Annotated in this window: 49 protein-coding genes (2 of these 49 cut by a window edge); 32 read left to right on the top strand and 17 right to left on the bottom strand. The window is 70.4% G+C overall.

Annotation, left to right across the window (positions count from 1 at the left end):
- The 8 genes from AB0N78_RS05855 to AB0N78_RS05820 all read left to right on the top strand — a co-directional run.
- A protein-coding gene (locus tag AB0N78_RS05855) for an N-acetylmuramoyl-L-alanine amidase (RefSeq protein WP_363386942.1) crosses the window boundary here: on the top strand, window positions 1-999 show its 3' portion. The gene continues 1,950 nt to the left of window position 1, outside the view; the window shows 999 of its 2,949 coding nt (coding positions 1,951-2,949); its start codon lies beyond the left edge, outside the window; its stop codon occupies window positions 997-999.
- A 144-nt stretch (window positions 1,000-1,143) separates the two neighbouring features.
- A complete protein-coding gene (locus AB0N78_RS05850; RefSeq protein WP_363386940.1) occupies window positions 1,144-1,713 on the top strand; it encodes a hypothetical protein in 570 nt (189 codons plus the stop codon).
- Entirely contained in the window at window positions 1,713-4,412 is a 2,700-nt protein-coding gene (locus AB0N78_RS05845) for a hypothetical protein (protein ID WP_363386937.1), read from the top strand. Before AB0N78_RS05850 ends, AB0N78_RS05845 begins: the two co-directional genes overlap by 1 nt.
- A gap of 47 nt (window positions 4,413-4,459) precedes the next feature.
- Window positions 4,460-5,320 (top strand): glucose-1-phosphate thymidylyltransferase RfbA, encoded by an 861-nt coding sequence (gene rfbA / locus AB0N78_RS05840; protein WP_363386934.1) that lies wholly within the window; start codon window positions 4,460-4,462, stop codon window positions 5,318-5,320.
- A gap of 42 nt (window positions 5,321-5,362) precedes the next feature.
- Window positions 5,363-6,346, top strand: a complete 984-nt coding sequence (locus AB0N78_RS05835) for a GDP-mannose 4,6-dehydratase (RefSeq protein ID WP_363386931.1) — start codon at window positions 5,363-5,365, stop codon at window positions 6,344-6,346.
- Entirely contained in the window at window positions 6,343-7,293 is a 951-nt protein-coding gene (locus AB0N78_RS05830; RefSeq protein WP_363386928.1) for a GDP-mannose 4,6-dehydratase, read from the top strand. The genes AB0N78_RS05835 and AB0N78_RS05830 overlap by 4 nt, the downstream gene beginning before the upstream one ends.
- Entirely contained in the window at window positions 7,290-8,375 is a 1,086-nt protein-coding gene (locus AB0N78_RS05825) for a glycosyltransferase family 1 protein (RefSeq protein WP_363386925.1), read from the top strand. The genes AB0N78_RS05830 and AB0N78_RS05825 overlap by 4 nt, the downstream gene beginning before the upstream one ends.
- Window positions 8,372-9,400 carry a glycosyltransferase family 2 protein gene (locus AB0N78_RS05820; RefSeq protein WP_363386922.1) on the top strand — a complete coding sequence of 343 codons (1,029 nt, stop codon included), beginning with the start codon at window positions 8,372-8,374 and terminating at the stop codon, window positions 9,398-9,400. Before AB0N78_RS05825 ends, AB0N78_RS05820 begins: the two co-directional genes overlap by 4 nt.
- Here the strand turns inward: AB0N78_RS05820 and AB0N78_RS05815 are convergent.
- Window positions 9,363-10,319, bottom strand: coding sequence for a glycosyltransferase family 2 protein (locus tag AB0N78_RS05815; protein ID WP_363386919.1), 957 nt, complete (start codon window positions 10,317-10,319; stop codon window positions 9,363-9,365). The genes AB0N78_RS05820 and AB0N78_RS05815 overlap by 38 nt on opposite strands.
- Window positions 10,320-10,358: 39 nt before the next feature.
- Window positions 10,359-12,851 (bottom strand): glycosyltransferase, encoded by a 2,493-nt coding sequence (locus AB0N78_RS05810; RefSeq protein ID WP_363386916.1) that lies wholly within the window; start codon window positions 12,849-12,851, stop codon window positions 10,359-10,361.
- A gap of 185 nt (window positions 12,852-13,036) precedes the next feature.
- On the opposite strand from AB0N78_RS05810, the gene AB0N78_RS05805 reads away from it, so the two are divergent.
- The 4 genes from AB0N78_RS05805 to AB0N78_RS05790 are packed head-to-tail and all read left to right on the top strand — an operon-like array spanning window position 13,037 to window position 18,175.
- Window positions 13,037-13,939, top strand: a complete 903-nt coding sequence (locus tag AB0N78_RS05805; protein WP_363386914.1) for an ABC transporter permease — start codon at window positions 13,037-13,039, stop codon at window positions 13,937-13,939.
- A complete protein-coding gene (locus AB0N78_RS05800) occupies window positions 13,939-15,138 on the top strand; it encodes an ABC transporter ATP-binding protein (RefSeq protein WP_363386911.1) in 1,200 nt (399 codons plus the stop codon). The genes AB0N78_RS05805 and AB0N78_RS05800 overlap by 1 nt, the downstream gene beginning before the upstream one ends.
- A gap of 54 nt (window positions 15,139-15,192) precedes the next feature.
- Window positions 15,193-16,986, top strand: a complete 1,794-nt coding sequence (locus AB0N78_RS05795) for a hypothetical protein (protein WP_363386909.1) — start codon at window positions 15,193-15,195, stop codon at window positions 16,984-16,986.
- Window positions 16,979-18,175, top strand: coding sequence for a glycosyltransferase (locus AB0N78_RS05790; RefSeq protein ID WP_363386906.1), 1,197 nt, complete (start codon window positions 16,979-16,981; stop codon window positions 18,173-18,175). Before AB0N78_RS05795 ends, AB0N78_RS05790 begins: the two co-directional genes overlap by 8 nt.
- Before the next feature lie 3 nt (window positions 18,176-18,178).
- On the opposite strand, the gene AB0N78_RS05785 is transcribed toward AB0N78_RS05790, so the two are convergent.
- The 3 genes from AB0N78_RS05785 to AB0N78_RS05775 all read right to left on the bottom strand — a co-directional run bounded on the left by AB0N78_RS05785 (window position 18,179) and on the right by AB0N78_RS05775 (window position 22,384).
- The gene (locus AB0N78_RS05785; protein WP_363386903.1) at window positions 18,179-19,633 is read right to left on the bottom strand and encodes a DUF2142 domain-containing protein; all 1,455 of its coding nucleotides are present in this window, start codon (window positions 19,631-19,633) and stop codon (window positions 18,179-18,181) included.
- A 122-nt stretch (window positions 19,634-19,755) separates the two neighbouring features.
- The gene (locus AB0N78_RS05780; RefSeq protein ID WP_363386900.1) at window positions 19,756-21,303 is read right to left on the bottom strand and encodes a glycosyltransferase; all 1,548 of its coding nucleotides are present in this window, start codon (window positions 21,301-21,303) and stop codon (window positions 19,756-19,758) included.
- A 1-nt stretch (window position 21,304) separates the two neighbouring features.
- Window positions 21,305-22,384: a class I SAM-dependent methyltransferase gene (locus AB0N78_RS05775; protein WP_363386897.1), complete on the bottom strand. Its 1,080-nt coding sequence runs from the start codon at window positions 22,382-22,384 to the stop codon at window positions 21,305-21,307.
- A 135-nt stretch (window positions 22,385-22,519) separates the two neighbouring features.
- On the opposite strand from AB0N78_RS05775, the gene rfbB reads away from it, so the two are divergent.
- The 4 genes from rfbB (at window position 22,520) to AB0N78_RS05755 (ending at window position 27,782) form a co-directional block, all read left to right on the top strand.
- Window positions 22,520-23,515, top strand: a complete 996-nt coding sequence (gene rfbB / locus AB0N78_RS05770) for a dTDP-glucose 4,6-dehydratase (protein WP_363386895.1) — start codon at window positions 22,520-22,522, stop codon at window positions 23,513-23,515.
- Between the two features lie 63 nt (window positions 23,516-23,578).
- Complete coding sequence (locus tag AB0N78_RS05765) at window positions 23,579-24,703, top strand: acyltransferase (protein WP_363386892.1); 1,125 nt, start codon at window positions 23,579-23,581, stop codon at window positions 24,701-24,703.
- Window positions 24,704-24,828: 125 nt separating this feature from the next.
- Window positions 24,829-26,118 (top strand): LCP family protein, encoded by a 1,290-nt coding sequence (locus AB0N78_RS05760; protein WP_363386889.1) that lies wholly within the window; start codon window positions 24,829-24,831, stop codon window positions 26,116-26,118.
- Window positions 26,119-26,429: 311 nt separating this feature from the next.
- Entirely contained in the window at window positions 26,430-27,782 is a 1,353-nt protein-coding gene (locus tag AB0N78_RS05755) for an LCP family protein (RefSeq protein ID WP_363386886.1), read from the top strand.
- A gap of 32 nt (window positions 27,783-27,814) precedes the next feature.
- Here the strand turns inward: AB0N78_RS05755 and AB0N78_RS05750 are convergent, their stop codons facing one another.
- The 3 genes from AB0N78_RS05750 to AB0N78_RS05740 form a co-directional block, all read right to left on the bottom strand.
- Window positions 27,815-29,020 (bottom strand): acyltransferase, encoded by a 1,206-nt coding sequence (locus tag AB0N78_RS05750; protein ID WP_363386883.1) that lies wholly within the window; start codon window positions 29,018-29,020, stop codon window positions 27,815-27,817.
- Window positions 29,021-29,094: 74 nt separating this feature from the next.
- The gene (purE, locus tag AB0N78_RS05745; RefSeq protein ID WP_363386880.1) at window positions 29,095-29,634 is read right to left on the bottom strand and encodes a 5-(carboxyamino)imidazole ribonucleotide mutase; all 540 of its coding nucleotides are present in this window, start codon (window positions 29,632-29,634) and stop codon (window positions 29,095-29,097) included.
- The gene (locus AB0N78_RS05740; RefSeq protein ID WP_363386878.1) at window positions 29,631-30,776 is read right to left on the bottom strand and encodes a 5-(carboxyamino)imidazole ribonucleotide synthase; all 1,146 of its coding nucleotides are present in this window, start codon (window positions 30,774-30,776) and stop codon (window positions 29,631-29,633) included. The genes purE and AB0N78_RS05740 overlap by 4 nt, the downstream gene beginning before the upstream one ends.
- Before the next feature lie 89 nt (window positions 30,777-30,865).
- Between AB0N78_RS05740 and AB0N78_RS05735 the strand changes: the two genes are divergently transcribed.
- A complete protein-coding gene (locus AB0N78_RS05735) occupies window positions 30,866-31,468 on the top strand; it encodes a GtrA family protein (protein ID WP_363386876.1) in 603 nt (200 codons plus the stop codon).
- 2 nt (window positions 31,469-31,470) lie between these two features.
- On the opposite strand, the gene AB0N78_RS05730 is transcribed toward AB0N78_RS05735, so the two are convergent.
- A complete protein-coding gene (locus tag AB0N78_RS05730; protein WP_363386873.1) occupies window positions 31,471-32,799 on the bottom strand; it encodes an ATP-binding protein in 1,329 nt (442 codons plus the stop codon).
- A 3-nt stretch (window positions 32,800-32,802) separates the two neighbouring features.
- Complete coding sequence (locus tag AB0N78_RS05725) at window positions 32,803-33,495, bottom strand: response regulator transcription factor (protein ID WP_263119165.1); 693 nt, start codon at window positions 33,493-33,495, stop codon at window positions 32,803-32,805.
- Between the two features lie 135 nt (window positions 33,496-33,630).
- Here AB0N78_RS05725 and AB0N78_RS05720 point away from each other — a divergent pair, with 135 nt between their 5' ends.
- From AB0N78_RS05720 to AB0N78_RS05705, 4 genes are all read left to right on the top strand, one after another.
- Complete coding sequence (locus tag AB0N78_RS05720) at window positions 33,631-34,878, top strand: sensor histidine kinase (protein ID WP_363386870.1); 1,248 nt, start codon at window positions 33,631-33,633, stop codon at window positions 34,876-34,878.
- A 10-nt stretch (window positions 34,879-34,888) separates the two neighbouring features.
- A complete protein-coding gene (locus AB0N78_RS05715; RefSeq protein ID WP_363386867.1) occupies window positions 34,889-35,602 on the top strand; it encodes a response regulator transcription factor in 714 nt (237 codons plus the stop codon).
- 108 nt (window positions 35,603-35,710) lie between these two features.
- On the top strand, window positions 35,711-36,493 hold the full coding sequence (locus AB0N78_RS05710; protein WP_363386864.1) for an ABC transporter ATP-binding protein: 783 nt from the start codon (window positions 35,711-35,713) through the stop codon (window positions 36,491-36,493).
- Window positions 36,494-36,516: 23 nt separating this feature from the next.
- Complete coding sequence (locus AB0N78_RS05705) at window positions 36,517-39,126, top strand: FtsX-like permease family protein (RefSeq protein WP_363386861.1); 2,610 nt, start codon at window positions 36,517-36,519, stop codon at window positions 39,124-39,126.
- Between the two features lie 58 nt (window positions 39,127-39,184).
- Here AB0N78_RS05705 and AB0N78_RS05700 read toward each other — a convergent pair whose 3' ends face one another.
- Complete coding sequence (locus AB0N78_RS05700; RefSeq protein ID WP_363386859.1) at window positions 39,185-39,589, bottom strand: hypothetical protein; 405 nt, start codon at window positions 39,587-39,589, stop codon at window positions 39,185-39,187.
- A 358-nt stretch (window positions 39,590-39,947) separates the two neighbouring features.
- Between AB0N78_RS05700 and AB0N78_RS05695 the strand changes: the two genes are divergently transcribed.
- Window positions 39,948-40,196, top strand: a complete 249-nt coding sequence (locus AB0N78_RS05695) for a WhiB family transcriptional regulator (protein WP_168629619.1) — start codon at window positions 39,948-39,950, stop codon at window positions 40,194-40,196.
- Window positions 40,197-40,276: 80 nt separating this feature from the next.
- Here the strand turns inward: AB0N78_RS05695 and AB0N78_RS05690 are convergent, their stop codons facing one another.
- Complete coding sequence (locus AB0N78_RS05690) at window positions 40,277-41,764, bottom strand: histidine kinase N-terminal domain-containing protein (protein WP_363386856.1); 1,488 nt, start codon at window positions 41,762-41,764, stop codon at window positions 40,277-40,279.
- Window positions 41,765-41,859: 95 nt separating this feature from the next.
- Between AB0N78_RS05690 and AB0N78_RS05685 the strand changes: the two genes are divergently transcribed.
- From AB0N78_RS05685 to AB0N78_RS05665, 5 genes are all read left to right on the top strand, one after another.
- Entirely contained in the window at window positions 41,860-42,363 is a 504-nt protein-coding gene (locus AB0N78_RS05685; protein ID WP_363386853.1) for a DUF2505 domain-containing protein, read from the top strand.
- Window positions 42,364-42,657: 294 nt separating this feature from the next.
- Window positions 42,658-43,920, top strand: coding sequence for an extracellular solute-binding protein (locus AB0N78_RS05680; protein WP_363386850.1), 1,263 nt, complete (start codon window positions 42,658-42,660; stop codon window positions 43,918-43,920).
- A 91-nt stretch (window positions 43,921-44,011) separates the two neighbouring features.
- On the top strand, window positions 44,012-45,142 hold the full coding sequence (locus AB0N78_RS05675) for a sugar ABC transporter permease (RefSeq protein ID WP_363386847.1): 1,131 nt from the start codon (window positions 44,012-44,014) through the stop codon (window positions 45,140-45,142).
- Window positions 45,139-46,053 carry a carbohydrate ABC transporter permease gene (locus AB0N78_RS05670; protein WP_363386844.1) on the top strand — a complete coding sequence of 305 codons (915 nt, stop codon included), beginning with the start codon at window positions 45,139-45,141 and terminating at the stop codon, window positions 46,051-46,053. Before AB0N78_RS05675 ends, AB0N78_RS05670 begins: the two co-directional genes overlap by 4 nt.
- Before the next feature lie 102 nt (window positions 46,054-46,155).
- Window positions 46,156-47,184, top strand: coding sequence for a LacI family DNA-binding transcriptional regulator (locus tag AB0N78_RS05665; RefSeq protein ID WP_363386841.1), 1,029 nt, complete (start codon window positions 46,156-46,158; stop codon window positions 47,182-47,184).
- A gap of 32 nt (window positions 47,185-47,216) precedes the next feature.
- On the opposite strand, the gene AB0N78_RS05660 is transcribed toward AB0N78_RS05665, so the two are convergent.
- On the bottom strand, window positions 47,217-50,588 hold the full coding sequence (locus AB0N78_RS05660) for a proline dehydrogenase family protein (protein WP_363386838.1): 3,372 nt from the start codon (window positions 50,586-50,588) through the stop codon (window positions 47,217-47,219).
- 110 nt (window positions 50,589-50,698) lie between these two features.
- Between AB0N78_RS05660 and AB0N78_RS05655 the strand changes: the two genes are divergently transcribed.
- Window positions 50,699-51,514, top strand: coding sequence for an AraC family transcriptional regulator (locus AB0N78_RS05655; RefSeq protein WP_363386835.1), 816 nt, complete (start codon window positions 50,699-50,701; stop codon window positions 51,512-51,514).
- Window positions 51,511-52,305 (top strand): aldo/keto reductase, encoded by a 795-nt coding sequence (locus AB0N78_RS05650; protein ID WP_363386832.1) that lies wholly within the window; start codon window positions 51,511-51,513, stop codon window positions 52,303-52,305. The genes AB0N78_RS05655 and AB0N78_RS05650 overlap by 4 nt, the downstream gene beginning before the upstream one ends.
- 27 nt (window positions 52,306-52,332) lie before the next feature.
- Here AB0N78_RS05650 and AB0N78_RS05645 read toward each other — a convergent pair whose 3' ends face one another.
- Entirely contained in the window at window positions 52,333-52,755 is a 423-nt protein-coding gene (locus AB0N78_RS05645) for a hypothetical protein (RefSeq protein WP_363386829.1), read from the bottom strand.
- A complete protein-coding gene (locus AB0N78_RS05640; RefSeq protein ID WP_363386826.1) occupies window positions 52,752-53,246 on the bottom strand; it encodes a hypothetical protein in 495 nt (164 codons plus the stop codon). Before AB0N78_RS05640 ends, AB0N78_RS05645 begins: the two co-directional genes overlap by 4 nt.
- A gap of 184 nt (window positions 53,247-53,430) precedes the next feature.
- Here AB0N78_RS05640 and AB0N78_RS05635 point away from each other — a divergent pair, with 184 nt between their 5' ends.
- From AB0N78_RS05635 to AB0N78_RS05625, 3 genes are read left to right on the top strand one after another with little or no spacing between them, the layout of a single operon-like run.
- Window positions 53,431-54,717 carry a Glu/Leu/Phe/Val dehydrogenase gene (locus AB0N78_RS05635; protein ID WP_363386824.1) on the top strand — a complete coding sequence of 429 codons (1,287 nt, stop codon included), beginning with the start codon at window positions 53,431-53,433 and terminating at the stop codon, window positions 54,715-54,717.
- Between the two features lie 39 nt (window positions 54,718-54,756).
- Window positions 54,757-55,779, top strand: coding sequence for an LLM class flavin-dependent oxidoreductase (locus AB0N78_RS05630; protein ID WP_363386821.1), 1,023 nt, complete (start codon window positions 54,757-54,759; stop codon window positions 55,777-55,779).
- 29 nt (window positions 55,780-55,808) lie between these two features.
- Window positions 55,809-56,159 (top strand): META domain-containing protein, encoded by a 351-nt coding sequence (locus AB0N78_RS05625; protein WP_363386818.1) that lies wholly within the window; start codon window positions 55,809-55,811, stop codon window positions 56,157-56,159.
- A 51-nt stretch (window positions 56,160-56,210) separates the two neighbouring features.
- Here the strand turns inward: AB0N78_RS05625 and hemQ are convergent, their stop codons facing one another.
- The gene (gene hemQ / locus AB0N78_RS05620; protein WP_363386815.1) at window positions 56,211-56,945 is read right to left on the bottom strand and encodes a hydrogen peroxide-dependent heme synthase; all 735 of its coding nucleotides are present in this window, start codon (window positions 56,943-56,945) and stop codon (window positions 56,211-56,213) included.
- Window positions 56,942-57,671, bottom strand: partial view of a ferrochelatase gene (locus AB0N78_RS05615; RefSeq protein WP_363386812.1) — the 3' portion only. 494 nt of this gene lie beyond the right edge of the window; the window shows 730 of its 1,224 coding nt (coding positions 495-1,224); its start codon lies beyond the right edge, outside the window; the stop codon is at window positions 56,942-56,944. Before AB0N78_RS05615 ends, hemQ begins: the two co-directional genes overlap by 4 nt.

Here is a 57,671-nt window from a genome sequence, read left to right as displayed (position 1 = left end):
CACGCGATCAACCAGCCCGCCGGGTCCAATCCCCGGATCGGGTGCGCCACGGTCACGGTGGGCAACCCGCCGATCGGTCGAGTGGACGCGCTGACCGCCTGGTCCGGGGGCGTGACCGTCCGCGGGTGGGCGCTCGACCCGGACACCACGGCACCGATCGACGTGCACGCCTACGTGGACGGCGCGCGGGCGGCGGTCTTCACCGCGAACAAGCCGCGGGCGGACATCGGTGCCGCCTACGGCAAGGGCGACGACCACGGCTTCGAGGTCCAGGTGCCGATGGCGCAGGGCACGCACCGATTCTGCTTGTACGCGATCAACACCCCGAGCGGGAGCAACCCGGAGATCCACTGCCGGAGCGTCACAGTCACCAACGCGGAACCGATCGGCAGCCTCGACGAGGTCTCCGCCACCCCCAGCAGCATCCGGGTGCGTGGCTGGACCCTCGACCCGGACACGACGGCATCCATCCAGGCGCACATCTATGTGGACGGGAAGTTCGCCCAGGCCTTCACCGCCGCGGACCACCGGGCCGATGTCGCCGCGCGGTACGGCAAGGGTGCCGCTCACGGATTCGACGTCACCCTCCCGATGAACGCCGGTCGGCACCAGGTCTGCCTGCACGCGATCAACCAGCCCGCCGGGTCCAATCCCCGCATCGCCTGCTCGACGGTGACCGTCGTCAACGCCGAGCCGATCGGCAGCCTCGACGAGGTTGCCGCCACCTCGGGTGGCGCGCGGGTGAGGGGCTGGACCCTCGACCCCGACACCACCGCCTCCATCGAGGCGCATGTGTACGTCGATGGCGCCTTCGCGCAGCGCACGATGGCCACGGGCCACCGTGCCGACGTGGCGGCGGCGTACGGCAAGGGGGCCGCACACGGATACGACCTGGTGGTGCCGATGGCCCCGGGCCGGCACCAGGTGTGCGTGAGCGCGATCAACACTCCTCGCGGTTCCAACCCCCGGATCGGATGTGCGACCGTCACGGTGCAGTGACCGGCTCCGCGCGGGGGCGGGCAGAGCGGGGCAATCCGGACGGCACGCCCGTCCGCGACACGCGGGTGCCCGGAATCACGGGGAAATCCGCCTAGGCTGACGGCGCCTCACGGCCAGCAGCCTCTCGACCGAAGGATCCCCCTCGTGCCCGTCACACGCCGCCAGGCGGTCGTCGCCGGTGTCGTCGCCGTTGTCCTCGTCGCAGGTGCCGCCACCTGGTGGTGGGCCTCGTCCCGGGCCGATGACCCCGATTCTCCGACCCCCACACCGAGCGTGACATCGACGTCCTCGGCCGCTCCCTCACCCACCCCCACGGTCGACCCGGTGCCGACCGCACCGGCACCGACCGAGGACCCGGGAGACCCTGCGGCACCGACGGCCGCTCCCCCGGTGACCGACCCCGGCACCGCGGCGCCGCGGACCGTCGACGTGATCAGCACCTACGCCGGATGGAACGACCTGAGTCGGGCGCTCGAGTTCGGTGCCTACGTGCCCGTGGTCGAGACCGGCGGGAGCTGCACCCTGCTGCTGAGCGGCCCCGGTGGCGAGCGCAGCATCCAGGCAGGCGCCACGCCGGACGCGTCGACGACCTCCTGTGGCGAGCTGGTGGTTCCGGGCGACACGCTGTCCTCGGGAAGCTGGCAGGCCGTCATCACCTACTCGTCCCCGCGGTCCTCCGGGACGAGCGACACCGTCACCGTGGAGGTGCCGTGATGCCCACCCTGTTCCGGCGAACGGTGGCCGCCCTCGCCGCCGTCCTGGTCGTCACGGCCGGCCTCGTCGCGGTCGGCACCGTGGGCGGCCCCGAGCGGGCCGAGGCCGCGGACCTGAGCCAGTTCGACCCCGGGATGATCATCTCGGACGCGCTCTTCTACGACACGTCCTCGATGTCGGCCGCACAGGTCCAGTCCTTCCTCGACAGCAAGGGCGCCAGCTGCCGTCCGAGCGCCGGCAACACCTGCCTGAAGGACTTCCGCCAGACCACCGCGACCCGCGCCGCCGACGCCCGCTGCACCGGTACGTACACCGGTGCCTCGAACGAGACGGCAGCCCAGATCATCGCGAAGGTCGCCGCGGCCTGCGGGATCAACCCGCAGGTCCTGCTGGTCACGCTGCAGAAGGAGCAGGGTCTGGTCACCGCGTCCGCGGGCAAGTCCGCCGCCGTGTACCAGAAGGCGATGGGCTACGGCTGCCCGGACACCGCCCCGTGCGACACCCTCTACTACGGCTTCTTCAACCAGGTCTACAACGCGGCCCACCAGTTCCAGAACTACGCGGCGAAGCCGACCTCATACGCGCACCGGGCGGGCATGGTGAACCAGGTCCGGTTCCACCCGAACGCCTCCTGCGGGTCCAGCGCGGTCTACATCCAAAACCAGGCCACCGCGAGCCTGTACAACTACACGCCGTATCAGCCGAATGCCGCGGCCCTGGCCGCCGGGTACGGCACCGGCAACAGCTGCTCGTCCTACGGCAACCGGAACTTCTGGAACTACTTCACCGATTGGTTCGGCTCCACCCAGCAGCGGCAACCGATCGGCACCGTGGACGAGGTCACCGCGGTCGGACCGGGCAGTGTGCGGGTGCGGGGCTGGACCCTCGACCCGGACACCACCGCGTCCATCCAGGCGCACATCTACGTGGACGGGAAGTTCGCCCAGAGCATCGTCGCCAACACCTCGCGACCCGATGTCGGCGCGGTCTACGGCAAGGGCGACAACCACGGCTTCGACAGCACCATCGCCGTCGCCAACGGCACCCACACTGTGTGCGTGTCGGCGATCGACTCCGCCGGCGGTCCGAACCCGAGGATCGGCTGCGGCACGGTGACCGTGCGGAACAACCTGCCCATCGGGTCCGTCGACGAGGTCTCCGTGGTCGGCACCGGGAGCGTGCGGGTGCGGGGCTGGACCCTCGACCCGGACACCAACGACCCGATCCAGGTCCACATCTACGTCAACGGGAAGTTCACCCAGGCGGTCACCGCCAACGGGAACCGCGCCGACGTGGCCGCCGCGTACGGCAAGGGCGCGGCACACGGGTACGACACCACGGTCTCGACCTCCGGTGGGAGCCAGAAGGTCTGCGTGTACGCCATCGACGCCAATCGTGGGACCAACCCCGAACTCGGGTGCACCGCGGTGAACGTGGTCAACCGCCAGCCGATCGGCTCCGTGGACGAGGTGTCGGTGGTCAGCACCGGCACGGTGCGGGTCCGCGGCTGGACCCTCGACCCCGACACCACCGCCTCCATCCAGGCACATGTCTACGTCGACGGCGCGTACAAGGCGAGCATGGTCGCCAACGGCAACCGACCCGACGTCGCCGCGGCCTACGGCAAGGGGGCCGCACACGGCTACGACACCACCATCACGCTCTCCGGGGGACAGCACACGGTGTGTGTCAGCGCCATCGACTCCTCCGGCGGTCCGAACCCGCGGATCGGGTGCTCGACCGTCAATGTGGTCAACCGGCAGCCGATCGGGTCGCTCGACTCGGTGACCGCCGGTCTGCGCGGTGCGGTGCAGGTCCGCGGTTGGACGCTCGACCCGGACACCACCGCGCCGATCACCGCGCACCTGTACGTCGACGGGAAGTTCAACGCCGCCGTGCGCGCGGACGGTAACCGGCCCGATGTGGCCGCGGCCCATGGCAAGGGTGCCGCACACGGCGTGGACACGACCCTGACCCTGTCGGCGGGCGCCCACCAGGTCTGCCTGCACGCGATCGACTCGACCGGTGGCTCCAACCCGAAGATCGGGTGCCTTAATGTCACCGCCACCCCGGCGAACACCGCACCGATCGGGGCGATCGACTCCGCGGTCACCGGGATGGAGGCGATCACGGTGACCGGCTGGGCTCTCGATCAGGACACCCGCGACCCGATCTCGGCACAGCTGTCCGTGGACGGCGCCGTCGTGAGCACGGTGACCGCGAACGGGTCGCGTCCCGATATCGACTCGCGCTACGGCATGGGACCCAACCACGGGTTCGTCGCCACCGTGCCGGCCAGCGCGGGCAAGCACGAGGTGTGTGTCACCGCCGTCGACAGCACGGGCGGACCGAATGCGAAGGTCGCCTGCCGGACCGTGGACGTGAACGGCCTGGCATTCGGCTCGGTGGACGAGATCTCGGCGTCCCCGGCCGGCATCCGGGTCCGGGGCTGGACCATCGATCCGAACACCACCGCGCCGATCGACGTCCACATCTACGTCGACAACGCGCGACAGGCGGTGCTGACCGCGAACGGCGTCCGCGCGGATGTGGACCAGGTGCACCACATGGGTGCCGCACACGGCTTCGACACCACGATCGCCTCCACCCCGGGCCGGCACCGCGTGTGTGTCTACGCCATCGATTCCTGGGGCGGGACGAACCCGGAGCTCGGATGTACGGCGGTGACGGTCCCCTGACGACACGCCGTTCCCCGGGGACGCCGCCGATGCGCCACAATGGCGGGATGCGCGGCATCATCCTGGCCGGTGGATCCGGCACCCGACTGCACCCGATCACGCAGGGCGTCAGCAAGCAGCTGGTCCCGGTGTACGACAAGCCGATGATCTACTACCCGCTGTCCACGCTGATCCTGGCGGGCATCCGGGACGTCCTGATCATCACCACCCCGCACGACGCGGAGTCCTTCCACCGGTTGCTGGGCGACGGCTCGCAGTTCGGGATCTCGATCAGCTTCGCCACTCAGCCGGAACCGAACGGTCTGGCTCAGGCGTTCGTCATCGGCGCTGACTTCATCGGCGACGACTCGGCGGCCCTGGTGCTCGGGGACAACATCTTCTACGGCCCCGGGCTGGGCACGCGGTTGCAGCGGTTCGAGAAGATCGAGGGTGGCGCGGTCTTCGCCTACCGGGTGGCCGACCCGACCGCCTACGGAGTGGTGGAGTTCGACGACGACTTCAAGGCGCTCTCCCTGGAGGAGAAGCCCACCGCTCCCCGCAGCAACTACGCGGTGCCCGGTCTGTACTTCTACGACAACGACGTGGTCGAGATCGCTCGTGACCTCAAGCCCTCGGCACGCGGGGAGTACGAGATCACTGACGTGAACCGGGCCTACCTCGAGCAGGGGCGGTTGCAGGTCGAGGTGCTGCCCCGCGGGACCGCCTGGCTGGACACCGGCACCTTCGACTCGCTGCTGGAGGCCTCCGACTTCGTGCGGACGATCGAGTCCCGTCAGGGCCTGAAGGTCGGGTCGCCGGAGGAGGTCGCCTGGCGTCGTGGTTTCCTCACCGACGACGAGCTGCGGGTCCGGGCCGAGAAGCTGGTGAAGTCCGGCTACGGCCAGTACCTGATCGATCTGCTCGACTGAGCACCCCTCCCCCTCCGCCGCTTCAGACCGAGTTAGGACACCATGGCACGCGCACTCATCACCGGGATCACCGGACAGGACGGCCTCTACCTCAGCGAGCTGCTGCTCGCGAAGGGCTACGAGGTCTACGGACTGGTGCGGGGGCAGAACAACCCGAAGATCGATCTGGTCCGCCAGATCGTCCCTGAGGTGAAGCTGCTCACCGGTGACCTGGTCGACCTGTCCAGTCTGTTGCGCGCGCTGGATCAGTCGCAGCCGGACGAGGTGTACAACCTGGGTGCGATCAGCTTCGTCGCCTACTCCTGGGAGAACGCGCAGCTGACCACGGACGTCACGGGCAAGGGCGTGCTGAACATGCTGGAGGCGGTGCGGCTGCATGCCGGTGACGACCCGTCCCGCGTGCGGTTCTACCAGGCGTCGTCCTCGGAGATGTTCGGGAAGGTGCAGCAGGTCCCGCAGAGCGAATCCACGCTGCTCTGGCCGCGGTCGCCCTACGGGGTGGCCAAGGTCTTCGGTCACTACATGACGATCAACTACCGCGAGTCCTACGGGATGCACGCGTCCTCGGGGATCCTGTTCAACCACGAGTCCCCCCGGCGCGGTCCGGAGTTCGTCACCCGCAAGGTCTCCCAGGCGGTGGCCCGGATCTCGCTCGGCCTGCAGGACGCCCTCACGCTGGGCAACCTGGATGCCCGCCGCGACTGGGGGTTCGCCGGGGACTACGTGGACGCGATGTGGCGGATGCTTCAGCAGGACACCCCCGACGACTACGTGGTGTCCACCGGCCAGACCCACTCGATCCGCGAGCTGCTGGACGCGGCGTTCGCCCGGGTCGGCATCACGGACTGGGCGCCGTACGTCACCCAGGACCCGCGTTTCATGCGACCGGCCGAGGTGGACCTGCTCATCGGCGATTCCGCCAAGGCGCGCACCCAGCTCGGGTGGGAGCCGAAGGTCAGCTTCACCGAGCTGGTCGACATGATGGTCGACCACGACCTGGCCGAACAGCGCGCCCGGATGTCATGACGGTCGCCCTGATCACCGGGGTCACCGGACAGGACGGCAGCTATCTTGCCGAGCGGCTGGTCGCGGAGGGCGTCACCGTGCACGGCATGGTGCGGCCCGGTGACGAGAGCGCGGTCCCGACCGGCGTCCACCCGCACGCGGGTGACCTGGGCGACCGGGAGGGGTTGCGGCGGCTGGTGCTCGACCTGGCACCCACCGAGCTCTACCACCTGGCCGGGATCAGCTCGGTGGCACAGTCCTGGCAGGAGCCGGAGCTGACCGCCCTGCTGTCCGGGGTGGCGGTGACCACGCTGTTGGACGCCGCCTGGCAGGTCCAGCAGGCGCACGGGGTGACCGTGCGCCTGGTTCAGGCCTCCTCGGCGGAGATCTTCGGGGACGCGGCCACGGCACCGCAGGACGAGCGCACGCCGATCGCCCCGGTGAACCCGTACGGCGCGGCGAAGGCCTACGCCCAGCACATGGTCGGGATCTACCGGGACCGAGGGCTGCACGCCTCCGCCGGGATCCTGTTCAACCACGAGTCCCCGCGTCGCCCGCCGACCTTCGTCACCCGGAAGATCACGCAGCGCGCGGCGCAGATCGCGCGGGACGGGGACGGCATGCTGACCCTCGGCAACCTGGACGTGCGCCGGGACTGGGGATGGGCGCCGGACTACGTGGACGCATTGATCCGCCTCGCTCGGCACGAGGAGCCGATCGACGCCGTGGTCGCCACCGGGCAGACGCACACCGTGCGGGACTTCGCGGTGACCGCCCTCCGACACGCCGGTGTGACCGACCCGGAGTCCCGGCTCGCCACCGACCCGGCCTTCGTCCGTCCGGCCGACGCCGGGCTGATGGTCGGGGACGCCACCCGTGCGCGGAGCGTCCTGGGGTGGACCCCGACCCGGGACTTCACCGCCGTGGTCGCGGCCATGGTCGATCACGATCTGGAGCTGCTCGGGTGAACCCGCGGGTCGCGCTGACCGTCGAGCAGCTGTGGCAGCCGGCCCCGGGTGGCTCAGGCACCTACATCCGCGAGCTGGTGACCGAGCTGCGCGGCCGCACTCCCCTGGTCGGTATCGCCGCCCGGGGCCACACGGTCGCTCCCGAGGACGACCTGGGCATCCCGATCCTGACCTCGGCCCTGCCCCGACCCGCCCTGTACGAGGCGTGGAACCGGCTGCGGCGCCCGCGGGTGCCCGGGCGACCCGACCTGGTGCACGCCACCACGTGGGCAGTTCCTCCTCGGCGGGGCGCGCTGGTCGTGACGGTGCACGACCTGGCCTTCCTGCGTTCCCCCGATCACTTCACCGCCCGCGGGAACCGGTACTTCCGTCGCGCTCTGGAGATCACCCGACGCGAGGCGGACCTGGTGATCGTGCCCTCCCGGACCACCGCCGACGACTGCGTGGCCGAGGGCTTCGACCTCGACCGGATCCGGGTGATCCCGCACGGGGTGCGCGTGCCGGAGATCGCGCCGGGTCCGGCGGCCCGGATCCGAGAACGGCTCGGCCTGGATCGTCCCTTCGTGTTCTGGTGCGGCACGCTCGAGCCCCGCAAGAACCTGCCGGTGCTGCTGGCAGCCTTCGAGCGTCTCGCGGCCCACAGCGACCTCGATCTGGTGCTGGCGGGTCCGACCGGTTGGGGGGACGCGGGCGCCGAGCTGAGCCGCTGGTCCGCCGGGCCACTGCGTGATCGCGTGCACCTGACCGGCCGACTGACCGTGGAGGAGCTGCACGTCGCCTACGCCGCGGCCCGGGTCTTCGCCTTCCCCTCCCTGTGGGAGGGATTCGGGATGCCGGTGCTGGAGGCGATGGCCCACGGCACCCCGGTGGTGACCTCGGCCGCCACCTCGATGGCGGAATTCACCGAAGGGGCGGGGCTGTTGGTCGACCCCCACGATCCGGACGCAGTGGCCGAGGCACTGTTCCGCGCGGCCGGTCCGGACCACGACGACCTGTCGGCTCGTGGCCTCGCCCGGGCCGCCGGATCCCGTTGGGCCAGCACCGCGGACCAGCACCTCGCCGTGTACCGGGAGCTGGTGTGATCCGGGTCCGGGCCCTGGTGGTGACCTGGCAGGGCGTCGATCTGCTTCCCCCGTGTCTGGACTCGCTGCTCAGCCAGCAGGTACCGGACGCCGAGGTCGAGGTCGTCGTGCTCGACAACGCCTCCACCGACGGCACCCGGGAGATGCTGGCACGCGACTACCCGCGGGTGCGGGTGATCGCCGCCGCACGGAACCTGGGCTTCGCCGGGGGCGTCGTGCGCGGGCTGCAGGACTTCGACGGCGACGTGGTGGTCCTGCTCAACAACGACGCCCGGATGCTGCCCGACGCCATGGCGGAGCTGGTCGGCCCGCTCCGCTCCCCCGGTCCCCTGGCGGCCACCACCGCCCGGATCCTGCTCGCCGGGCGGTTCCGGCACACCGACCGACCGACGCCGGACTCCCCGGACGGCCGCAGCCCCTGGCGACCGGATCCGGACGGCGTCCGGTTGCTCAACTCGACCGGCAACGAGGTCGCCCCGGACGGTTCGGGCCGGGACCGGGACTGGCTGACCCCGGCGGACGCCGAGCACGCCGACCCGACGGTGTTCGGCTTCTGCGGCGGTGCGGCCGCATTGTCCTGGCCCGCCGTGCGGTCGGTCGGCGGCATGGACGCCGGGCTCTTCCTCTACTACGAGGACACGGACCTGTCCTGGAGGCTGCGCGCGGCCGGGTACGACATCCGGTACGTGCGGACCGCCGAGGTGGAGCACCTGCACTCGGCGAGCTCGGGCACGTCCTCCCCGCTGTTCCGATACCAGAACACCCGCAACTCGCTCACGGTCGTCACCCGCCACGCCCCCATGCCGATGGTGCTCACCGCATGGCTGCGCCAGACTGCCGGGCTGGCAGGCTGCGTCGTGCGAGGTCCCCGCGCCGAGCTCGCGCCGCGGGCTCGCGGCCTGCGAGACGCACTGCTCCGGTTGCCGCGCACCCTCGCCGAACGCCGCCGGATCTGGTCCGATGCCCGGCGGGACCGCCGGTCGGCGCTCAGTCCCGCACGGAACGCTGGTACTGCACTTCCTTGATCCGCTCCAGCTGCTCCTCCAGGAGCACCCGGTTGGTGCGCAAGAGGTCGGAGATCACGCCGAGGGCCACCGACAGCAGAGCCGCCACCGCCATGATCGCCGCGAAGATCAACGACTGGATGTTGCCGGAGTTGTCGCCCCGAGCCAGCCAGATGACCACGAACCGCACCGCCGGGATCAGCGCCAACAGCCCGAACACCACCGCCAGCCAGGCGAAGATCACTGTGGGCTTGAACATCAGATAGGACCGGATGATCGCCGATCCGGACTTGCGCATGTGCTGGAAGATGTTGGTGAACAGCCGGGACTCGCGGGTCTTGGCGTTGGTGGTCACCGGCACCGAGGCGATCCGCAGTCGCTTGTGTCCGGCCTGGATGATCGTCTCCATGCAGTAGGAGAACTCGGTGACCACGTTCAACCGGTACAGGGCCGCGCGCGAGTAGGCCCGGAACCCGCTGGCGGCATCCGGCAGTCGAGTGTCGGCGGCCTTGTTCACCACCGCGCTGCCGACCCGCTGCATCAGCTTCTTGAACGGGGAGAAGTGCGCGATCGTCGCCGTCTGCCGGTCGGCGATCACGATGTCCGCGCTCCGCTCGATGATCGGCTGGACCAGATCGGGGATCCGGTCCTGCGGGTACTGGTTGTCACCGTCGGTGTTCACCACGATGTCCGCACCGTGCGCCAGCGCATAGTCGATGCCGTCCCGGAAAGACCGGGCCAAGCCCATGTTCCGCGCGTGCCGCACGAAGTGCGTGACGCCGAGTTCCCGGGCCACCTCCACCGTCCGGTCGGAGGAGCCGTCGTCGATCACCAGGATCTCCAGCTCGTCGACCCCCTCGATGTGCCGCGGGATGCTCTCCAGCACCGAGGGCAGCGTCTCCTCCTCGTTGAGGCAGGGGATCTGGACGAAGACCTTCATGACACTCCAACGATCGGGCTGGCGATGACGGCGGTGGCGTCACGCCTGGGGCGCACGCCCGGCGAGACGCTTGATACGGCCGGTCGCCCGGCGGCTGACCTCCTTGAGACCCCCGGCAGCGAGGTACTGACGTGCGAGCGCGAGGTCGGACCGCACCCCCCGGGGCCGCTCGAAGGGATGGGCGGTGGTGTCCGGCGCGGGCAGCACGTACTCCAGATCCGCCGCACGGCGCGGGAACCGGCAGAACTCCACCAGCGGCTGCAACACCGTCGACCAGCGGTAGTCCTCGGCGAACGCGCGGACGTGGGCGCGCGCCTCGGCCACCGCGTCGTCGTCGTAGAGATAGGTCTCCAGGGCCTGCTCCAGCGCCTCGACGTCCTCCGGCGGGACGGTGGCACCGAGGCCACGCTCGGCGATCAGCGTGCCGAAGGTGTCACCACCGGTGGCGACGATCGGCAACGACGCCCACAGGTAGTCGAGGATCCGGGTCCGGAAGCTGAAGGCGGTCTCGACGTGGTGGAAGTGGGTCGAGACGCCCAGGTCCGCGTCCAGGAGATAGTCCGCACGCTCGGCGTAGGGCACCCACCCCGAGTTGAAGAAGACATGCCGGTCCGTGAGCCCCAGCTGGTCGGAGAGCTGGCGCAGCTCCCAGGCGATCTTCATGTCCGGCACGCCCGGGTTCGGGTGCTTCAGCCCGAGGAAGTACAACCGAACGTCCGGGTGCCGATCCTTGAGTCGATCGACCGCCCGCACCAGGGTCAACGGGTCGAACCAGTTGTAGACCCCACCGCCCCAGATGATCACCTTGTCGTCGGGGCCGATCCCCGGCACCTCGCCCTTGATCGCGTGCCGACGCTGCACGGGGGCCTCGTCGCTGATCCCGAACGGCACGACGCCGATCAGAGAGTCGAGGCTCGCGTCCTCGTCGTAGACAGGCCCGTTGATACGGCCCTGCCCGGCCAACTGGCCCAACCAGAAGTCCCGCTGCTTGTCCGACGCGCACAGCACGTAGTCAGCCCGGCGCAACTGCTCGTTGAGGATCCGCGTGGTCTCCCGGATCGAGTGTGCGCGTCCGGCCTCGCCCAGGTCCTTCGCCTGCTCCAGCTGCTCGAGGTGCATCGGGTCGTAGACGTCCGCCACCAGGATCTTGCTGCTGTCCTTGAGCCAGGGTGCGCCCTCGAGCAGGAAGCCCTGGAAGACGATCACATCGGCCCAGTCGGTCTGCACCCGCAGGTCGCGCCCGGTGGCGTAGACGACCTCGAAGTCCTGGGAGGTGGTCTTGGCGCCGGCGGTGGACACCAGCCGCACCTCGTGCTCCGGAGCCAGCGCACGGGCGATCTCCCATGCTCGGATGGCCGGACCCGCCATCCGCTCCAACAGCGGCTCACCGGTGACGACCAGCACGCGATGCCGGGAGACGAAGTGCTGGTCGATCCCGAAGGCCTTGACCAGGGCGTCGTGGGCGGTATTGTACCCGTCGAAGACATAGGCCGGCTCGATGGCGTGCCGGAAGAGCGGGAACAGCTCACGGTCGCTGCGTCGGCGCGCGGCCTGCAGCGCGGCCCGGTCCTTGGCGATGTCCGGGAACTGATCGACGAAGTAGTCCACGGCGTACACGCCGGTGAGGGCCATCTTCGGCAGCTCGAGCGTGCCGATCTCGTCGCTGCCCGGGGACCGCTGCAGGTCGAGGGTCGACGCGTCGACTCCCGCACGTGCCAACGAGCGGCGGATCGCCAACGCCATCGCGCCGGGGAGCGCCTTGGCCAGCGACTCGTCGTCGAGGTTCTTGTACATCGACAGCAGCGCATTGCGCTCGAGCAGGTACGTCTCGCGGAAGTTGCCGAACTTCTTCATCGTGACGTGGTGCTTGTGGTAGGCCACCGACTCCGGCACGTACCGCACCCGGTAGCCGAGAAGGTTCAGCCGCCACCCGAGGTCGACGTCCTCGTAGAACATGAAGAACCGCTCGTCGAAGCCGCCCACCTTCCGGTAGAGCGCGGTCGGCATGAACATCGCCGCGCCCGTACCGAACAGCACGTCCTTCGGGACGTCGTACTGCGGGCCGTCCGGCTTCTCCGCCTCGCGCTTGTACCCCGCGCCGTACCAGGTGAGCGACCCGTCGACGTAGTCGACCAGCTGCCCCTCCCAGTCCAGGACCTTGCTGGCGACCGCGCCGATGCTGACGTCCGACTCCAGGGTGCGCACCGCGGCAGCGATCCACTGTTCACCGGGGCGGGCGTCGTTGTTGAGGAAGGCCACCCACTCGCCGGTGGCCGCCTCCACACCGGCATTGCACCCGCCGGCGAATCCGAGGTTCGCGCCGGTCTCGATCACGGTCACCGACGGCACGGCGGCGGCGATGCGCTCGGCGCTGCCGTCACCGGAGTCGTTGTCCACCACGATGAGCTCGAGCTGGTCGGCCGGCCAGTCGACCTGGTCGAAGGCCCGCAGACACGTGATGGTGTCCTCGGCTCCCCGATAGTTGACCAGGACCACCGACACCACGCCGGGGCGTGTCTCCCTCGGGCTCACTCATCCTCCAGCTGTCCGTTCACAGGCACGTGCGCGCCCGGCAACAGCTCGGCAGGGACGCCGGTCCACACTACCCGGTCGGTTGTGAGCCGATCGGAGACGCCCTGCACGAGCCCTCCACATCCCGCGGGTACTGTGGTCCACCGCGAGGCCCGGCCCCCCGGGCTCCGACCGAGGAAGGCCACATGACGGACACTGCCACGGCGCGTGCGGAGGCACTCGCCCAGGAGCCGATGCGTATCGCGGGCCCCCGCCCGGGTTTCGCCCGCGGCACGCTGTCATCCCTCAAGGACATCGCATCGCACCGGGAACTGCTCGGGTCGCTGGTGCGCCGGGAGTTGAAGTCCCGCTACAAGGACAGCGCACTGGGCTTCGTCTGGAGCCTCGCCCGACCGCTGGCGATGCTGCTGATCTACTACATCGCCCTGGGACAGTTCCTCGGCGCCGCGCGGAGCACCCCCGACTTCGCGATCTTCATCTACACCGGTCTGACGGCATGGACGCTGTTCAGCGAGGTGGTCCTCGGCGGCACCGGGTCGATCGTCGCGAACTCAGGACTCATCAAGAAGGTCTACCTCCCCCGGGAGGTCTTCCCGCTCAGCGTGGTGGGTTCCTCCCTGTTCAACTTCGGGATCCAGCTGCTGATCCTGCTCGGCGCCACGATCGTCGCGGGCAAGTTCCCTACCGGGGAGCGCTGGCTGTACTTCCCGCTGTCCCTCGCGGTGGTCCTGGTCTACTCGACCGCCCTGGCGCTGCTGCTCTCGGCCGTGAACGTCTACCTCCGCGACGTCCAGTACCTGGTCGACGTCATCATCATGATCCTGTTCTGGGCCTCGCCGATCGTCTATGCGTGGAAGCAGGTCTCCGGGCACGTCAGCGGGATCATCGCCGACATCTATCTCGCCAACCCGATGACCCTCGCGGTCCTCGGCTTCCAGCGAGCGTTCTGGATCTCCGGTGACGGCGAGCCCGCACCCGGCCACCTCGGCACCCGGCTCCTCATCGTGCTGGGCATCGGACTGATCCTCCTCTGGCTGTCTCAGCGCACCTTCGCGCGGCTGCAGAGCAACTTCGCGCAGGAGCTGTGATGACCACTGTCATCGACATCGAGCAGGTCTCGAAGCGTTTCGTCATCCGCAAGGAGAAGTCCCTCAAGGAGCGGCTGGTCAACTTCGGTCGGTCCAACCTGCACAAGGAGGACTTCTGGGCGTTGCGGGACGTCTCCGTCCAGATCGAGTCCGGGAGCACCGTCGGGTTGATCGGCCCGAACGGCTCCGGCAAGAGCACCCTGCTCAAGACGATCGGCGGGATCATCCAGCCCACCAGCGGCCAGGTGCGGTTGCGTGGACGGCTGGCTGCGCTGCTCGAGCTCGGCGCGGGCTTCCACCCGGACCTGACCGGCCGGGAGAACGTCTACCTGAACGCCTCCATCCTCGGACTGTCCCGGGAGGAGACGGACAAGCACTTCGACGCGATCGTCGACTTCTCCGGGATCGAGCCCTTCATCGACACGCAGGTGAAGTTCTACTCCTCCGGGATGTACGTCCGGCTGGCCTTCGCGGTCGCGGTCCACGTCGACCCGGACATCCTGTTGGTGGATGAGGTGCTGGCCGTCGGTGACGAGCCGTTCCAGCGCAAGTGCCTCGAGCGGATCCGCGAGTTCCAGCGCGAGGGCCGCACCATCGTGCTGGTGACGCACGGTCTGGACCAGGTGGCGGAGTTCTGCGACCGCGCGGTGGTGCTGGACCACGGCCACCTCGCCGCTGACGGCCCGCCGCGGGAGGCCCTCAAGGTGCTCCGGGCCGACTTCGAGGCCACCCGCAAGGAGGAGATCGAGCGCAAGCAGGCCTCTCCGGGGACGGGTCTGCCGGTGGCCTCCGTGGCCGCCCTCGGCCTGATCGGTGCCCGCGGTGAGAGCGGCGGTGCCGTGATCAGCACCGGCGCCGATCTGACGGTGGCGCTCCAGGTGAACGCCGAGACCCCGTTGCCGGCCGGGTGGGAGCTCGGCATCGCCATCGCCACCCCGCTCGGGACGGTGCTGGGCGGCACCAACACCCATCTGCTCGGCGCGCAGACTCCCGCGGTGGACGGCAGCCGCCGGTACTCCTTCCACATGAAGGACCTGCGACTGGGCGAGGGCGAGTACATCGTGCAGACGTCGCTGTCCACGCCCGAAGGCACCGAGGTGCACGCCCTTCCCGACGCGATGCACTTCACGGTGGAGGCGGACGGCCGTTCACAGGGCCCGCTCTACCTCGACGCCAGCTTCGCCGCCGACCCGAACTGACGGGTCGACACGTTTTTCGCGTGGCCTCGCGCCGCGCCCGACAGGGAGTAGGACATGGTCGAGCGAGTCAAGCGCCTGGCAGGCCGAGTGGCACGGGGCGCCTACCGACGGCTGCGCCCCAGCCCGGCACCGACCCCCGCCGCGGTGGTCGAGCCCCCGACCGCGGACGACGTGTCCGTGATCTTCGACGCCGGGTACTACCTGGACACGAACCCCGATCTCGCCGAGGCCGGGATCGACGCGCGGGCGCACTACGACCAGCACGGGCGGGCAGAAGGACGCGCGCCGTCACCCCTGTTCGACCCGGCGTGGTACGCGGAGAACCACCCCGAGATCGCCGCGACCGGGCTCGATCCGCTCGAGCACTTCCTCACCGTCGGCGGGCAGGAGGGTCTCGACCCGGTGCGCGCCGGCTTCGACTCCGCCTGGTATCTGGCCCAGCACCCGGATGTCGCGGCGAGCGGCGAGAACCCGCTGGTGCACTATCTGCGCGTCGGGGCGGCCTCGTCCGCCGACCCCTCGGAGCACTTCGACACCGCCTGGTACCTGGCGCACAACCCCGACGTGGCCGGAACCGGGATGAACCCGCTGGTCCACTACCTCTGGCACGGCATCGGAGAACGTCGGCGCCCGAACGATCGAGGCGTCAACCTGCTGGGAGAGCCCGGTGACGACTCCACGCGGTCCGTCTCGGTGGCGCATTACCTGGGCCGATCGCACCCCGACCTGCACCCGCTGCGCGTCGTGCCCGGCCCCACGGTGCCCCGGATCAACCTGGTCACCGACTCCATCGGGGAGAACTCCCTGTTCGGCGGGGTGGCCACGGCGCTGTTGCTCGCCGCGGCCTGGGTCGAGCGCTCGGGGCGTCGCCTGCGGATCGTCACCCGCACCTCGGCGCCGGACGCCTCGGGGCTCGGCGACCTGTTCCGGACCATCGGGCTGCGCACCACGCACCAGCCCGAGTTGGCGTACGTGCCGCGCGAACGCGGTGACTACCTGGAGACCGGTGAGGACGAGGTCTTCCTGACCACGTCCTGGTGGTCCACGGCGTCCGTGCTGAAGACCGTTCCCGCGGAGCGAGTGGCGTACATCCTGCAGGAGGACGAGCGCTGCTTCTACCCGATCGGGCACGACTGGCTGATGGCCTCGCGGATCATGAACCACCCGGGGCTGCGGGTCGTGGTGAACACCGAGAACCTGCGTCAGCACCTCATCTCGACCGGGGTGGACAACCTCGCCCGCACAGCGGTGTCCTTCGAGCCATCGTTCCGCGCCTTCCTGCGGCCGGGCCGACTGCTCGGCGCCGACCGGAAGCGCCACCTGTTCTTCTACGCCCGGCCGCACAACCCGCGGAACCTGTTCCACATCGGGATCGCCGCGCTGGACCGGGCGATCGCCGACGGGCACCTGCCCCGCGAGCAGTGGCAGGTGCACCTGGTGGGCCGGGAGGTCCCGGCGCTCGAGTTCTCCGACGGTTCGCGTCCAGCGGTGCACGGGTCGCTCGGGTGGGCGGACTACGGGGAGTTCCTCGGCACGATGGACATCGGGCTGTCGCTGATGGCCTCGCCGCACCCGTCGTATCCACCCCTGGACCTGGCCGCGAGCGGCTCGGTCGTGGTCACGAACGAGTGGGCGGGAAAGATGTCCTTCGACGACGTCTCCGACCGGATCGTGGTCGCGGAGCCCGAGGTCGCCGCACTGGCCGACGCGATCGGTCGGGCCGCCCGCCGGGTCGAGGAACTGACCGATCAGCCCTTCGCCCCCGCCGACACGCCGTACTTCGCCCCGTGGCCGGAGAACCTGGCACCCGCGGTGGACCACCTGGCCGAGGCTTTCGGCGATGCGTGAGGTCCCGGTCGCGCGCCCGGACTACCGCGACCCCTGGAAGCTCAGCTTCGCGGAGCGGTACCGCATGTTGCGCGCCGAGCCCGTCCACGTCGCGTACTACTACCGCTGGCCGGACGCCTCGACCTTCCGCTACCGGTGCTACAACACCGCGATGGCGCTGAACGACCTGGTGCCGGGGGTCAGCGCGAGCTGGTTCGAGGAAGCGGACGGCGACGCTCTGCTCGACGTGGTCAAGGACGTCGACATCCTCGTGATCGGCCGGGTGCCCTACTCCGACCAGGTCGCACAGCTGATCGCGGTCGCCCGCCGCTTCGGCACCCGGGTGCTGGCCGACGTGGACGACTACGTCTTCGATCTGGCCGTCGTGCCCGAGGTCGTCAAGACGCTCGATCAGTACGAGGGCGACATCGCCGCCGCCGAGCCGATGTGGAACTGGTGGTTCGCCTACTTCGCGCGAGTGCGGCAGACGATGGAGCTCGTGGACGAGATCATCGTCACCAACGACTTCCTGGCGGCCCGGACGCGCGAGGTGTTCACGGACCGTCCGGTGCGGGTCATCCCCAACTTCATGGGCCCCGAGCAGATCGCCTACTCCGAACAATTGGTGGCCGCCCGGGCCGCGGCGGGTGATCGCGACGACGGCACGGTGCATCTCGGGTACTTCTCCGGGACCCCGACGCACAACCGGGACCTGGCCCTGGCGGCCGGGGCCGTCGCCCGGCTGATGCAGCGGGACGACTCGGTGCGGTTGCGATTGGTCGGGTTCCTCGATCTGAAGGACTCCCCGCTCAGCACCGTCCGCGACCGGATCGACCAGGTCCCCCTCACCGACTACCTCGACCTGCAGCGGCTGATCTCCGAGGTCGACGTGAGTCTGGCGCCGTTGCAGGACAACCGGTTCACCAACTGCAAGTCGGAGCTGAAGTACTTCGACGCGGCGGCGGTGGCCGTTCCGAGCCTGGCGTCACCGACCTACACGATGTCGGCGGCGATCGACCACGGCGTCAACGGGTTGTTGTCCCGGGTGGACGAGTGGGACGAGATGCTGGACCGCGCCGTCTCCGACCACCGCGGTGCCGGGCGGCAGATGGGCCGACGGGCATACGACCACGCCATCGCCGCCTACAGCCCGGTGGCGATGGTCGACCGGATCACCGCGGCGCTCGGTCTGCCGTCGGACGGAGCCTGACGCTCACCCACCCTCGGGATCGACGGCGAGCCGCCGAAGATCGGGGATGAGCTCGTCGTCGAGCACCATCGCTTGCGCACTGTCTCGCAGGTGCTCGATCACCCCGGTCGCACCGGTGTCCCGGAACCACGCGGTGTCCGATCGGGCGAGGACACCGATCAGGCCCGCTGTCTGGCTCAGACCGACCGCGAGCAGCACGGCGCCGCCCCAGCGCATCGCGATCCCTACCCCACGGCCGTTCGCCGCCAGGATCATCGTGAGCGATCGCGCCGCCAGGATCAGGATCGGAGCCAGGAGCGGCTGCAGGTAGCGGCCCTGGACGCCGAGCACCTCACCGAGTTCGCGCACGGCGGCGTAGTTCTCCACCAGCAGCGCGGCAAGATAGCCCCCGCTCGCCAGGAGCAGGGTCAGACCGGCCGGACGGGCCAGAGCGGCGCGCGGCCCCAGGACCGGCAGCGCCAGCACCCCGACCACGGCGATGACGAGGATCGTGCCCAGCACGTGGGCCCCGTTCGTGGCGGAGACGGCATCGTCGGCCCGCACCGGGAAGAGGGTCCAGCTCGTCATCATCCCGGGCAGCCAGTCATGGGTGACGAAGTCGAACAGCCCCGCCACGGAGAACGGGTCGTCGGGGTAGGCGGCGTCCAACTCGAAGTTCCGGCCCCACGGGCCCCAGGTCATGCAGATCGACACGGACTGCACATCGGCGCAGTCCGGCTGCACCGTCCCGTACCGGACCACGTTCAGGACGTACCGCTCCACCACCGCGGCCACGGCCACCAGGGCGCCCACCGTCGCGGCGATCGGGCCGGTCCGCCATCGCCACCGACTCAGAGCCCGCCCGCGTCGACGCACCAGCACCCGAGCCTGTGCCACCAGGACGCCGATGCCTGTCACGGCGATCAGGGGCAGCATCGTGTACTTCGAGATCGACAGCGCCGCCGCCGCCATCAGGAACAGGGCCCAGGCGTAGCCGTCGATCCGGTCCGCACGCAGCAGCCGCACGGCCGGGATCCACATCAGCGGCAGCAGGAGGAAGGCCAGATTGTCGTAGTTGACGGTCGCGGCGAGGAATGTGGTCATCGGCACCGCGGCGACGAGCAGCACCACGACGTTCGACGCCAACCCGGACAGCCCCATCACCCGCCCGAGCCGCCGAATGGCGAACAGGGCTCCGGTGACTATCCCGACCGTGACCAACCGCACCACCACGCGCTGGTCCTCGAATCCCAGGCCCGCACTCCACCGCCACGGGTAGCTGAGCAGCCAGTGGTACAGATAGGAGCCGTAGCGTTCGACGTCACCGACACCGACCAGGGTGTCGGGCTGAGCCCCCCACGGCGAGCCGCCGTGGGCGAAGTAGCGGATCGCCTTGAGGTGATACGGCTCGTCGTACAACGACTCGCCCATGGTGATCGCGAGCAGGCCCGCCTGCGCCGCGAACACCACGGCGATCACCGCCGTCGCCCAGACGGATCCGACCGCGGTGATTGCCCAAGTCCCGGCGCGACCCATCCCCGGCCGCACGGCCGCCAGCCCCGCCTTCCAGTGCTGAAGAGCCGTGTCCGTCGGTGTCCGGCTCACCGCGCGCCCGGCAGATACGGATCGTCGAGGACCGAACCCCAGCGCGCGTCGAACACCCGACGGTCCTGGTCCTGCGGCGTGGACCCGAAGCGGTAGACCTGGGCCTCGGGCTGCCAGATCGCCCGCAGACCGCCGGCCCGCAGCTTCAAGGACAGATCGACGTCCGCCAGGGAGCCCAGAGCAGTCTCGTTCAGGCCGCCGGCCTCGAGGAAGTCCTCCCGGCGCACGGCCAGCACGCCATCGCCCAGCGCGCTCGCCTCACGGGCCACCTGCAACGCGGCGAACGGACCGTGCTCCTCCGGGCGCCGCCCCCACGCAAAGGGCTCCATGGTGCGGTCCACATGCACCCATCCGGCGTGACGCAGCCGCCCGTCCTCGCCGAGAGTGCGGGCTCCCACCGCTCCGACACCGCCCTCGTCGAGGGGGGCGATCAGCTCGGTGAGCAGGTTCTCCGACCGCACCTCGGAACGCTGATCGAGCAGGACCAACACCGATCCCGCCGCCCTGAGGACGCCCAGGTTGGCGGCGGCGGCCGTGCTGACCCCGGGCGCGGACTCCACCAGGCGCAACCGGTCACCCGCGAGGTCTGCCAACGCGGACAGCACGGTGTCGGGCGTCGCGGGGGTGTGGACGACGATCAGCTCGAACCGCGGATGGCCCGCACGCGAGAGCAACGACCGCACCGCGTCGACCACGAACACCCGGTCCTGACCCCAGATCCGGCCGACGGCACCATCGGTGGCGATCACCACGCTCACCAGGACATTCGGGTCCGCCCAGCGTCGTACGCGGTACGTGCTGCCCAGCCACCCCTTGTCGGCGACAGCGGCCACACCCGTCCGGTCCAGGTGTTCCTGCACGGCACGGACGCCCGCGTCCCAGGCGTACGGCTTGGCCGCCGCATCACCCGCCGCCGAGCCGGGGACCACGCGCCAGTGGTAGAGCACCTCGGGGATGTGGTGCACCTCGCGCGCGGCCTCCGAGACCCGCAGCGCGAGATCGTGGTCCTGCGAGCCGTCGAACCCCACGCGGAAGCCGCCGAGCTCCCGTACCAGCGCGGTCCGCATCACCGACAGGTGCCCGGTGTACATGTGGCCGCGCAGGCGCTCCGGCGACCAGTCCGGCTTGCGGTCGTGGTCGTAGAACTGTCCGTCCTCGCCGAGCTTGTCCTCGTCGGAGTAGAGGTAGTCCGCGTCCGGGTGTGCCTCGACCGCGGACCGGACGACCGCCAGCGCGTCGGGGGTCAACAGGTCGTCGTGATCCACCAGCACGAGGAACTCTCCCCGTGCGGCGGCCACCGCGTCGTTGGACGCCGCGACGATGCCACCGCCCTGCGCACGCTCGATCACCCGGATCCGAGGGTCCTGCTCGGCGTGGTCGCGCAGGCAGGCCCGGACCTCGTCCCGGGTGGAGCGGTCGTCCACCAGGACGAGTTCCAGGTCCGCATCCGACTGACCGGTGACCGAGGCAATCATCTCGGTCAGCACCTGCACCGGCGGGTCGTAGACCGGGGTCACCACGGAGAAGAAGGGCCGTTGCGTCATCTCAGTTGCCCCGAGCCCGGCGAGCCGCACGGCGGGCCAGCGCGGCCGGCCCGCTGTCCAGCTTGTGCTGCAGCGCCTGGACCTCCTCGTTCGCCCGTGCCCACCCCGCGTGAGCGCCCTGCGCGTCGACATGCGACTTGTGCAGTTCCTCGTTCAGGAAGTCGAGCGTGCCCTGCTGATGGGCGAGGTGTTCACGCAGGTTCGCGAGCTCCGCCTCCTGCCCGACCGCATGGTCGCGCGCGACCACCAGGCGGTGCCGCAGGTCGAGCAGCTGGGCCGCCGCCGAATCCACGTCCTGGGCCGCGACCAGAGCCGCCTCGACGAGTTCGCCCTCAGCGACGAAGTCGTCGGTCGGGGCCGGCAGGATGTCGGCCGGCGAGACCGTGGTCACCTCCGGGCTCGTGACCTCGGACGACGGGGATGCGGTCAGGACGAACTGGTACACGTCGGCGTAGGGCTGCGAGCGCACCCAGCTCACGACACCGGCGGGCAGGCGGCCCTGGTCCACCGGCACCTCGGTCGCCAGCGGGTCGAAGACCGTGGCGCGCAGGTCGGTCACGGTCAGACCTGCCTCACGCAGCATGTGCAGCAGCGACTCGTAGGTGAAGAAGGAGACGTGCGTCCGGTCGAGCAGCCCGGTGTCGGAGTACTCCCAACTGCCCTGGAGCAGGGCGAGCCGCACGGACCCGTGAGCCACGTTGGGCACCGAGATCACCACCGACCCTCCCGGACGCAGCAGCCGCATCGCGCGACGGACCGCGCGCTCCGGGTCGCGCAGGTGCTCCAGCACGTCACCGAAGATCACCCGGTCGAAGCTGCCGGGCTCGAAGAGGCTGTCCAGTTCGGTGCGGTCGAGGTCGGCGACCTTCACCTCGCGCAGGACCTTGCGTGCCTCGGCGGCGTCGGCCTCGTCGATCTCCACGCCGCTGACCCGGCACCCGCGCTCGATCAGCGCGGCGCCCTGGTACCCCGAGGCACAGCCGACGTCGAGGACATCGGCGTCCGGGCCGACCATGTCCACGATGATCGTGTGACTCGAGTTGCGGATCTGGGTCTGCACCGTCGTCTTGTAGTGAGACAAGAAGAACTCTCCTCGGGCCGGCGGGTGAGGCCGCAGGCAGCCCCATCACGAGAGCCGCCATGCTAGCCGTAGCACCACACGCTAGCTCCGTGACGCTAGGCTGTGGGCCCTCTGACCTGTCTGGAGGACACACTCGTGCGCATGCTCGTCACCGGCGGAGCCGGCTTCATCGGTTCCAACTTCGTGCACCAGGTCGTGCGCGAGCACCCCGAGGTCGAGGTCACCGTCCTCGACGCCCTGACCTACGCCGGTGACGAGAAGAGCCTGGCGCCGGTGTGGGACAAGATCACCTTCGCCAAGGGTTCGATCACCGACCACGACATCGTCGACGACCTGGTGAAGAACGCCGACGTGGTGGTGCACTTCGCCGCGGAGTCGCACAACGACAACTCGCTGCACGACCCGTGGCCGTTCGTGCACACCAATGTGATCGGCACCTACACGCTGCTGGAGGCCGTGCGCCGCCACGACGTGCGGTACCACCACATCTCCACCGACGAGGTCTACGGCGACCTGGAGCTGGACGACCCGGCGAAGTTCACGCCGGACACCCCGTACAACCCCTCCAGCCCGTACTCCTCCACCAAGGCGTCCTCCGACCTGCTGGTCCGCGCCTGGGCCCGCTCCTTCGGGGTGCGCGCCACGCTGTCGAACTGCTCGAACAACTACGGGCCGTACCAGCACGTGGAGAAGTTCATCCCGCGCCAGATCACCAACGTGATCGACGGCGTCCGGCCGAAGCTGTACGGCACCGGGGAGAACGTCCGGGACTGGATCCACGTCGAGGACCACAACTCGGCGGTCTGGGACATCATCACCAAGGGCCGACTGGGTGAGACCTACCTGATCGGCGCGGACGGCGAGGAGAACAACAAGACCGTCATCGAGCTGATCCTCGAGCTGATGGGCCAGGACTCCTCCGCCTACGACCTGGTCTCCGACCGTCCCGGCCATGACCTGCGCTACGCCATCGACGCCACCAAGCTCCGCACCGAGCTGGGCTGGACGCCGCGGTACACCACTTTCCGCGACGGCCTGGCCGCCACGGTCGAGTGGTACCAGGCGAACGAGGCGTGGTGGCGGCCGCAGAAGGACGCCACCGAGGCGAAGTACAGCCAGCTCGGTCGCTGATCGACGGGCGCGGCATCCCGGCCGGGGTGCCGCGCCCGTCGGTCGCAGCCGCGCGATCCCGCCATGAAGAGCGACAACCGCCCGTACCTGTTCCCGGTCGACCACCTGCGCGCGTTCGCCGTCGTCCTGGTGCTGGTCTACCACTCGATCCAGCTCATCTCGCAGGCCGCCGACCCGGCGACGGGGTGGCAGCCCGACCGGTGGCTGCACACCGACAATCCGGTGTTGGCCCTCCTGTTGGAGGGGCACACCGGGGTCGCACTGTTCCTGGTGCTGAGCGGCTTCATCTTCACCACCGGCACGCTCGACAAGGACGTCGCGTACTGGCCGTTCCTGCGCAATCGGCTGCTGCGGGTGTACCCGCTCTACCTGACGGTGCTGCTGGTCGGAGCGGCGAGCACCGACGCGCCCTTCGACCTGGGCACCTTCCTGCGAGCACTGCTGCCGATCGCGAACTTCGGCCCGGTCGGCATCGGTGGCGTCTGGGGCGCGATGTTCTGGGCGGTCGGGGTGGAGCTGCAGTTCTACGTGATCTTCCCGTTGCTGCTCCGTCTGCTGCAGCGCAGCGGACCGACCGCACTGCTGCGGTTGATCGCGGCGCTGGCCGTCCTGCGGTCCCTGGCGTGGGCGGTCTCCCCCGACCAGGTCGACCTCACCGAGCTCACGTACTTCTCCCTAGTCGGCAGATTGGACCAGTTCCTGCTCGGCATGCTCGCCGGCTGGTGGTACCTGCGGGGGCCGCGGACCCGGTCGGCGGTGCTGGCCCTGGTCGGTGGCGTGGTGGCGGTGTTCGGTCTGGCCCTGGTCGCCAATCACGAGACGGTCTTCCTGTCCACGTCCTGGTGGCGGGTGTTCTGGGTCGACGTCGAGGGACTGACCTGGGCCGCGGTCATCGTCGGCGCTGTCGTGCTGTTCCGGTCCCGGCGCGGACGGGTGTCCACCGCACTGGCCGCCGTCGGTGAGCGCAGCTACTCAGCCTATCTGCTGCACTTCGTGATCATCACGATCGTGGCGGCGCACGAGGGCTGGTGGGTCCGGGTCGGCGGGCCCGTCGCCACCGCGCTCGCCACCGGAGTCCTGGTGGTGCTGCCCGCCGTCCTGCTGCTGTCCTGGTTGACCTACGCGGCGATCGAACGCCCGTTCCTCGCGATGCGGGGCCAGTACGTGCGACCCCGACCGGAGGCGTAGGCCTCGCCCGAGGTGGGACCGAGGCCCCGCCGCGGGCCGCGGACCGGCTGTTCTGCACACGGCCTTCACGACCCCCGCCCGCCGGGTCCGTCGTCGCAGCGCCGACGCCTTCTATGCTCATCCGCGTGACAAGCCGCCACGCAGCCCCCGCACGCCCGCGCTCCATCCGCCACGGGCGTCTTCGCCGCAGCCACCATGTGCTGCGCGGTGTGGCCCTGACCGCGATCGGGTTGATGGCCTTCGGCGCTTCCGGTGCGGCGGCGCTTTACCAGCAGCTGAACGGCAACATTGCCAGCTCGGACGTGGGGGCGCTGGTGACCACGCTCCCCCAGCCGACCCCGACCGAGGACACGGTCGCCGACCCGAACGCCGGTCAGCCGGTCAACATCCTGCTGTTGGGCTCCGACGAGCGGGACGGCGAGAACGAGGCCTTGGGCGGCTATGTCGGCGGCATGCGGTCGGACACGTCCATCGTGGCGCACATCTCCGCGGACCGGACCCGGGTCGAGCTGGTGTCGATCCCGCGTGATTCCCTGGTCGACATCCCGTCGTGCACGATGTCGGACGGCAGCACCACCGCTCCGCAGCGCAACACGATGTTCAACTCGGCGTTCTCCATCGGTGCGGACAACGGTGGCGATGTGGCGTCGGCGGCGGCGTGTACCTGGAACACGGTGCAGACCAACACCGGGGTGCCGATCAACCACTTTGTGGTGGTGGACTTCGCCGGGTTCGTCAACATGATCGATGCCCTCGACGGCGTGGAGATGTGCATCCCCAACGACATGTCCGCGCCGAAGGCGGGGCTGTATCTGAACGCCGGCAATCAGCGACTGAACGGCACCCAGGCGTTGGCCTTCGCCCGGGCCCGCACCGGCGTCGGGGTGGGGGACGGTTCGGACACCAATCGTCTCGGCCGGCAGCAGGAGCTCCTGGCCGGGGTGATGCGCGAGCTGTTGACCAAGAACATGCTGACGGATGTCCAGCAACTGATCCGGTTCCTCGACCAGGCGACCGCCTCGCTGTCCGTGGACAGCGGATTCGGGTCGATCACCGACATGGCCGCGCTCGGTTACAGCCTGCGGGGCATCAGCAGTGACAACATCTCCTTCATGACGATTCCGTTCGCCACGGCACCCAGCGACCCCAACCGGGTCGTGTGGACCGATGAGGCGGACATCATCTGGGACAACATCGCCAACGACCGGCCGATGATGACCGGGGTCGGGAGCGATGCCGCCACCGACGACGCCGCGGGTGCGGTCACCGGCGAGGCCCCGGTCGACGGCGGCTCGGATGGCACCGTGGCCACCGAGGCCCCCGGTGCTGAGGTGAGCGCCCCCGCGCCGCAGGCCACCCGCGAGGCGGGCAAGGAGAGCTTCACGGCCAATGACGTGACCGCGGTCTGCGGCTGATCGTGGCCCGTCGCCCCGAGCACGATCCCGATCAGGACGGTGCGCTCCCGCCCAGTTTCACCCCTGGTGAGGCGGGTGCTCGACCGGCCTCTGGTGATGCCCGTCCGGTCGGTCCCGCGGTCGAGCCGCCGGTCCGCCGGGCGCGTCCGGTCGCGCCCACCCGGGTGAGCGGTCGTCGTCCCGAGGGTGCGGCCTCCGGGCAGACGCCGGCGGACTCGGCTGCCCGACGCGCCGCGAACTCCAGCACCCCTCCGACGGGGACGCGGCCTGCCCGCCCCGCCGCTGCCGGTGCGGCCACGAGCGCCCGCGACATGTCAACCGGTGAGCGGCCTCGACGCAGCTCCCCCGCCTCCTTCACCCCCCAGGGCCAGTCCACGCCGGGTGAGTCACCCAGCCGTGGCGCGCGGACCTCGGCCCGCACCGGTGGCTCCGCTGTCCCGGTCACCGCCGACGCGCCGCCCCGCCGCTCCGCCAGCTCGTCCCCCACCGCTCCCGCGTCCGCCGGACACCAGGAGGCTGAGCCCGGAGGCACCCGCGTGCTCCCGGCCGCCAGCGGCGCGCGCCGCAGCACGCCGACCGGCCCGGGTCGACCCGGCTCCACCCACGGCTCCGTGGCATCGGATGCCCACCGGTCCTCGCGTGCTCCCGGTGACGACTCCCTCACGCCGCCCATCGCGCCGACCCCTGCTCCGCGCCGTCGCCGTCGCCGCGGGCGTCGGGTGGCTCTGGTGCTGGTGGTTTTGCTGCTCCTGGTGATCGCCTGGCCGGTCGGCCTCGCCGTGTGGGCGAACGGGAAGATCCAGCACGTCGATGCGCTCTCCGGCGCGGCGAACACCCCGGGCGAGACGTATCTGCTGACCGGGTCGGACTCGCGCGAGGACGGCGCGATCGAGGACACCACCACCGTGGGTGCCCGCACCGACACCATCCTGCTGCTGCACGTGCCGGAGTCCGGGCCGCCGGCGCTCATCTCGCTGCCCCGGGACACGTATGTGGACATCCCTGGCTTCGAGTCCGGCAAGTTGAACGCGGCGTTCTCCTGGGGTGGCGCACCGCTGCTGGTGCAGACCGTGGAGCAGTTGACCGGTCTGACGGTGGACCACTACGTGGAGATCGGCTTTGCCGGGGTCGAGGGCGTGGTGGACGCGGTCGGTGGCGTGGAGCTGTGCCTGGACGACTCGGCGCTGACCTTCCCGGTGGCGGACACCAACTCCGGGCTGTTCTGGGACGCCCCGGGGTGCAAGACGACCGACGGGGTGACCGCCCTGGCCTTCGCCCGGATGCGGTACTCCGATCCCACCGGTGACATCGGCCGTGGTCAGCGCCAGCGTCAGCTGATCAGCGCCGTGACCACGTCCGTGGCCACCCCGGGCACGCTGCTGAACCCATTCCGACAGGTCGACCTGGTCGATGCCGGCACCGCCGCGTTGACCACCAGCGAGGGCACGAACATCGTCGACGTGGCGAAGCTGGCGTTGGCCTTCCGCAGCGCGGGCGGCGAGGGCGGCATCACCGGTACACCCCCGATCCGGAGCCTGGACTACCGACCCGGTGGCGTGGGGTCGACGGTGCAGCTGGACCCAGACCAGACACCGACGTTCTTCCAGCAGATCCGGGACGGTGAGCTGGCACCGGGCGTGTACGGCGGGGTACCCCAGGGCTGAGTCCCACCCCGGGGACTGCTCAGCAGCGGGGGTCAGTGCGCCAGTCCGGTCCCGGAGATCCAGCGCCGACCATTCCGCCACGCCAGCCGCCCGCCATCGCGCACCCGCTCGCAGAACCGGGTGGTGGCCCGGCGCAGTCGGGGGCCGAGAGGCCGCTCCACGAACCGGTGCACCAGCCAGGCCAGCAGCAGTGACAGGGCTGTGGCCGCGAGCAGCACCGCCCAGACCGGCACCCGATCGTGCAGCAGGTGGATGACCCACAGCCCCCAGTACTCGTGCAGGAGGTACAGCGGATAGGTCAGCGCACCGGCGGTGGTCAATCCGGACCAGGTCCAGCGGTTGACCGGTGTCAGGGCGACGATCGCCACCACCGCGATACAGCCCAGCAGCGCCATCGCCAGACCCCAGGAGGTCGGGGCGTGCACCGAGTTACGGCCCAGCGAGTCCATCCGGGCCGGCACCAGTGCGGCGAGCACCAGCACCGCGTTACCGGCGACGATCAGCCACGGTGCCCAGGTGTGTCCGCAACGGTGAATCACGTACAGCGCCATCCCCGCGGCGAACAGGGGGGCGTACGGCGCGACCAGCCAGGTCACGGCGTCGGACCAGCCCAGCACCCGGGCGGTCATCGCTGCCAACGGCCAGAGCGCGGCAAAGGCCAGCACCCGGCGTCGGGTGATCCCCACCGCCGCGAAAAGCACGATCAGTAGGTAGAACCGCAGCTCCACCCACAACGTCCAGTACACCCCGTCAACGTGCCCGACATCGACCAGCGATTGCAGCAGGGTGAGGTTCACCAACATCTGCCCACCGGTGATCTCCTTGCCCGGCCAGATCACCAGGAGCAGGAACCCGGTGGCCAGCACCCCCACCCAGTAGCCCGGGTACAGCCGCCCGACCCGGGACCCGATGATGTCCGGCACCGACCTGCCCCAGGCGGTCATCAGGATGACGAACCCGCTGATGACGAAGAACAGCTCCGGCCCGAGCGACAGGTAGGTCGCAGTGGGCGCGAGCGCCGGTGCCACCTCGGCCAGGTCACGGCCCCAGGCGTCGGTCTCTCGGGCGATGAAGTGATAGAGCAGCACCCCGGCGGCGGCCAGGAACCGCAGCCCGTCCAGGGCGACCAGGCGGGAACCCCGTGGCACAGGGACGGCGGTGGTGCGGACGACCGGGAGCGTCCCGGTGAGGACATCAGCGTCCCGGGGCGCACGGTCGATCGAGGTCGCGGCTGTCACTCATTCGACGGTAGGCGCGAGTCCTGAGGGCCGCCTGTCGAGCCGGTGATCCGTCCCGGACCTTCACATCCCGGTCAGGCACCGAACCCGATCGACGGACCGCCGCCGGAGCGCCGTGCACGCAGCCGCTCCCCCTTGGCATCCGCCTGGGCGCGCAGATCGGCCTGAAAGTCCACCATCGCACGGCGGATCCGCTCGGCCTCAGTGTCGGTCCCCGCGCCCAGGATCCGCGCGGCCAGCAGACCCGCATTGCGCGCACCACCGATGGAGACGGTCGCCACCGGGACACCGGCGGGCATCTGCACGATGGACAGCAGAGAGTCGAGCCCGTCCAACCGGGCCAACGGCACCGGCACCCCGATCACGGGCAGTGGGGTGACCGCGGCGAGCATCCCGGGCAGGTGAGCGGCACCACCGGCACCGGCGATGATCACCCGCAGGCCACGGTCGGCGGCGGCGCGCCCGTAGTCGACCATCTTGTCCGGTTGGCGGTGTGCGGAGACCACGTCGACCTCGACCGGGACGTCGAACTCGGCGAGGGCGTCGGCGGCGTCGGTCATCACGGGCCAGTCGGAGTCCGAGCCCATCACGATGCCGACCAGAGGCTGGGTCATGCGTCCACTCCCATCACAGTGGCGGCTGCGGCCCGGGCCCGGGCGCGCACCGACTCGAGGTCATCGCCGGTCACGGTGACATGACCGAGTTTGCGGCCCGGACGGACCGCTTTGCCGTACAGGTGCACCTTGACGCCAGGGCCCAGCAGCGGCAGCGCGTCGGTCAGCACCGCGTGCTGGCTGCCGAGCACGTTGATCATCACCGACCAGGGCTCCCGTGCGGCGGTCTCACCCAGCGGCAGGTCGAGGACGGCCCGCAGGTGCTGCTCGAACTGGCTGGTCACCGCGCCGTCGATCGTCCAGTGCCCGGAGTTGTGCGGGCGCATCGCCAGCTCGTTGACCAGCAGGGTGCCATCGGGCAGCTCGAACATCTCCACCGCGAGCACGCCCGTCACGCCCAACCCCTCAGCGACAGTGCGACCGATCTGCTCGGCCTGTGCGGCAGTGGCGGGGTCCAGGTGTGGGGCGGGGGCGATCACCTCGGCGCACACCCCGTCGCGTTGCACCGACTCGACCACCGGCCAGGTGCGCACCTCCCCCGACGGACGCCGGGCGACCAGCACCGCCAGCTCCCGGGTGAAGGGCACCAGCTCCTCGGCGAGCAGTGGTGCGCCGGTGCCGGTGGCCGCAGCGGAGAACCAGTCGTGCACCTCGGCGGGGTCACGGACCACGCGCACGCCCTTGCCGTCGTAGCCGCCGCGTGCGGTCTTGACGACGGCGGCGCGCTCGCCGGTGGCCTGGTCCAGGAACTGGCGCAGGCCGTCCGCGGACTCCACCGCCGCCCAGCGCGGGCAGGGCACCCCGAGGGCGGTCAACCGGGTGCGCATCACGATCTTGTCCTGGGCGTGCACCAGCGCATCAGGGCCTGGGTGGACCGGGATACCGCGGTCACCCAGTTCGGTCAGCAGGGTGTTCGGCACGTGTTCGTGTTCGAAGGTCAGCACCGCGGCTCCGGACACCAGCCGTTCCAGTGCCACCGGATCACCGGGCTCCCCCACTGGGGCGTCGACCACCACCTGCGCCGCCGACGACACCGCGTCCTCGACCAGCACCCGCAGGTGCAGGCCCAGCGCGGTCGCCGCGGGTGCCATCATGCGGGCCAACTGCCCACCACCGACCACTGCCACCACGGGAGCTGCCACGAGGCAGCACCTTAGTCGACCGATCCGTCCGGTTCGTCCAGGCACCCATGGCTCAGCGGGCACTCAGCCGACGGCGCTACGGTGTGCGAATGACCTCCCCGTCGTTGTTGGAACAGCCGCGCCGCGCGCGGTCGTTCCGGGACCGGTGGAACGACGGCCTCCGTGCCCGAGTGGTGGAGCTGGCCCGGTTCGGGTCGGTGGGTTCGGTGGCCTTTGTGGTCGACATGGGCACCTACAACTTGCTGCGGTTCGGCCCGGTCGCACTGTTCAGCGAGAAGCCGATCACCGCCCGGATCGTCGCGGTGATCATCTCCACCGTGGTGTCGTTCCTGGGCAGCCGGTATTGGACGTTCGCCGACCAGCGCTCCGCCCGCCAGGGCCGGGAGTTCGCGCTCTTCGGTGTGATCAACCTGGTGGGCATCGCGATCACGGTGGGGGCGCTGGCGTTCAGCCACTACGTGCTCGGCCTGTCCGGACCGTGGTCGGACAACATCGCCAACGTGATCGGCATCGCCCTGGGCACCATCGTGCGCTACCTGGGGTACAAGGCGTTCGTATTCACTGGAACCGCAACCGTGCCGACCCAGTTGGCGCAGATCGGACAGCGGTCGGACCACGCGCACCCGGTGGAGATCATCGGCATCACCCCCGCCGAGGTGGCCGAGGACGTGCGCCGCGCACAGCAGGACTGAGGTCAGCTCCAGCGTCGGCGGGTGCGCTCCGGGCGCGGGGAGATGACCGACCCGCGCGGCAGCACCACGTCGGGGTTCATCGCCCGCGGAACCCCGGTCAGGAACAGCGCGAACACCGCCGGGCGCCGCTGCGCCAACTCCAACCGGGCACCGTCCGCCGACGCCAGGTCACGGGCCAGCGCCAACCCCAGCCCGGTGCCCGCACCACTGGTGACCTCCCGCTCGAAGATCCGCGGTGCCAACTCGTCGTCCACCCCCTCGCCCTCGTCCGCGACCTCCAGCACCACCGCGCGGGCCGAGGCACCGTCGCGGGAGCGCACCGTGGTGGTGCCGCCGCCGTGGCGCAGCGAGTTCTCGATCAGGGTGGCCAACACCTGGGCCAACCCACCGGGGGTGGCCAACACCTGCGCGGCCGGGTCGACGTCGATCACCAGCTGCCGCCCCTCCGCCTCGAAGGTCGGACGCCACTCCTCCTCCTGCTGATGCACCACGTCCAGCAGGCGGATCGCCTCGGTGGTGCCGCCCTGGGCGCGGCGGGAGTTGGTCAGCAGGTCGTCGACCACCGTCACCAGCCGCTCCACCTGCTCCAGGGAGATCCGGGCCTCCTCGCGCACGGCCTCGTCATCGGTGGCGAGCATGATCTCCTCCAACCGCATGGACAGGGCGGTGAGCGGGGTGCGCAGTTGGTGGGAGGCATCCGAGGCGAACTGCCGTTCGGCGGCGAGCCGGCCAGCCATCCGGTCCGCGGAGCGGGCCAGCTCGGCGGCGACCAGGTCGATCTCTTCCACTCCGGAAGGTTCCAGTTGCGGGCGCACCTGCCCGGAGCCCAGCTGTTCGGCGGAGGCGGCCAGGTACACCAGCGGCGCGGACAATCGGTTGGCCTGCCAGATCGCCATCGCGATGCCGGCGGCGAAGGCGACCAGCGCGGCCGCGACCACCAACCCGACCACCCGCCCGGAGAGCAGGAACAGATCCCACCACTCCGCATAGAGCGTCACCCGGGCCCCGTTGGCGGAGGTCTCGGTCAGGGTCTCCGGGCGAGCGGGCACCTCCGGACCAGCCTGATAGCGGGCACCGTCGGCGGTGACGACGTAGATCGACACCGGGGTGCCGTCCCGGTCGACGTAGGGCTCCAGCATCGCGTCGGACAGCGGGGTGCCCTCGCTGATCCGGTTGTCGATCATCCGGGCGACATCACTGGCCCGGCTCTGCAGCTGGGAGACCTCGGTCTCCCGGATGTACTGCGCCCCGATGAACGCAAGCGGGAAGCCGAGCAACACCACCGCCACGGTGACGGCCGCGATGGTGGCCTGCAGGACGCGGCGACGCACAGGTCAGCCCCGCTGGCCCTCTCCGGTCTCGAACCGGAAGCCCATCCCACGGACCGTGCTGATGTACCGCGGCGAGCTGGCGTCGTCGCCGAGCTTGCGGCGCAGCCAGGAGACATGCATGTCCAGGGTCTTGGTGGAACCGGTCGGGTCCGAACCCCAGACCTCCCGCATCAGCGTCTCGCGGGCCACCACGGTGCCCACCGAGCCGACCAGCACACGCAGCAGGTCGAACTCCTTGGCGGTCAGGTGCAGTTCACGCTCGCCCTGGAAGGCGCGGTGCGCGGCGACATCCACCCGGACGTCCTGCCCGCGCAGTTCCTCCTCCTCGGCCGGGTCCTGGCCGGTGCGACGCAGCAGCGCGCGCACCCGGGCCAGCAGCTCAGCGAGCCGGAAGGGCTTGGTCACGTAATCATCGGCACCGGCATCCAGGCCGACCACCAAGTCCACCTCGTCCGCGCGGGCGGTGAGCACCAGCACCGGCGTGGTCAGGCCCTGGTTCCGGATCGCCCGGGCCACATCCAGCCCGTCCATATCTGGCAGGCCGAGGTCGAGCACCACCAGATCGGCCTCGGAGGCCCGATCGATGGCACCTTGACCAGTGCCTTGCACCCGCACGTCATAGCCTTCACGGCCGAGGGCGCGCGCCAAAGGCTCGGCAATCGCGGGATCGTCCTCAGCCAGCAGCACCTGGGTCATTCCGCCATGTTAGGTCACGGAAGGGTCGAGGACACCACGAGATCGGGTCACGTTCTGATCTCCCCCTGTGGGCGGACGGTGGCTCCGACCGTGGGGGCACGCGGTCGTCGGTCGGCACTGCCTAGGCTGGACGGCGTGAGCTGGTGGGAGCGCGTGACGCAGTGGCAGGAGCGCCACGGATTCGCCATCGACCTGGTGGTGATGTCGCTGAGTGCCCCCTTGGTGCTCCTGGTCGCGTGGGGGATCAACGGCAGCAGGGTCGACGCGCTGCTCGCCGCGGGGATGTGGGTACCGCTGGGCTGGCGACGCCGTTCCCCGGTGGTGGCCGTGGCGACGGTGTTCTTCTTCGGGATGCTGTGCCTGCCGCTGAACGGTCCGGTGTTCTTCCCCGGCGCGGTGGCGGTGCCGGTGGCGCTGTACTCGGTGACGCTGTTCGGCCCGGTCTGGGCGCATCGAGCGGCCATCGGATCGGCGGCGCTGGGGTCGATCACGCTCGGCCTGATCTTCGGCATCGAGCAGCTCACCTCGGCCTACGGGTCGAGGGCCTCGGCAGTGGTCGTCACCATTCTGACCGGGGGTTTCACGCTCGCGCTGTGTGTGGCCACCTGGGCGTTCGCCCTGACCCGTCGATCCCGGCGCGAGATGATCGCCGCGCTGCGGGACCGGGCGGAGCGGCTGGAGACCGAACGCGACCAACAGGCAGTGATCGCGGCGGCAGCGGAGCGGACCCGGATCGCGCGGGAGATGCACGACATCGTCGCGCACTCCCTGTCCGTGGTGGTCGCTCAGGCCGACGGTGGGCGCTACGCCGCGGCCGCAGACCCGGACGCCGCCGTGCGGGCGTTGACCACGATCGCCGAGACCAGTCGCGCCGCACTGGCGGATATGCGCCGGTTGCTCGGCGTGCTGCGTGAGCCCCCGGAGCCGCGCACCGGAGCGATCCCCACCGTTGACCCCTCGTCCACCCTGGCCCCCTCCACTCCCCAGCCGGCCGAGCATGATCTGGAACAGCTGGTGGAGCAGGTGCGGTCCAGTGGCGTGCGCGCCTCGCTGGTGCGGATGGGGACCGCCCGCCGACTGCCACCGGGGATGGGGCTGACGGTGTACCGGATCTGCCAGGAGGCGCTCACCAATGTGCTCAAACATGCCGGTCCCTCCCCCACGGTGACAGTGCTGGTCCAGTGGGCAGCCCGGTCGTTGGTGGTGGAGATCGCCGATGACGGGCGCGGCGCGTCCGCCGAGTCCGACGGGCTGGGGCACGGGTTGCTCGGGATGCGCGAGCGCGCAGCGATGTTCGGCGGCACGGTGAGCAGCGGCCCGCGCCCCGGCGGCGGGTTCCGGGTGCGCGCCGAGCTGCCGCTGCCGGCCGCCCCCGCGGCCTAGGGTGAGGCCCATGAGCGACACGATCCGCGTCGGCCTGGTCGACGACCAGCAACTGGTGCGCGCCGGTTTCCGGTTGGTCATCGACTCCCAGCCCGACCTGGAGGTGGTGTTGGAGGCAGGTGACGGGGAGCAGGCAGTCCGCGCCCTGACCCCCGGCACCCCGCAGTCGCGCAGCCTCGGCCCGGTGGATGTGGTGCTGATGGATGTCCGGATGCCGCAGCTGGACGGCCTGAGTGCCACAGCCTCGATCATCGACGCGGCCACCCCGGAGCACCCGGCACCCCGGATCATCGTGCTGACCACCTTCGACCTGGACGAGTACGTGATGAGCGCGATCCGCGCCGGTGCCAGTGGGTTCCTGCTGAAGGACGCGCCGCCGGAAGACATGCTCCAGGCGATCCGGACCGTGTACGCCGGCGATGCGGTGATCGCCCCCTCCTCCACCCGGCGTCTGCTGGAACACCTGGTCACCGCTCTGCCCGCCGAACAGCCGGAGGCCGGGGCCGCACACGAGGCACTGGCCACCCTGACCGAGCGCGAGCGCGAAGTCCTGGTGCTGATGGCCCGCGGTCGCTCGAACACGGAGATCGGCGCGGAGCTGTATGTCGCCGAGGCCACCGTGAAGACTCATGTCGGCCGGGTGCTGGCCAAGCTGGGTGCCCGGGACCGCGTGCAGGCGGTGGTGGTCGCTTACGAGACCGGGCTGATCGTTCCCGGCAACTGAGCCCACCGTGGTCTGCCCCGGCGGTGTCCGGGTCCGACTCCGGGATGACATCCACTCCGGACCGGGGTCTGACGACCGGAGGCCTGCCCGCTCCGTAGCGTCGTCGGCATGGACACTTCCGCCTTCTCCGCACCCGATCCCCGACCGGCCGTCCGGGCCCGGTCCCTCACCAAGACCTACGGCAGTGGGGCTGCCCAGGTGCACGCCCTGGCCGGGGTGGATGTGGACTTCGCCGATGGCCAGTTCACCGCGATCATGGGCCCCTCCGGCTCCGGCAAGTCGACGCTGATGCATGTGCTGGCCGGTCTGGACGCGGCGACCTCCGGGGCCGCATACCTGGGCGACACCGACGTCACCACCCTGAACGACGACGCGCTGACCCGGCTGCGCCGCGACCGGGTCGGATTCGTGTTCCAGTCCTTCAACCTGCTGCCGATGTTCACTGCCGAGCAGAACATCCTGTTGCCGTTGGAGCTGGCCGGCGCGAAGGTCGACCGGGCATGGTTCGACACGCTGGTGCAGACACTGGGACTGGGGGAACGACTCAGCCACCGGCCCTCCGAGCTGTCCGGTGGTCAGCAGCAGCGGGTGGCCATCGCCCGAGCACTGATCGCCAAGCCGGAGGTGATCTTCGCCGATGAGCCCACCGGCAACCTCGATTCCCGCTCCGGGGCGGAGGTGCTGTCCTTCCTGCGCCGGTCGGTGCGCGAGCTGGGCCGCACGATCATCATGGTCACCCACGACCCTGCGGCCGCAGCCTACGCCGACCGGGTGGTGCTGCTCGCCGACGGCCGGATCGCCGGTGACATCCAGGACCCCACCCCCGAGGCGGTGCTGACCGGTCTGGACGCGCTGCGCCAGCTGGAGACCACCGGGACGGCGGGCGCCTGATGTTCCGTCTCACTCTGGCGCAGATGCGCCGCAGCATCGGCCGCCTGACCGCGGCCGGCATCGCGGTGCTGATCGGCACCGCCTTTGTCGCCGCCACACTGCTGGCAGGCAGCGCGATCAGCTCGATCAGCACCGACTCGATCACCGCGTCCTTCGGCGAGGCGGATCTGGTCGCGCGGTCCGCCCACAACCTCACCGACGACGAGCTGGCCGAGCTGCGAGCGCTGCCCGGTGTCGCTGCGGTCGACCCGCAGGTACAGGCCTACGGTGTGGAACTGCGCAGCGGTGGTACCGCCGTCAGCCAGACGGTGATTCCCACCGCCAGCTCCAGCCGGTTGCAGAGCCAGGAGCTGTCGGCCGGTGATTTCCCCACCCAGAACGGTCAGATCGCGCTGCCGGGGGACACCGCCGAGCGGTTGCAGGTTGGCGTCGGCGACTCGGTGACCGTCCGCTACTACGCGTACGCCGAGCAGGAGCCCGCCAGCGACTCCGAGGCGGAGCTGATCACGGTGCCGACTGAGCAGTCGATCACCGTCGTCGGTATCACTGACGACCCGAACTCCGCGTGGGCGTCTGTGGGTGGGGCGGCCGAGGCCACATTGCACGACACCCTGATCTGGGCGAACTCCACCGAGGTCGCCGTGGACGGGGCACCGATGCTGGAGAACTCCGCCACTCGGTGGGCGATGCTGGCGCTACGGGACGACGCCGACCCGGCGGCCGTGCGCGCCGCGGTGCTGGACCTGCTCCCCACGTCCGCACTGGATGACAGCGGATCGACCTCCGCGGTGTACACCCGGCAGGAGGCCGCCGAGGCGGCGCTGGGGAGCGGAGGCGGACTCGGGCCGGTCACCGCCGTGGTGCTGTCCTTCGCGGCGATCGCCCTGGTGGTCGCCGGTTTGGTGATCGCCAACACCTTCCAAGTGCTGGTGGCTCAGCGCACCCGCACCCTGGCGCTGCTGCGCTGCGTCGGAGCGGTGCGGTCACAGATCCGACGTTCCGTGCTGGTAGAGGCCTCCCTACTCGGCCTGATCTCCTCGGTGGCGGGGTTGCTGGTCGGCACCGGACTGGTGCAGATCACGCTGTGGGTGCTGGGCCGGGCGGATCTGCCGTTCCCGGTGCCGTCCTCGGTGCAGCTGACGCTCGCCAGTGTGCTGGCACCCGTGGTGGTCGGCGTCGCTGTCACGGTGCTGGCCGCACTGACCCCGGCTCGAGTCGCCACACGGGTCGCCCCCATCGCTGCCCTGCGGCCCGTGGATGCCCCCGCCGTGCGCAGCCGCGCCGGGCGGATGCGCCTGGTGTTGAGCATTCTGTTGGTGGTCGGCGGAGCGGCGATGCTCGTCGGGGGCGTGACCATCGTGACGGTCGCCCAACTGCTGGCCGGACTCGGTCTGTCGATCCTGGGCGGGGCGGTGTCCTTTGTCGGGCTGCTGGTCAGCGCAACGTTCTGGATGCCGAAGGTGGTCGCCGCAGTCGGCAACCTGGTCGGACGCCTGGGGATGCCGGCCCGGCTCGCCGCGGCGAACACCGGCCGCAATCCGGCCCGGACTGCCGCGACCAGCACCGCACTGCTGATCGGCGTCACATTGGTGGCGATGATGAGCACCGGCGCGGTCAGCGCCCGCGCCACGCTGGACCAGGAGTTGGACGCCCGCTACCCGGTGGATATCGCAGTCGGTGGCGCGACGGAGCTGGACCGCTCGGGCAACTCCACGTACAGCCCGCTGCCGGCGGGGGCGGTCGATCAGCTCGACCGGATCACCGGGGTGCAGACGGTGGTCGGGTTGGCCTCCGCCGACGTGACCATCGACACCGGGAACGGCAACACGGTGGTGAGCCAGGCACTGTCCCTGACCCCGGAGCAGGCCGCGGATCTGATGCGTGACGCAGGCTCGGCGCAGGCAGTCGGCTCGGACTCCATCGCGGTACCGAGCACACTGGCCGAGAGCACCGGCTGGGCCGACGGCGACCAGGTCACCCTGACTCTGGGCCAGCAGTCCGTGCAGCGCACCGTTCGGCTGACCGGGCTGGACGACTGGACCGTGTTGGTCACCCCGGACACCGCCTCGGAGCTCGGGTTCCCCACCGCACCGTCGATCGCCTGGGCACGACTGACCGACGTCAACGCCTCCGGCGGGGTGGTGCAGGAGGTGCAGAGCGCCTTCCTGAATCAGGCGGTGCCGATCGATGGCGCGGCGGTGGAGCGGGCGACCTACCAGCGCGCGATCGACACCGTGTTGGCCGTGGTGATCGGGCTGTTGGCCGTCGCCGTGGTGATCGCCCTGGTCGGTGTCACCAACACCCTGTCGTTGTCGGTGATCGAACGGCGACGGGAGTCGGCGACCCTGCGTGCGCTGGGGCTGACCCGTCGACAGCTGCGCGGGTCATTGGCCATCGAAGGCGTGTTGATCGCCGGGGTTGGTGCGGTGGTCGGGATTCTGCTCGGGCTGATCTACGGCTGGGCCGGGGTTGCCTCGGTGCTCTCGGTGATCGGTCCGGTGAACCTGGCCGTCCCATGGTCCGACCTGGGGCTGGTGGTCGCTATCGCGCTGGCCGCTGGGGTGCTGGCCTCGGTGATCCCGGCCCGGTCCGCCGCGCGCACGCCCCCCGTCGCGGCCCTGGCCGAGGCCTGACCGACGCCACGACGCCCCCGCAGCCATGGTTGCGGGGGCGTCGTGCTGCGCTGACCGGTCAGTCGCCGGGCACTGTCCAGGCCACCACGGGTTTGCGGACCAGCGTGATGGCGGCGACCAGCGCGAGGGCGAGCACCGCCGCGGTCCAGAGGCTCCCGTCCACGCCCATCCACCCGAGAGAGAGCACGATCAACAGGATCTGCCAGAACATGACTGGCGAGCGAGCCCACCGGGCACCGCCCCGCCACAGGCTCCGGGTGGCGGCACCCAACACCAGCGCGGACAGCACGGCGATCACCGCCATGAAGGCGAGCGGGCCGGGCAGGTCACTGCCTCGCACCCACTGCACGATCGCGGCGATGGCGGCCGCCACCAGGGCGGCGATCTCGACAGCCAACAGCGCGCACAGGACGGCGATGGCGGTCGGACGGGTGGCTGGAGCGGCCGAGTTCTGCGCGGTCACGACGACGACCCTACGCCGCCAACCAGCAGCGTCACCCCTCATCCGGGACCTGCGTCCCAGGACGCGGACTCCGCGGTGCCGGATTGGTGTCGACGACTCCCGGAGAGGTAGCGTGCGGGGTGCTGGGGCGTCCTGGATCCACACCGATGTGACCGACACCTCAATGGTTACGTGCCAGAAACCTCCACGTAACCCCTTGTGCGCTGCGCGTGGCCCATGTGACTCTTGATGCAGCAGTGATCCCCCGAGCGCCGACGCTCACGCCCCCCACGTCTTTCGCGTGAGTCGGTCGTGTTCGTTTGCGCCAGCCGCCCAGCCCTCATGAGGCGGCTCCCCCTGTGTGCGTGAGGAGTTAGCGATGGATTGGCGCCACCGTGCCGCGTGTCTGACCGAGGACCCGGAGCTGTTCTTCCCGATCGGGAACACCGGTCCGGCTCTGTTGCAGATCGAGGAGGCTAAGGCCGTCTGCCGTCGCTGCGACGTCGTGGACACCTGCCTCAAGTGGGCCCTGGAGTCCGGTCAGGATGCCGGCGTCTGGGGCGGCCTGTCCGAGGACGAGCGCCGCGCGCTCAAGCGCCGCACCGCCCGCCAGCGCCGCGCCTCCTGAACCCTCCGCCCTCCACGCGGATCCGATGCCCGCCATCCCCTCGGGGTGGCGGGCATCGCGCTGTCTCGGGAGTGGAGTCCTCAGGCGACCGTGTTCGCCTCGCGCCCTGGAGCCCGGAGCATCGCGCGCAATGTCACCTGGGTGCCGCCGCCCTCGCGGGCGGACCAGTCGATGGAGCCGCGCAGCTCGTTGGTGACCAGCGTGGACACGATGGTGGTGCCGAGCCCGCTGCCAGCGCCCGCACCATCGGGGATCCCCGCACCGTCGTCCGCGACCGTGACCACCAGCTCGTCGTCACGACGGTCGGCGCTGATCTCCACCGTGCCGGAGTCTCGTCCGGCCAGACCGTGCTCGACCGCGTTGGTCACCAGCTCGGTGAGGACCAGGGCCAACGCGGTGGCGTCCTCGGCGGACACCGCCCCGAACGAGCCCTGAACGACGGTTCGCACGCTGGCACCAGCGGAGGCGACATCCGCGGCCAGGCGCAGACTGCGTCCCACCAGCTCATCAAAGTGCACCGTCTCATCCAGAGTCTGGGAGAGGGTCTCGTGCACCAGAGCGATGGTGGCGACCCGGCGCATCGCCTCCTCCAGCGCCGCGCGAGCCTCGGGCACATCCATCCGGCGGGCCTGCAACCGGAGCAGGGCCGCGACGGTCTGCAGGTTGTTCTTCACCCGGTGGTGGATCTCCCGGATGGTGGCGTCCTTGGTGATGAGCTCGCGCTCACGGCGGCGCAGCTCGGAGACGTCCCGGCAGAGCAGCACCGCGCCGATCCGCTCCTTGCCCTCGGACAGCGGCACCGCCCGCAGGGACAGCGCGACACCGTGCGCCTCGATGTCGGTGCGCCAGGGCGCGCGGCCGGTGAGGACCAGCGGCATCGACTCGTCGACCTGGGAGTGCTGGGCCTCGACCAGATCAGCGACGACCTCCACCAGGGATCGGCCGACCAGATCGTCCATCGCGCCGAGCCGGTGGAAGCAGCTGAGCGCATTCGGGCTGGCGTACAGCACCTCGCCCTCGGAGTTCAGCCGGATCAGACCGTCGCCGACGCGGGGCGCTCCGCGGCGCGGACCGGTGGCGGCGTCCGGCAGCGGGAACTCTCCGCGCACGATCATGCCCATCAGGTCGTCGGCGGCCTCGACGTAGTTCAGCTCCAACCGGCTGGGGGTGCGCACCCCGCCGAGGTTGGTCTGCCGGGCGATCACCGCGATCGGTCGACCGTCGCGGACCACCGGCACCGCCTCCTCGCGCACCGCGTAGGACCCGAACCAGCGCGGTTCGCGGGAGCGTTGTGCCCGCACCTCGGTGAGGGAACGTTGTAGTTGCCCGCGCTGACCCTCGGGCGGGTGCGAGCCGACCACGTCGTCGTAGTGCACGGTGGCCCCGGTGCTGGGCCGGCACTGGGCGATGGCCACGAAGTCCCCGTCCCGGTCGGGCAACCACAGCACCAGGTCGGCGAACGCCAGATCGGAGATGACCTGCCAGTCGCCGACCAACAGGTGCAGCCACTCCAGGTCGGCCGCGTCGAGGTCGCTGTGGCGCTGGACGAGCTCGCTGAGAGTGGACACCCGCACAGCCTAGGCGGCGGGTGGGCGAACCCGGGCGTCATGCCCAGTGACCGGGCTAGAGTCGTGCCATCCCGTCCGATGAAGGAGCCTCCGCCGTGCACCTGCAGGTCCCGCTCACCCTTGACGCCGACGCGCACACCGCCGGGCGGATGCTCGCCGATCCGGTGTACGTCCGGGCCAAGGTGGCGGCCAGTGGCGGCGAGGTCCTGCACGTCGATGTCACCCCGGGTGAGGAGGGCGCGTTCACGGTGACCACACGTCGGGCGCTGCCGACCGACCTGATTCCCGCCCAGGCGCGAGCGTTCATCGGTGACCGGCTTGAGGTTCGGCAGGCCGAGGCGTGGGAGGCCCCAGGCGCGGACGGCGGACGACGCGGCACCGTCGCGGTGGAGATCGCCGGAGCACCCGTGCGACTGACCGGCACCGTGGCGCTCGTCCCGGGTGAGGGCTCCTCGCGGGTCGTCTACGACGGTGACCTGAAGGCGAATGTGCCGCTGTTCGGTGCCATGGTCGAGGAGGCCGCGGCCAAGGCGGTCCGTTCCGCGCTGGAGGCCGAGGAGGCCGTGGCGCGCGAGTACCTGCGCACCGGCGACTCCTGACCGACTCACAGGGCCGACCCAGCCATAACGATTGGGTAACACGGCTCGGTTGCACACCGCGCTGACCAGCGAAAACGACCCATGGGATCGCTTCCACCAGCCTCCACGGCTTGACACCGTCCCGCGATTCGGACGAGAGTCGGCCGCACGCCGTGGGAACGCTCCCGCACCCTGTTGGGAACGCTTCCATGGCCGGGCATCGACGCCCCGGATCGGGCGTCGTTCTTCAACGGCGATGACGCCGTTCGATCGACAAGGGAGTCCCCAGTGCGCCGAAGCACGAGAACCACCTGGATGGCCATCGCCGGAGCCACCTCCGTCGCCCTGCTCGCCACCGCCTGCTCCTCCGGCGGGTCCGGTGACGGCGAGAGCAGCGACGGCAAGATCACGCTCACCGTCTCCACCTTCAACGAGTGGGGCTACGACGAGCTGCTCGACGAGTACATGGAGCTGAACCCCGACATCACGGTGGTGCACGACAAGGCCGCGACCTCGGACGAGGCCCGGGAGAAGTTCAACACCGGGATGGCCTCCGGCTCCGGCCTGGCGGACGTCGCCGGTGTCGAGGTCGACTGGATGCCCGAGATCATGCAGTACGCCGACCAGTTCACCGACCTGACCTCCGACTCGGTCGAGGGCCGCTGGCAGGACTGGAAGACCGCCCAGGCCACCACGCAGGACGGTCAGCTGCTCGGCTACGGCACCGACATCGGCCCGGAGGCCATTGCCTACCGTGCCGACCTGTTCGAGGCCGCCGGCCTGCCCAGCGACCCGGAGTCGGTGGCTGAGCTCTTCGGCGGCGAGGACGCCAGCTGGGACGACTTCTACTCCGTGGGTGAGCAGTTCACCGCGGCGGGCACCGGCGTTCCGTTCTACGACGCCTCGTCCACCATCTACCAGGGTCAGATCAACCAGGTCGAGGAGTCCTACGAGGACCCCGAGACCAACGACATCATCGCCCTGGAGAACCCCGAGGTGAAGGACATCTACGAGGGTGTCCTGGAGCACGCTGACCTGTCCGCCGGGCTGAGCCAGTGGTCCGAGGACTGGGTTGCCGCGTTCCAGAACGACGGCTTCGCCGTGATGCTGGCACCGTCCTGGATGCTCGGTGTCATCGAGGGCAACGCCGCGGGTGTCGAGGGGTGGGACATCGCCAATGTCTTCCCCGGTGGCGGCGGCAACTGGGGCGGGTCCTTCCTGACCGTCCCCGCGCAGTCCGAGCACCCGGAGGAGGCCAAGGCGCTGGCCGACTGGCTGACCGCCCCGGAGCAGCAGATCAAGGCGTTCCAGACCACGGGTAACTACCCGAGCCAGGTCGAGGCGCAGAAGTCCGACGAGCTGGCGGGCATCACCAACGAGTTCTTCAACGACGCCCCGATCGGCCAGATCTTCGCCGAGCAGGCCGACCGAATCTCGGTGAACCCCTACAAGGGCCCGAACTACTTCGCGATCAACTCGGCGATGGCCGACGCGATCAACCGGGTCACGGTCGACAAGACCGACGACGCTGCCTCCTCCTGGAAGCAGTTCGAGGACGCGGTGAACGCGCTGGGCTGATCCTCAGCCACCCGGAGCGGCCCGCCTGCTGACCTCAGTCGGCGGGCCGCTCCCCCACCCAGCCGTTGAGCCTCTTGCGCGAAGGACCACCATGGCCACCTCGACCACCACCCCGCCGGTCACCCCCGGCAGCGTCGACGACCCCCGCCCGCCGCGGAAGATCGGCTTCCGTCAGCAGCTGGGCAAGTGGGACGTCAAGCTCTCTCCCTACCTGTACATCTCTCCGTTCTTCATCCTGTTTGCCATCGTTGGCCTGTTCCCGCTGCTCTACACCGCCTGGGTGTCGGTGCACGAGTGGAGCCTGCTCGGCGGCCAGGGTGAGTTCGTCGGGATGGAGAACTTCCAGTTCATCCTGGGCCAGCCGAACTTCTGGAAGGCACTGGGCAACACCTTCAGCATCTTCGTGCTGTCGACCGTGCCCCAGATGATCGCGGCCCTGATCATCGCGGCGATGCTGGACGCGAACCTCCGCGCCAAGACGTTCTGGCGGATGGGTGTCCTGCTCCCCTACGTGGTGGCCCCGGTGGCCGTCGCGCTGATCTTCTCCAAGCTGTTCGCGGACGGCTCCGGCGTGATCAACACGCTGCTCGGCCAGATCGGCATCGACCCGATCGGCTGGCACTCCCAGACGCTGCCCTCCCACTTGGCGATCGCCACCATGGTGAACTTCCGGTGGATCGGCTACAACGCGCTGATCTTCCTGGCCGCGATGCAGGCCATCCCGCGTGACCTCTATGAGGCGGCGACCATCGACGGTGCCGCGCGGTGGCGTCAGTTCCGGTCGATCACCATCCCGATGCTGCGCCCGACGGTGATCTTCGTGGTGATCACCTCCACCATCGGTGGTCTGCAGATCTACGACGAGCCGCGCATGTTCGATCAGGCCGGCAAGGGCGGTTCCAGTGGTCAGTGGCTGACCCTGACGCTGTATCTGCGCGACCTCGGCTGGCGCACTAACAACCTCGGCCGTGCCGCCGCGGTGGCCTGGCTGCTGTTCCTCGTGATCATCGTCTTCGCGATCCTGAACTTCGCGCTGACCCGGATGATCTCCTCCAGCGGCACCAAGAAGCAGAAGCGCAAGCCGGCCCTGCCCGCGGCAGCAACCCGCTCGGCGGCGATCGCCGCAGCCCCTGCCCCCGCGGCCACGCCCGTCACCGATCCGGTCCTCGAACCAGACGACGACGATCCCACCACCGGCTCCAGCGAGAGGACCGCGCGATGAGCACCTCGATCCCCATGCTCGAGCAGAGCGCCGGACGTGGCGCCGCCCGGGCCGCCGCACGCAAGCGCAAGCAGCGGCAGACCTCCGAGGGGCGTCGCGCCGGGTGGGTCACCTATCTGATCCTCACCATCGTGGTGCTGGGCTCGGCCTACCCGCTGTACTACGCGCTCCAGCTGGCCAGTTCCACCGCCAGCGAGATCGCACAGAACCCGATCCCGGGCCTCGGCCTGGGCGGCAACCTGCTGGACAACCTGCAGCGGGTGCTGGACGCGAACATCAACCTCCCGCAGGCGTTCCTGAACTCGGTGATCGTCGCCGTGGTCACCTCTGCCTCGGTGGTGCTGTTCTCCACCCTGGCCGGGTTCTCGTTCGCCAAGCTGCGGTTCCGTGGCCGGGGTCCGCTGCTGGTGTTCGTGATCGCGACCATGGCGGTGCCGACCCAGCTCGGTGTGGTCCCGCTATTCATCGTGATGCGGGAACTGGACCTGGTCGGGAACCTGCTCGCGGTGATCCTGCCCGGTCTGGTGACCGCCTTCGGGGTGTTCTGGATGACCCAGTACCTGGAGTCGGCGCTGCCCTACGAGCTGATCGAGGCCGCCCGGGTGGACGGTGCGTCGATGATCCGGACGTTCTGGCACGTGGCGCTGCCCGCGGCGCGTCCGGCGGCGGCCATGCTGGCGCTGTTCACCTTCATCGGGTCCTGGACGAACTTCTTCTGGCCGTCCATCGTGTTGGGCACCCAGAACCCGACCCTGCCGGTGGCCTTGCAGCTGCTGCAGGCGTCCTTCTTCAAGGACATGTCCCTGATCATGGCCGGTGTGGTGATCTCCGTGGTGCCGCTGCTGGTGCTGTTCGTGATCGCCGGACGGCAGCTGGTCGCCGGCATCATGGCCGGAGCCGTGAAGGGCTGACGCTAGGCTTCGCGCGGGGTCGGGTTCGCTCGACCCCGCGTGGGGGCCCGCGTATCCACTGCTGCGTCACCGACGTGAGCATCACGAGCAGAGGGGGACCACATGGTCGATCAGACCGTCACGCCATTGCACACCCCACCCACCCTGGAGCAGGTCGCCGAACGCGCTGGGGTCTCGCGCTCCACCGCCTCCCGCGCAATCAACGGCGGGGATCGGGTCTCCCCCGAGGCGATGATCGCGGTCGCCGACGCCGTGTCGGCACTCGGATACACCCCGAACCGAGCCGCCCGATCCCTGGTCACCCGGCGCACCGACTCGGTGGCGCTGGTGGTCCCGGAACCGGATGAGCGTGTGCTCTCCGACCCGTTCTTCGCCGGAGTGCTGAACGGCGTGAGTCTGGCCCTATCCGACTCGGATCTCCAGCTGCTGCTGCTGATCGCCCGACCGGATGACGCGAGCCGGACTGTGCGCTACCTGCGCGCCGGACACGTGGACGGGGCGATCATCGTCAGTCACCACCGCGACGACAGCATCGACCGCGCCCTGGAGGAGTCCGGTCTGCCCACGGTGTTCATGGGGCGGCCATTCACCACGCGCAGCCGGCTGTCGCTGATCGACACCGACAACGTCGGCGGGGCACGTCTGGCCACCCAGCATCTGATCTCGATCGGCCGTCGTCGGATTGCCACCATCACCGGGCCTGCGGATATGAGCGCGGGCCTGGACCGCTTGGAGGGCTGGCGTCAGGCTGTGCGGGCGGCGGGACTCGCCGACGACGCAATCGTGACCGGGGACTTCACCCTGGACGGTGGTGCCTCCGCCGCGCGCGAACTGGTGGAGCGGTTCCCGGACGTGGACGCCGTGTTCATCGCCTCCGACCTGATGGCCGCCGGGGCGGTCCCGGTGTTGAGCGCGGCGGGTCGGGTGATTCCCGATGACCTGGCGATCGTCGGCTACGACAACAGTGGGATGGCGGTCACCACCAAGCCCGCGTTGACCACGATCACGCAGCCGGTGGTGGCGATGGCGCGCGCCGCGGGTGCCGAGTTGGTCGCGCAGTTGCGCGGGGAGCCCGCCCGGGAGCAGCCGATGATCTTCGAGCCGGAACTGGTGATCCGGGACTCGGCCTGAGCCGCTCCTTCAGCGGGGGTGTCGGGCGATGATCAGCGCGTCGGGTCGAGGTGCCCGAACCGGTGCCGAGTCCGACTGACCGCCTGTTCACGCAGCACGGTCAGCAACTCCCGCTCCCCCGAGGCCAACACCGGACCGTCCAGCACCGTCACCTCCCCGACCCGGCGGGCCGCCGCAGCGCGCAGCCCCGGTGCCGATCCGATCACCCGGACCCGCCCGCTGACCTGGCCTGCGGCTACTCGCTGCTCGAAGTCCTCACCCCGGTCGACCTCCACCGGGACCCCGGCGATCCGGGCGGCGGCGAGCACACGGCGTAGATCTCGCGCGCGGGCGTCCGCCCCGACCCGGACGGTCAGCCGCGGGATCGGGCGGTAGCGCAGCGTGTTCTCCTCCGCGGCCAGACCGGTGGGGTCGTGGGTGATCCCGAACCGCTCCGCCCAGCAGCGCGCGTCATCGCGCACCGCCCAGGCCAACCAGGCGTCGTCGTCCAACGCGGCGACCTCGGGCGCGTCCTGCCAGCGGCCGAGCTGTGCGACGTAGTGCGGCCCACCGGCTTTCGCGCCCGGGCCGACCACCGACGCCTTCCAGCCGCCAAAGGGCTGACGCTGCACCACCGCGCCGGTGATGTGCCGGTTCACGTAGGCGTTGCCGACCTCCACCCGGTCCAACCAGTGGTCGATCTCCGTCGGGTCCAGCGAGTGCAGCCCGCCGGTGAGACCAAGGTCGACGTCGTTCTGCACCGCGATCGCCTGGTCAAGAGTCTCCACCCGGATCACACCGAGCACCGGTCCGAAGCACTCGGTCCGGTGGAACCAGCTGCCCGGCCGCGTGAGCTTGACGCCGGGCGACCAGAGCCGCCCGGTGTCGTCCAGGCGGCGCGGTTCGACCAGCCAGCTCTCCCCCTCGTCCAGGGTGGTCAGGGCCCGCAGGAGCTTGCCCTGCGCCGGTTCGATCAGCGGACCCATCGTCGTGCCCAGGTCGTCCGCGGCTCCGACTCGCACGGAGGTCACCGCGTCGGCCAGTTGCCGCCGCAGTCGGTCCGACCGCCCGGCCGAGCCGACCAGGATCGCCAGCGATGCGGCCGAACACTTCTGCCCGGCGTGGCCGAAGGCGGAGCGGACCAGATCGGCCACCGCCAGATCGACATCAGCCGACGGGGTGATCACCAGTGCGTTCTTGCCGGAGGTCTCGGCCATGACGTCCAGCTCGGGCCGCCACCCCGCGAACAACCGGGCGGTGTCCAGTGCTCCGGTGAGCAGCAACCGATCCACCGCGGGGTGGGTGATCAGTCGACGGCCGGTGTCGCCCTCGTCGGTGAGGACGGTCTGGAGCACATCCGGCATGACATCGTGCGCCGCCAGGGCGCGCTGCACCGCCGCCATCGCCACCTGCACACAGCGCGGGGTCTGCGGGGCGGGCTTGATCACCACCGGGGAACCGGCCGCGAGCGCCGCCAGCACCGACCCGGTCGGGATCGCCACCGGGAAGTTCCAGGGCGGGGTCACCAGGGTGATCCCGGCGGGCCGGAAGCGGGCACCGGGCACCGCGTCGTCGGTGAGGTCCTGGGCGCGGGCGGCGTAGTAGCGGGCGAAGTCGACGGCCTCGCTGACCTCCGGGTCCGCCTCGGCGACCGTCTTGGCACCCTCGTGGACCATCGTGGCCACCAGGTCGCCACGGGCGGCCTCCAGCTCCGTGGCGGCGCGACGGAGTACGGCAGCGCGTTCCGCAGGGGTCCGGGCCGACCAGGCAGCGGCGGCGGCACGGGCCCGGTCGATCACCGCGTCCACCTGGGCCGGTTCGGTCAGCTCCTGCGCACCGGGCGGCGTGGCGACATCGTGGGCAACCAGGGCGGCTGCCCACTGGCGGGAGGCCGCCAGCGCAGGATCGGTGTCGGCGGCGTTGCGGAAGCCCGCGAGACCGGTGGCATCCGCGGGTCCGAGGGCCTCGGCGGGTGCGGCGGCCTCGGCGGGTGCCGGGTCGTCGGCGGGTGCCGGAAGGTCGGCGGATCGGGATCGGGGCACGCGGCGGGGCTCGGTGCTCACCGTGGCGGAGTCGGCGACCGCGGTCCGGAAGGCGGCGCGCTGGGCGTCGATGCCGGTCGCTTCCTGCTCGGCGAACAGCGCATGCAGGAAGTTCTCCGGTGCGGCGTTCTCCTCCAACCGGCGCACCAAGTAGGAGATCGCCACATCGAAGTCGTCCCGGTCCACCACCGGGGTGTAGAGCAGCACCTGCCCGGTGTCGCGCTGCACCGCGCGGGACTGGGCCGGTGCCATGCCCTGGAGCATCTCCACATCGACGCCGTCGACCACGCCGCGGTCCTCGGCCAGCAGATGGGCATAGGCGACATGGAACAGGTTGTGGCTGGCCACTCCGACCCGTAGTGCCGCGATCCGGTCAGGTTCCAGGGCGGTGTCGACCAACCGCAGATAGTGCGCATCCACCTGGGGCTTGCCCGGGTAGGGGGCTTGCGCCCAGTCATGCAGCTCGGCCTCCACTCGCTCCATCGCGAGGTTCGCTCCCTTGACGGGCCGCACCTTCAGCGGCGCACCACCGTCGGCCACCCGCTGCCGGGCCAGATCGGTGAGCTCGTCCAGCGCCGCGGAGGTGTCCGGCAGGTACGCCTGCAGCACGATGCCGGCGCGGTAGTCACGCAGCTGCGGGTCGCGCAGCAGCTCGGCGAACACCCGCAGGGTCATCTCCAGGTCGCGGTACTCCTCCATGTCCAGGTTGAGGAAGGTCCCGTGCGCGGCGGCGACCCGGTACAGGGGCCGCAGCCGGTCCACCACCCGACGCACCGATCCGGCTGTGTCCCAGGTGGACAGCTGGCTGGCGACGGCGGAGACCTTGACCGACACGTAGTCCACATCCGGGCGGACCACCAGCTGCTCGATCCGGCGGAGGCGGCGACCGGCCTCGTCCTCCCCCAAGACGGCCTCACCGAGCAGGTTGAGATTGAGCCGGAATCCCTCGGCCCGGGCCCGGGCGATGTGTCCGGTCAGCCCGGGCCCGGCGTCCGCGACCAGGTGTCCGACCAGCTGGCGCAGCCGAATCCGGGCGGCCGGGACCACCACCTGGGGCAGCGCCGGAGCGACCGCGGCACCCAGCGTGAGCAGGCCTCGGTCTGCGACCCCGAGGAACCCGCGCGCGTCCCCCGCCCGACGACCCAGTCCCACCAGCTCGCGGGCCGCCACCCGGGCATCCTCCGGTCGGGCCACCCGGTCCACGAACCGCACCGCCAGCTCCAACCCCGCAGGGTCGGCGACCAGGGCGGCCAGCCGCTCGGTGGCGCGACGCTCAGCGGGGGTGGCATCGGCCTCGGTCGCCTCGGTCCAGCGCGCAGCCAGGTGTTCGGCGCGTGCGGTCAGGTCGCTGCCCGAGCGGGTCGGCTTGCCGGTGGTCGTCATGGCGTGATCGTTCCCCCCAGCTCCCGCGGTCGTCTTGCATCGATCCACGCTCCCCACGCCGAGGATCTGACACCGCGACGTGATCGCCCAGCGCTTACGCTGCCCGGATCATGACCAGCCGTCCAGCGCAGTCCGCCTCCGCGCTGATCCGCGCGCTCTCCCCCGCCCTGCTGACCATGGCGGAGGATCTGACCGGCACGATGTTCTGCGCCAAGGACGTCGACGGACGGTATGTGATGGTCAATGACGCCTTCGTCCGGCGGACCAATGAGCGGTCCCGGCGCGGGGTGGTCGGCAAGACGGCGGTGCAGCTCTTCGACCCGTTGTTGGCGGCCCGCTACGACGCACAGGACCGGATGGTGCTGGCCGGGGGCCGGGAGCTGCGCCGCGAACTGGAGCTGATCCGTCGACCCGGCGGCACCCCGGGCTGGTATCTGACGTCCAAGGCCCCGGTGCGCGGGGAAGACGCCACTGTGGTGGGCCTGGTGTCCATCTCCCAGGCGCTGCGCGGGCAGGACGCCGACCCGGAGACGGTTGCCTCGCTGACCCGGGTGGCCACAGTCGTGCGGGACCGGATCGGGCACCCGCCGACCGTCGCCGAGTTGGCCGACGCCGCCGGATGCTCACCCGCCGCACTGGACCGCCGACTGCGTCGGGTGTTCGCCCTGTCCCCGCAGCAGTACGTCCTGCGGGCCCGGGTCGACCACGCCGCAGCGCTGCTGGGCGGCACCGCACTGCCGGTGGCCGAGGTGGCCCGGGCGGCGGGGTTCTACGACCAGGCGTCCTTCACCCGCACCTTCGGTCGGTTGACCGGGGAGACACCCGCGCAGTTCCGCCGGGCGGCCCGGGACCTCGGTGCGGATCTGCCGGCCACCGGTGGGCTCCCCTGGCCGACCCCGGCGGCGCGGTCCACGATGGAGACATGACCTCTGCTCCGATTCCCACCATCCCGCTGCCCGGCAGCGACATGCCCCTGCTCGGGCTCGGCACCTGGCAGTCCGAGGGCGACGACGCCGAGCGCGCGGTGATCACCGCGCTGGAGCTCGGCTACACCCACATCGACACCGCCACCGGGTACGGCAACCAGGCCCAGGTCGGGCGGGCGTTGGCCGCGGTCGGCATCGATCGGGACCGGGTGTTCGTCACCACCAAGCTGCCGCCGGATCATGCGGGCCGCGAGCGCCAGACCCTGACCGAGTCGCTGGCCGAACTCGGCACCGACCACCTGGACCTGTGGTTGGTGCACTGGCCGCCGCACAAGCAGGCCACCCCCGAGACCTGGCGGGAGTTCATCGCCGCCCGGGACGAGGGCTTGGTGCGCAACATCGGGGTGTCCAACTACTCCATCGCGCAGATCGACGAGCTCATCGCCGCCACCGGTGAGGCCCCGGCGATCAACCAGATCCCGTGGAGCCCGACCGACTGGGATGCGGATCTGGTCGCTGCGCATGCCGAGCGCGGGGTGAAGATCGAGGGGTACAGCCCGTTCAAACGCACCGATATGGACGCGCCTGTGCTGACCGAGATCGCCGCCGCGCACGGGGTGAGCCCGCAGCAGGTGGTGCTGCGCTGGCACCTCGACCACGGCATCGTGGTGATCCCCAAGTCCGTGCACCGGGAGCGGATCGAGTCGAATATGGATGTGCTCGGCTTCACGCTGTCCGCCGAGGAGCTGGCCCGGATCGATGCGTTGGGCGGCTCGAAGCAGGGCAGCTGAGCACGCCGGACCGCCGGGGCGATCGGGCTAGGCCTGGTCGCCCCGCTGGTTGGCTGCCAACCGCTGGGCCGCCAGCCGGGCGGCGTCCGTGGCGGAGGGCACCAGCTCCCATCGCACCCGGAACCGCTGCGGGTTCACGGGGTCGACCACCACGGGCAGCCGGTCGCCCACCGCAGGCCAGGTGTCCTTCGAGGCCATGATCCGCTGCTGCACCACCACGGGTTCCTGCCCGGGGATGGTCAGCAATCCGACCAGCTCGGAGGTGTTCGTGCCGTGCCGCGGCGGGATGCCGATCCCGGTCACGGTCACCTCCCCCGCGACACCGTGATGGATCTGCGGGGCGAAGCGTCGCCGCACCATCGTCCGGATCAGGACCACAGTGAGCACCGGGATCGCCATCAGGAGCAGGATCACCCCGACGATCAGCAGCACCACGGTCGTCGCCGTCACGGGGTCACCCCCGGACCGGGCTGCCCGGTGTCGTGCTGTCCCATGCGCGGCTGTCCCATGCTCTGCTGTCCCATGCCCTGCTGCTGCGCGGCCATCTGCTCGGCGACCCGCATCGCCTGCTCGGCGGCCGAGGGCACCGACGCCCAATGCACCACGAGCCGGTTCGGGTCGGAGCGCTCGACCACCACCGGGAGGTCCTGCCCGGGCTGCGGCCACTGCGCGGTGGGCACCATGGCGTGGGCTTGTACCGGCACCGGAGGCTGCCCGGGCAGATGGAGGACGCCGACCAGGGTGGTGGCGGCGTTCTGGGCATGACGACTGGGCACCCCGGCGTGGGTGACGGTGAGCGTGCCGGCCACCGGGTCGGCGATCTGCGGATCGAACAGGCTGCGCAGCCCGTCTCGGCGGGACCGGCTGCTGCGCACGACGAGCAGGGCGATGCCGGTCCCGATCAGCGGGATCAGCACGACAGCGATGATGAGTGCCTCCACCCCTCCACGCTAGGCGCGCAACGGCCCGCTGAGTGTGCGGATGCTCCCAAACAGGTGGCCTCCGGTGGCTGCTCGGGTGGTCGGTGCGCCGCTGTGGCACAGTGACCTGCGTCCGGCGGTCTCCCGTCAGGGTGGTGCGACGAGGCACCGCCCGGGACCGTCGCATCCGCCCAGGAGGCAGCGCATGACCGTCCTCGAGCCGCACACCCCCGCGGCATCGGAATCCACCCGGGTCTCCCCGCTCGACACCGCCCAGGACCAACTGCGGTCGGCGGTGCGGCTGCTCGGCTACGACGAGGGGATGCACGCGATGCTGGCCACCCCGCGCCGGGAGCTGCACGTCGCGGTGCCACTGCGCCGGGATGACGGCAGCATCGAGGTGCTGTCCGGCTACCGGGTGCAGCACAACATCTCCCGAGGACCGGGTAAGGGTGGACTGCGCTACGCGCCCGGGGTCGACATTGACGAGGTGCGGGCCCTGGCGATGTGGATGACCTGGAAGTGCGCCGTGGTCGACCTGCCTTACGGCGGGGCCAAGGGCGGGGTGGCCATCGATCCGCGCGGGTACTCCACTGCGGAGCTGGAACGGGTCACCCGGCGCTACACCTCCGAGTTGATGCCGGTGATCGGGCCGGAGCGGGACATCATGGCCCCGGACATCGGCACCACCGAACAGACCATGAGCTGGGTGATGGACACCTACTCGGTGAACACCGGCTTCACCACCCCGGCGGTGGTCACCGGTAAACCGCTGGCGGTGGGTGGGTCGTTGGGCCGGGCGACGGCGACCTCCCGGGGTGTGGTGCACGCGGCGGAGGCGGCCCTGGCCGATGCCGGGACCAGTCTGCGCGAGGTGACCTGTGCGGTGCAGGGCTTCGGCAAGGTCGGATCACATGCGGCCCGGTTCCTTGCCGAGGGCGGTGCCCGGGTGGTGGCGGTCAGTGACGAGAACGGCGGGGTCTACGCCGCGGACGGTCTGGACATCGCTGCCCTGCACCGGCATGTGGCGGAGACCGGATCAGTGGTGGGTTTCCCGCAGGCGGACCCGCTCGGCAACGACGAGCTCCTGGCCCTGGACGTCGACGTGCTGGTGCCCGCCGCGGTGGAGAACGTGCTGGACGCGGACACCGCCGGGCGGGTCAAGGCCCGCTGGGTGGTGGAGGGTGCGAACGGTCCGACCACCTCCGAGGGCGACCGGGTGCTGGCCGAACGTGGGATCACTGTGGTGCCGGACATCCTGGCCAATGCGGGCGGTGTGGTCGTCTCCTACTTCGAGTGGGTGCAGGCGAACCAGGCCTACTGGTGGAGTGAGGCGGAGATCGCGGAGAAGCTGGCGCACCGGATGCGCACCGCGTACCAGGCGGTCGCCACCCGCGCCCGGGCCGACGGGCTGACTCTCCGCGATGCGGCGCTGGTGATCGGGGTGGCTCGGGTCGCGGAGGCTCACCAGCTGCGCGGTCTGTACCCCTGATCGGGAAGGACTGACCGACGGGGGACGTTGCGAGTTGATGTGACTGATCCACGCAGCGTCCCCCTGTCCGTCCTCGACCTATCCGGTGTCGGGACCGACCGCACCAGCTCCGATGCCCTGGCCGACAGCACTGCCCTCGCGCAGGCCGCCGACCGGCTGGGCTTCCACCGGTTCTGGGTGGCCGAACACCACTCGATGCCGGCGGTAGCCTCCACCTCCCCCGCGGTGCTGATCGCCCACCTCGGTGCGCACACCGAACGAATCCGACTCGGTTCCGGTGGGGTGATGCTGCCGAACCATCCCTCGCTGGTGGTGGCCGAGCAGTTCGCCATGCTGGAGGCCCTGCATCCCGGGCGGATCGACCTGGGCATCGGTCGGGCACCGGGCGCTGATCCGATGACCGCCTCGGCGCTGCGGCGCACTGGCGAGGAGGACTTTCCCGCCGAGCTGGTGGACGTCCTGGCGCTGCTGGGGCAACCCGCCGCCGGTCTGAGCCCGAGTCCGGCCGCGACCCGCCTGGTCGCCACCCCGTCGGCCTCCGGCACCCCGGAGGTCTGGCTCTTGGGGTCCAGCCTGTACAGCGCGCAGCTGGCCGCCCGACTGGGGTTGGCGTTCAGCTACGCGCACCACTTCAACACCGGACTGACCGAGCAGGCGGCGCAGGCCTACCGGAGCGGGTTCCAGCCCTCCGCGGTGCAGCCCCGGCCGAAGTTCATGGTGTCCTCCTCAGTGATCGTGGCGGACAGTGCAGAGCATGCCGCCTGGTTGTCAGGGCCCTCGCGGGTCATGATGCTCCGGCTGCGCACCCGTGGCCCCCTCGCCCCGATCGTCACCCCGGAGGAGGCCGAGCAGCTGCTGGACGCCCTGGAGGCCGACCCGGACGGTCGGGCGATCATGGCGCAGATCCCGGGCACCCAGATCACCGACACCGCCGAGCAGGCCGTCACCGAGCTGCGCACCCTGGTGGACCGGGTGGATGCCGATGAGCTCATGCTCACCGCCACCACCTACGACGTCGCCGACCGGATCAGCACGCTGGAGCAGATCGCCGCCCTGTGGTGAGCCCCGGCGGGCGGTGACATCATCGCCGGATGGACGAGGTCGTCGGTCGCAGCTGGATGCTCACAGATCTGTCCGGGGACGACGTGGGTGACCGCGCCCCGGTGCTGCACTTCGAGCAGGACGGTCAGGTCTACGGGCACGGCGGGGTGAACCGAGTGCGTGGCACCTGGTCGCTGACCGACGGGCGGCTGGTCTTCGGGCCGATGGTGACCACTCTGATGGCCGGACCGCCGCAGCGGATGGCGGTCGAACGCGCCCTGCTGGGTCTGCTGGCCACTCCGCTGACCATCACCGTCGCCGAAGACGAGCTGCTGCTGTCCGCGCAGGACGGGCACACCGCCCGATTGGTGCCCGCACCGCCGGAGTCCGAGCTGGCCTGAGACGCGCGAACGCCCCCGTGGCTTCCTCCACGGGGGCGTTCGTCGGTCTGTTCACTCGCGGGGCTGGCGCTCCGCCCACGCGCCGAGCTCCACCTTGGGGCCGGTGTAGAACGGGGTCTCCTCGCGCACATGCAGCCGGGCACCGGTGGCCCGCAGATCGCGCATCAGATCCACGATCCGGTGCAGCTCATCGGCCTCGAAGCCGAGGATCCATTCGTAGTCCCCGAGGGCGAAGGACGCCAGGGTGTTCGCCCGGACATCGGCGTAGTCGCGGGCGGCGTGCCCGTGCTCGCGCAGCAGCTCGCGGCGCTCGTCATCCGGAAGCACGTACCAGTCGTAGGACCGCACGAAGGGGTACACGCACAGGTAGGCGCGCGGGTCCTCCCCCGCCAGGAACGCCGGGACGTGCCCGCGGTTGAACTCCGCCGGGCGGTGCATGGCCACCACGGACCACACCGGGATCAGGTGGGCGCCCAGGTCGCTGGCCCGCAGCCGGTGGTAGGCCTCCTGCACCGACTCGACCGAGGGTCCGTGCCACCACACCATCAGGTCGGCGTCGGCGCGCAGACCGGCCACGTCGTACCAGCCGCGCACCACCAGGTCGTCCGGACGGGCGTCACCGGTCAGGTCGGCCAGGACCTCGGCGACCATCGCCTGCCGGGCTGCGGCATCCGCGGGCAGCGGGGTGGCAACCTCGAAGACCGCGTACATCGCGTAGCGGAGCGAATCGTTGATCTGTGCGGCGATGTCGGGGCTGTGGCCGCCGTCCTGCGGGGTGGTGCTCATGGTGCGTGTGTCTCCTCCGTGCTGGCGCAGCCCGCATCGTCGCAGCCTGCGTGGTCCGATCCGGCGATCGCCGGGATGCCGGTGTCCTGTCCGGCGCGCTGGAAGCAGCACCCGGCGGCGCAGCGGTCCGGCCAGGGGCCGAACTCGCCGGTGGTGATCGGGGTGACGTCCTCGCCCCGCTCCCGGGCGGCGCGCTCCTCGATCATGTCGACCAGCCCGGTGACGAAGGACGGTCGGGTGGAGGCCGATCCGGCCCGCACCGCAGTGATACCCAGCCCCTCAGCGGTGGCCATCGCCTCGGTGTCGAGGTCGAAGGCGACCTCCATGTGGTCGGAGACGAAGCCGATCGGGGACATCACGACGGCGGTCACGCCCGCACCGGCACGCTCGGTCAGCACATCGTTGATGTCCGGCTCCAACCAGGGCTGCTGCGGCGGGCCGGAGCGGGAGCAGAACGCCAGGCTGTGCTCGGGTGCGGTGCCGAAACGCTGGGCGACCAGCGCGGCCACCTCCCGGGCGACCTCCTGGTGCTGGGTCAGATAGGACGGACGGCGAGCACCGGAACCCGCCTCCATCGCCAACGGGATCGAGTGCGTGACGAACAGCAGCGGTGCCTCGGCGAGCAGTGCGGTCACCGGGCGTCCGGTGCGCTCGGCCAGTTCGAGGTAGGCCTCGATCACGGCGTCCGCGTTGGCCCGCACGAATCCGGGGTTGTTGAAGTAGTGC

This window comes from Cellulomonas sp. NPDC089187 (genome assembly GCF_040685135.1).
Taxonomy (GTDB): domain Bacteria; phylum Actinomycetota; class Actinomycetes; order Actinomycetales; family Cellulomonadaceae; genus Cellulomonas.
The sequence above is the reverse complement of the archived record's forward strand: the minus strand, read 5'-3'. Positions and strand labels throughout refer to the sequence as shown.

Excerpts from the sequence above, each read along its gene's own strand:
- AB0N78_RS05845 (WP_363386937.1), top strand. The coding sequence starts at position 1,713 with ATGCCCACCCTGTTCCGGCGAACGGTGGCCGCCCTCGCCGCCGTCCTG.
- rfbA (WP_363386934.1), top strand. The coding sequence starts at position 4,460 with ATGCGCGGCATCATCCTGGCCGGTGGATCCGGCACCCGACTGCACCCG.
- AB0N78_RS05835 (WP_363386931.1), top strand. The coding sequence starts at position 5,363 with ATGGCACGCGCACTCATCACCGGGATCACCGGACAGGACGGCCTCTAC.
- AB0N78_RS05830 (WP_363386928.1), top strand. The coding sequence starts at position 6,343 with ATGACGGTCGCCCTGATCACCGGGGTCACCGGACAGGACGGCAGCTAT.
- AB0N78_RS05815 (WP_363386919.1), bottom strand. The coding sequence starts at position 10,319 with ATGAAGGTCTTCGTCCAGATCCCCTGCCTCAACGAGGAGGAGACGCTG.
- AB0N78_RS05805 (WP_363386914.1), top strand. The coding sequence starts at position 13,037 with ATGACGGACACTGCCACGGCGCGTGCGGAGGCACTCGCCCAGGAGCCG.
- AB0N78_RS05800 (WP_363386911.1), top strand. The coding sequence starts at position 13,939 with ATGACCACTGTCATCGACATCGAGCAGGTCTCGAAGCGTTTCGTCATC.
- AB0N78_RS05795 (WP_363386909.1), top strand. The coding sequence starts at position 15,193 with ATGGTCGAGCGAGTCAAGCGCCTGGCAGGCCGAGTGGCACGGGGCGCC.
- AB0N78_RS05790 (WP_363386906.1), top strand. The coding sequence starts at position 16,979 with ATGCGTGAGGTCCCGGTCGCGCGCCCGGACTACCGCGACCCCTGGAAG.
- AB0N78_RS05780 (WP_363386900.1), bottom strand. The coding sequence starts at position 21,303 with ATGACGCAACGGCCCTTCTTCTCCGTGGTGACCCCGGTCTACGACCCG.
- AB0N78_RS05765 (WP_363386892.1), top strand. The coding sequence starts at position 23,579 with ATGAAGAGCGACAACCGCCCGTACCTGTTCCCGGTCGACCACCTGCGC.
- AB0N78_RS05755 (WP_363386886.1), top strand. The coding sequence starts at position 26,430 with ATGTCAACCGGTGAGCGGCCTCGACGCAGCTCCCCCGCCTCCTTCACC.
- purE (WP_363386880.1), bottom strand. The coding sequence starts at position 29,634 with ATGACCCAGCCTCTGGTCGGCATCGTGATGGGCTCGGACTCCGACTGG.
- AB0N78_RS05735 (WP_363386876.1), top strand. The coding sequence starts at position 30,866 with ATGACCTCCCCGTCGTTGTTGGAACAGCCGCGCCGCGCGCGGTCGTTC.
- AB0N78_RS05725 (WP_263119165.1), bottom strand. The coding sequence starts at position 33,495 with ATGACCCAGGTGCTGCTGGCTGAGGACGATCCCGCGATTGCCGAGCCT.
- AB0N78_RS05715 (WP_363386867.1), top strand. The coding sequence starts at position 34,889 with ATGAGCGACACGATCCGCGTCGGCCTGGTCGACGACCAGCAACTGGTG.
- AB0N78_RS05710 (WP_363386864.1), top strand. The coding sequence starts at position 35,711 with ATGGACACTTCCGCCTTCTCCGCACCCGATCCCCGACCGGCCGTCCGG.
- AB0N78_RS05705 (WP_363386861.1), top strand. The coding sequence starts at position 36,517 with ATGCGCCGCAGCATCGGCCGCCTGACCGCGGCCGGCATCGCGGTGCTG.
- AB0N78_RS05695 (WP_168629619.1), top strand. The coding sequence starts at position 39,948 with ATGGATTGGCGCCACCGTGCCGCGTGTCTGACCGAGGACCCGGAGCTG.
- AB0N78_RS05680 (WP_363386850.1), top strand. The coding sequence starts at position 42,658 with ATGGCCATCGCCGGAGCCACCTCCGTCGCCCTGCTCGCCACCGCCTGC.
- AB0N78_RS05675 (WP_363386847.1), top strand. The coding sequence starts at position 44,012 with ATGGCCACCTCGACCACCACCCCGCCGGTCACCCCCGGCAGCGTCGAC.
- AB0N78_RS05670 (WP_363386844.1), top strand. The coding sequence starts at position 45,139 with ATGAGCACCTCGATCCCCATGCTCGAGCAGAGCGCCGGACGTGGCGCC.
- AB0N78_RS05665 (WP_363386841.1), top strand. The coding sequence starts at position 46,156 with ATGGTCGATCAGACCGTCACGCCATTGCACACCCCACCCACCCTGGAG.
- AB0N78_RS05660 (WP_363386838.1), bottom strand. The coding sequence starts at position 50,588 with ATGACGACCACCGGCAAGCCGACCCGCTCGGGCAGCGACCTGACCGCA.
- AB0N78_RS05655 (WP_363386835.1), top strand. The coding sequence starts at position 50,699 with ATGACCAGCCGTCCAGCGCAGTCCGCCTCCGCGCTGATCCGCGCGCTC.
- AB0N78_RS05650 (WP_363386832.1), top strand. The coding sequence starts at position 51,511 with ATGACCTCTGCTCCGATTCCCACCATCCCGCTGCCCGGCAGCGACATG.
- AB0N78_RS05635 (WP_363386824.1), top strand. The coding sequence starts at position 53,431 with ATGACCGTCCTCGAGCCGCACACCCCCGCGGCATCGGAATCCACCCGG.
- AB0N78_RS05625 (WP_363386818.1), top strand. The coding sequence starts at position 55,809 with ATGGACGAGGTCGTCGGTCGCAGCTGGATGCTCACAGATCTGTCCGGG.
- hemQ (WP_363386815.1), bottom strand. The coding sequence starts at position 56,945 with ATGAGCACCACCCCGCAGGACGGCGGCCACAGCCCCGACATCGCCGCA.